At 61.6% G+C, this 57,671-nt stretch carries 52 protein-coding genes (2 of these 52 cut by a window edge); 33 read left to right on the forward strand and 19 right to left on the reverse strand.

The features are described 5' to 3' along the window. The 6 genes from H045_RS06590 to H045_RS06615 form a co-directional block, all read right to left on the reverse strand. On the reverse strand, window positions 1–3,820 hold the 5' portion of the coding sequence (locus H045_RS06590) for a CheR family methyltransferase (RefSeq protein WP_015371798.1). It extends 323 nt beyond the left edge of the window; 3,820 of the gene's 4,143 nt are visible here — the first part of the coding sequence; the start codon lies at window positions 3,818–3,820; the stop codon falls past the left edge of the window. A gap of 165 nt (window positions 3,821–3,985) precedes the next feature. Continuing rightward, complete coding sequence (locus tag H045_RS06595) at window positions 3,986–6,325, reverse strand: FdhF/YdeP family oxidoreductase (RefSeq protein WP_015371799.1); 2,340 nt, start codon at window positions 6,323–6,325, stop codon at window positions 3,986–3,988. A gap of 62 nt (window positions 6,326–6,387) precedes the next feature. Next, window positions 6,388–6,633, reverse strand: coding sequence for a hypothetical protein (locus tag H045_RS06600; RefSeq protein ID WP_003235668.1), 246 nt, complete (start codon window positions 6,631–6,633; stop codon window positions 6,388–6,390). Further along, on the reverse strand, window positions 6,630–6,887 hold the full coding sequence (locus tag H045_RS06605) for a DUF6555 family protein (RefSeq protein WP_003235666.1): 258 nt from the start codon (window positions 6,885–6,887) through the stop codon (window positions 6,630–6,632). The genes H045_RS06600 and H045_RS06605 overlap by 4 nt, the downstream gene beginning before the upstream one ends. A 66-nt stretch (window positions 6,888–6,953) precedes the next feature. After that, a complete protein-coding gene (locus tag H045_RS06610) occupies window positions 6,954–7,235 on the reverse strand; it encodes a hypothetical protein (RefSeq protein ID WP_015371800.1) in 282 nt (93 codons plus the stop codon). A gap of 93 nt (window positions 7,236–7,328) precedes the next feature. Beyond that, window positions 7,329–8,093 (reverse strand): OBAP family protein, encoded by a 765-nt coding sequence (locus tag H045_RS06615; protein ID WP_015371801.1) that lies wholly within the window; start codon window positions 8,091–8,093, stop codon window positions 7,329–7,331. 173 nt (window positions 8,094–8,266) lie between these two features. Between H045_RS06615 and H045_RS06620 the strand changes: the two genes are divergently transcribed. The 3 genes from H045_RS06620 to H045_RS06630 all read left to right on the forward strand — a co-directional run bounded on the left by H045_RS06620 (window position 8,267) and on the right by H045_RS06630 (window position 9,797). After that, window positions 8,267–8,767, forward strand: a complete 501-nt coding sequence (locus H045_RS06620) for a CinA family protein (RefSeq protein ID WP_015371802.1) — start codon at window positions 8,267–8,269, stop codon at window positions 8,765–8,767. Between the two features lie 74 nt (window positions 8,768–8,841). After that, on the forward strand, window positions 8,842–9,546 hold the full coding sequence (locus tag H045_RS06625; RefSeq protein WP_015371803.1) for a glycosyltransferase family 2 protein: 705 nt from the start codon (window positions 8,842–8,844) through the stop codon (window positions 9,544–9,546). 2 nt (window positions 9,547–9,548) lie between these two features. Continuing rightward, a complete protein-coding gene (locus H045_RS06630; RefSeq protein ID WP_003235658.1) occupies window positions 9,549–9,797 on the forward strand; it encodes a hypothetical protein in 249 nt (82 codons plus the stop codon). A 6-nt stretch (window positions 9,798–9,803) separates the two neighbouring features. Here the strand turns inward: H045_RS06630 and H045_RS06635 are convergent, their stop codons facing one another. Then, on the reverse strand, window positions 9,804–10,058 hold the full coding sequence (locus H045_RS06635; RefSeq protein ID WP_015371804.1) for a hypothetical protein: 255 nt from the start codon (window positions 10,056–10,058) through the stop codon (window positions 9,804–9,806). 172 nt (window positions 10,059–10,230) lie between these two features. Between H045_RS06635 and H045_RS25195 the strand changes: the two genes are divergently transcribed. The 10 genes from H045_RS25195 to H045_RS06680 all read left to right on the forward strand — a co-directional run bounded on the left by H045_RS25195 (window position 10,231) and on the right by H045_RS06680 (window position 18,247). Further along, window positions 10,231–10,380 (forward strand): hypothetical protein, encoded by a 150-nt coding sequence (locus tag H045_RS25195; protein ID WP_015371805.1) that lies wholly within the window; start codon window positions 10,231–10,233, stop codon window positions 10,378–10,380. Between the two features lie 178 nt (window positions 10,381–10,558). After that, window positions 10,559–10,837 (forward strand): hypothetical protein, encoded by a 279-nt coding sequence (locus H045_RS06640; RefSeq protein ID WP_015371806.1) that lies wholly within the window; start codon window positions 10,559–10,561, stop codon window positions 10,835–10,837. Further along, window positions 10,824–11,555, forward strand: coding sequence for an ATPase (locus tag H045_RS06645; RefSeq protein WP_015371807.1), 732 nt, complete (start codon window positions 10,824–10,826; stop codon window positions 11,553–11,555). The genes H045_RS06640 and H045_RS06645 overlap by 14 nt, the downstream gene beginning before the upstream one ends. Before the next feature lie 113 nt (window positions 11,556–11,668). Beyond that, window positions 11,669–12,556 carry an amidohydrolase family protein gene (locus H045_RS06650; protein ID WP_015371808.1) on the forward strand — a complete coding sequence of 296 codons (888 nt, stop codon included), beginning with the start codon at window positions 11,669–11,671 and terminating at the stop codon, window positions 12,554–12,556. Window positions 12,557–12,588: 32 nt separating this feature from the next. Then, a complete protein-coding gene (locus tag H045_RS06655) occupies window positions 12,589–13,557 on the forward strand; it encodes an alpha/beta hydrolase family protein (protein WP_003235650.1) in 969 nt (322 codons plus the stop codon). Between the two features lie 299 nt (window positions 13,558–13,856). Beyond that, window positions 13,857–14,786 carry a GlxA family transcriptional regulator gene (locus H045_RS06660; protein ID WP_015371809.1) on the forward strand — a complete coding sequence of 310 codons (930 nt, stop codon included), beginning with the start codon at window positions 13,857–13,859 and terminating at the stop codon, window positions 14,784–14,786. A 208-nt stretch (window positions 14,787–14,994) separates the two neighbouring features. Beyond that, the gene (locus tag H045_RS06665) at window positions 14,995–15,684 is read left to right on the forward strand and encodes an ABC transporter permease (RefSeq protein WP_003235646.1); all 690 of its coding nucleotides are present in this window, start codon (window positions 14,995–14,997) and stop codon (window positions 15,682–15,684) included. Further along, entirely contained in the window at window positions 15,681–16,649 is a 969-nt protein-coding gene (locus H045_RS06670; protein ID WP_015371810.1) for an ABC transporter ATP-binding protein, read from the forward strand. Before H045_RS06665 ends, H045_RS06670 begins: the two co-directional genes overlap by 4 nt. Before the next feature lie 2 nt (window positions 16,650–16,651). Continuing rightward, the gene (locus H045_RS06675) at window positions 16,652–17,320 is read left to right on the forward strand and encodes an ABC transporter permease (RefSeq protein WP_003235642.1); all 669 of its coding nucleotides are present in this window, start codon (window positions 16,652–16,654) and stop codon (window positions 17,318–17,320) included. A 36-nt stretch (window positions 17,321–17,356) separates the two neighbouring features. Continuing rightward, entirely contained in the window at window positions 17,357–18,247 is an 891-nt protein-coding gene (locus H045_RS06680) for a glycine betaine ABC transporter substrate-binding protein (protein WP_015371811.1), read from the forward strand. Between the two features lie 273 nt (window positions 18,248–18,520). On the opposite strand, the gene H045_RS06685 is transcribed toward H045_RS06680, so the two are convergent. Further along, window positions 18,521–19,405 carry a LysR substrate-binding domain-containing protein gene (locus tag H045_RS06685; RefSeq protein ID WP_015371812.1) on the reverse strand — a complete coding sequence of 295 codons (885 nt, stop codon included), beginning with the start codon at window positions 19,403–19,405 and terminating at the stop codon, window positions 18,521–18,523. A 148-nt stretch (window positions 19,406–19,553) separates the two neighbouring features. On the opposite strand from H045_RS06685, the gene ydiJ reads away from it, so the two are divergent. Beyond that, window positions 19,554–22,616, forward strand: a complete 3,063-nt coding sequence (gene ydiJ, locus H045_RS06690) for a D-2-hydroxyglutarate dehydrogenase YdiJ (protein ID WP_015371813.1) — start codon at window positions 19,554–19,556, stop codon at window positions 22,614–22,616. On the opposite strand, the gene H045_RS06695 is transcribed toward ydiJ, so the two are convergent. From H045_RS06695 to H045_RS06730, 7 genes are all read right to left on the reverse strand, one after another. Further along, entirely contained in the window at window positions 22,574–23,443 is an 870-nt protein-coding gene (locus H045_RS06695) for an isocitrate lyase/PEP mutase family protein (RefSeq protein WP_015371814.1), read from the reverse strand. The genes ydiJ and H045_RS06695 overlap by 43 nt on opposite strands. Window positions 23,444–23,571: 128 nt before the next feature. After that, complete coding sequence (locus H045_RS06700; protein WP_003239158.1) at window positions 23,572–23,883, reverse strand: hypothetical protein; 312 nt, start codon at window positions 23,881–23,883, stop codon at window positions 23,572–23,574. A gap of 241 nt (window positions 23,884–24,124) precedes the next feature. Beyond that, entirely contained in the window at window positions 24,125–25,186 is a 1,062-nt protein-coding gene (locus H045_RS06710) for an ATP-binding protein (protein WP_015371816.1), read from the reverse strand. After that, complete coding sequence (locus H045_RS06715) at window positions 25,183–25,911, reverse strand: response regulator (RefSeq protein WP_003239162.1); 729 nt, start codon at window positions 25,909–25,911, stop codon at window positions 25,183–25,185. Before H045_RS06715 ends, H045_RS06710 begins: the two co-directional genes overlap by 4 nt. 482 nt (window positions 25,912–26,393) lie before the next feature. Continuing rightward, entirely contained in the window at window positions 26,394–27,731 is a 1,338-nt protein-coding gene (locus H045_RS06720) for a c-type cytochrome (RefSeq protein WP_015371817.1), read from the reverse strand. A 15-nt stretch (window positions 27,732–27,746) separates the two neighbouring features. Next, window positions 27,747–29,984, reverse strand: a complete 2,238-nt coding sequence (locus H045_RS06725) for a xanthine dehydrogenase family protein molybdopterin-binding subunit (RefSeq protein ID WP_015371818.1) — start codon at window positions 29,982–29,984, stop codon at window positions 27,747–27,749. Continuing rightward, entirely contained in the window at window positions 29,984–30,439 is a 456-nt protein-coding gene (locus H045_RS06730) for a (2Fe-2S)-binding protein (RefSeq protein ID WP_003235450.1), read from the reverse strand. Before H045_RS06730 ends, H045_RS06725 begins: the two co-directional genes overlap by 1 nt. A gap of 278 nt (window positions 30,440–30,717) precedes the next feature. Between H045_RS06730 and H045_RS06735 the strand changes: the two genes are divergently transcribed. From H045_RS06735 to H045_RS06745, 3 genes are all read left to right on the forward strand, one after another. Continuing rightward, window positions 30,718–31,464, forward strand: coding sequence for a hypothetical protein (locus tag H045_RS06735; RefSeq protein ID WP_003235452.1), 747 nt, complete (start codon window positions 30,718–30,720; stop codon window positions 31,462–31,464). Between the two features lie 126 nt (window positions 31,465–31,590). Further along, window positions 31,591–31,866, forward strand: coding sequence for a hypothetical protein (locus H045_RS06740; protein ID WP_003235454.1), 276 nt, complete (start codon window positions 31,591–31,593; stop codon window positions 31,864–31,866). Between the two features lie 70 nt (window positions 31,867–31,936). After that, complete coding sequence (locus H045_RS06745) at window positions 31,937–34,048, forward strand: TonB-dependent receptor family protein (protein ID WP_015371820.1); 2,112 nt, start codon at window positions 31,937–31,939, stop codon at window positions 34,046–34,048. A gap of 19 nt (window positions 34,049–34,067) precedes the next feature. Here the strand turns inward: H045_RS06745 and H045_RS06750 are convergent, their stop codons facing one another. Together H045_RS06750 and H045_RS06755 are read right to left on the reverse strand one after the other, a co-directional pair. Further along, window positions 34,068–35,213, reverse strand: a complete 1,146-nt coding sequence (locus H045_RS06750; RefSeq protein ID WP_003235458.1) for a PAS domain-containing sensor histidine kinase — start codon at window positions 35,211–35,213, stop codon at window positions 34,068–34,070. Beyond that, window positions 35,203–36,018, reverse strand: a complete 816-nt coding sequence (locus H045_RS06755) for an alpha/beta fold hydrolase (protein WP_041931452.1) — start codon at window positions 36,016–36,018, stop codon at window positions 35,203–35,205. Before H045_RS06755 ends, H045_RS06750 begins: the two co-directional genes overlap by 11 nt. A gap of 129 nt (window positions 36,019–36,147) precedes the next feature. Between H045_RS06755 and H045_RS06760 the strand changes: the two genes are divergently transcribed. Next, on the forward strand, window positions 36,148–37,347 hold the full coding sequence (locus H045_RS06760; protein ID WP_015371822.1) for a TPM domain-containing protein: 1,200 nt from the start codon (window positions 36,148–36,150) through the stop codon (window positions 37,345–37,347). A gap of 9 nt (window positions 37,348–37,356) precedes the next feature. Here the strand turns inward: H045_RS06760 and H045_RS06765 are convergent, their stop codons facing one another. After that, on the reverse strand, window positions 37,357–37,851 hold the full coding sequence (locus H045_RS06765; RefSeq protein ID WP_003235464.1) for a DUF1543 domain-containing protein: 495 nt from the start codon (window positions 37,849–37,851) through the stop codon (window positions 37,357–37,359). Window positions 37,852–37,957: 106 nt separating this feature from the next. Between H045_RS06765 and H045_RS06770 the strand changes: the two genes are divergently transcribed. Then, the gene (locus H045_RS06770; RefSeq protein WP_015371823.1) at window positions 37,958–38,779 is read left to right on the forward strand and encodes an aldo/keto reductase; all 822 of its coding nucleotides are present in this window, start codon (window positions 37,958–37,960) and stop codon (window positions 38,777–38,779) included. Between the two features lie 67 nt (window positions 38,780–38,846). On the opposite strand, the gene H045_RS06775 is transcribed toward H045_RS06770, so the two are convergent. Next, window positions 38,847–39,362: an Hcp family type VI secretion system effector gene (locus H045_RS06775; RefSeq protein WP_003235468.1), complete on the reverse strand. Its 516-nt coding sequence runs from the start codon at window positions 39,360–39,362 to the stop codon at window positions 38,847–38,849. Window positions 39,363–39,834: 472 nt separating this feature from the next. On the opposite strand from H045_RS06775, the gene tssA reads away from it, so the two are divergent. The 14 genes from tssA to tssM form a co-directional block, all read left to right on the forward strand. After that, window positions 39,835–41,388: a type VI secretion system protein TssA gene (tssA, locus tag H045_RS06780; protein WP_167325115.1), complete on the forward strand. Its 1,554-nt coding sequence runs from the start codon at window positions 39,835–39,837 to the stop codon at window positions 41,386–41,388. A gap of 35 nt (window positions 41,389–41,423) precedes the next feature. Further along, complete coding sequence (tssB, locus tag H045_RS06785) at window positions 41,424–41,921, forward strand: type VI secretion system contractile sheath small subunit (protein WP_003235472.1); 498 nt, start codon at window positions 41,424–41,426, stop codon at window positions 41,919–41,921. Between the two features lie 25 nt (window positions 41,922–41,946). Beyond that, window positions 41,947–43,422 (forward strand): type VI secretion system contractile sheath large subunit, encoded by a 1,476-nt coding sequence (gene tssC / locus H045_RS06790; RefSeq protein WP_015371825.1) that lies wholly within the window; start codon window positions 41,947–41,949, stop codon window positions 43,420–43,422. Between the two features lie 14 nt (window positions 43,423–43,436). Further along, window positions 43,437–43,838, forward strand: coding sequence for a type VI secretion system baseplate subunit TssE (tssE, locus tag H045_RS06795; protein WP_015371826.1), 402 nt, complete (start codon window positions 43,437–43,439; stop codon window positions 43,836–43,838). Beyond that, entirely contained in the window at window positions 43,828–45,615 is a 1,788-nt protein-coding gene (gene tssF, locus H045_RS06800) for a type VI secretion system baseplate subunit TssF (RefSeq protein WP_015371827.1), read from the forward strand. Before tssE ends, tssF begins: the two co-directional genes overlap by 11 nt. After that, window positions 45,579–46,586, forward strand: coding sequence for a type VI secretion system baseplate subunit TssG (gene tssG / locus H045_RS06805; RefSeq protein ID WP_015371828.1), 1,008 nt, complete (start codon window positions 45,579–45,581; stop codon window positions 46,584–46,586). Before tssF ends, tssG begins: the two co-directional genes overlap by 37 nt. A 12-nt stretch (window positions 46,587–46,598) precedes the next feature. After that, the gene (locus H045_RS06810; RefSeq protein ID WP_015371829.1) at window positions 46,599–49,037 is read left to right on the forward strand and encodes an AAA family ATPase; all 2,439 of its coding nucleotides are present in this window, start codon (window positions 46,599–46,601) and stop codon (window positions 49,035–49,037) included. Next, window positions 49,034–50,554 (forward strand): sigma-54-dependent Fis family transcriptional regulator, encoded by a 1,521-nt coding sequence (locus tag H045_RS06815; protein ID WP_015371830.1) that lies wholly within the window; start codon window positions 49,034–49,036, stop codon window positions 50,552–50,554. The genes H045_RS06810 and H045_RS06815 overlap by 4 nt, the downstream gene beginning before the upstream one ends. Window positions 50,555–50,622: 68 nt before the next feature. Next, window positions 50,623–50,766, forward strand: coding sequence for a hypothetical protein (locus H045_RS06820; protein ID WP_003235485.1), 144 nt, complete (start codon window positions 50,623–50,625; stop codon window positions 50,764–50,766). Window positions 50,767–50,768: 2 nt separating this feature from the next. Next, entirely contained in the window at window positions 50,769–51,941 is a 1,173-nt protein-coding gene (tagH, locus tag H045_RS06825) for a type VI secretion system-associated FHA domain protein TagH (RefSeq protein ID WP_015371831.1), read from the forward strand. A gap of 5 nt (window positions 51,942–51,946) precedes the next feature. Beyond that, on the forward strand, window positions 51,947–52,432 hold the full coding sequence (gene tssJ, locus H045_RS06830; protein WP_041931453.1) for a type VI secretion system lipoprotein TssJ: 486 nt from the start codon (window positions 51,947–51,949) through the stop codon (window positions 52,430–52,432). A gap of 1 nt (window position 52,433) precedes the next feature. Then, on the forward strand, window positions 52,434–53,762 hold the full coding sequence (gene tssK, locus H045_RS06835) for a type VI secretion system baseplate subunit TssK (protein WP_015371833.1): 1,329 nt from the start codon (window positions 52,434–52,436) through the stop codon (window positions 53,760–53,762). Between the two features lie 5 nt (window positions 53,763–53,767). Next, window positions 53,768–54,634, forward strand: coding sequence for a type IVB secretion system protein IcmH/DotU (gene icmH / locus H045_RS06840; RefSeq protein WP_015371834.1), 867 nt, complete (start codon window positions 53,768–53,770; stop codon window positions 54,632–54,634). Window positions 54,635–54,648: 14 nt separating this feature from the next. Next, window positions 54,649–57,671: the 5' portion of a type VI secretion system membrane subunit TssM gene (gene tssM / locus H045_RS06845; RefSeq protein WP_041931454.1), read on the forward strand. It continues 340 nt past the right edge of the window; the window shows 3,023 of its 3,363 coding nt (coding positions 1–3,023); its start codon is at window positions 54,649–54,651; its stop codon lies off the right edge, out of view.

Genomic DNA, 57,671 nt, shown 5'->3' on the forward strand with positions numbered 1-57,671 from the left:
GCACTTCAAGCACTTCCTCGGAGTCATCCACCAGCAGCACCTTGATGCCGTTGAGGCGCTCGTTCTCGCTCTGGCCGGCGGCAGGGTTCGGCAGTGGCGCCTGCTCTTCGCACAGCGGCAGCATAATCGAGAAGGTGCAGCCAAGGCCCAAGCCTGGGGAGTGCACATTGACCGAACCGCCGTGGGCCTCCACCAACTGACGAACCAGAGACAAGCCAATGCCCAGACCTTCGCGCTGATGGGCCTGATGCTGGTTGTCGGCTTGCCCGAACAGATCGAAGATTTTCTCCAGGCTGTCTTCGGCGAGCCCCGCGCCGCTGTCGATCACATCCAACTGCACGCACCGGTCCGTGCGGCTGATCACCAGCTGCACCTGCCCGTCCTGCGAGGTGAACTTGAGCGCGTTGTTGACCAGGTTCCAGATCACCTGCTCGATGCGTGTAGGGTCAGCGTCGACGAACAGTGGCTCGGCCGGCGTCGGCAGTTGCAGGGTGACCTGGCAATGATGCCCGTCGGCCACGATCACCCGGTGAATATCCTCAAGCGTGCGGATCAGGTCGATCCGTTGTTTTTTCAGTTTGAGCTTGCCGGTGCGCACCCTGGCTACGTCCAGCAGGTCGTCGATGATGCGCGCCTGGCTCGATACCGCCTCGCAGATGGTGTTCACCGCCTTGATTGCCGGCGCTGCGGCCTTGGTCGCGGGGAGGCGCCGCAACAGCTCGGCGTGCAGCTGGATCAGGTTCAACGGGTGCTTGAGCTCGTGGGACATCACCGCGAAGAACTCATCCTTGAGGTGACTGCTGGTCTGGGTTTCCATCAGCCGCTGGCTCTGCTCATCCTGAGTACGCTTGTGGCCGGTCAGGTCGCGGGCAATCTTGACGTAGCCCTGCAGGCTGGCGCTCTTGAGCAGGGTGACTTCACCGCTGCAATAAAACCGGCTGCCATCCTTGCGCACATGCCAGCGCTCGTCCTCGCCGCGCCCGTGTTCGCGAGCGGCACGCAGCTCATCTTCCGGCACACCGGTGGTGCGGTCCTCCGGCGAAAAGATCAGGTCGTAATAAGCGCCGAGCACTTCATCCTTGGCGTAGCCGAAGATCAGCTCGGCACCGGTGTTCCAGTCGGTGATGGCGCCATGGTTATCCAGAATGATGATGGCAAAGTCATGAGTGCTTTCGGCCACCAGACGCATGCGCTCTTCGCCCATGCGCAGTTCATCCTCGGCCTGGCGTCGCTTGGTGATGTCGATAAACGTCAGCACCGTGCCGTCGATGTGATCCTCGCTGGAGCGGTAGGGCAGCAACCGCGCGATGTACCAGCGCTGGTCGTTACTGCTGACCTCCCGCTCGATCAGGCTGAGGGACTCAAATACCGTCGTGGCGTCCTCGGTGATCTGCGGGTAGTCGAGGCGGTGCGTGATATCCATCAGCGAGCGTCCGGTGTCCACCGGCAGCATGCTGAAAATATCGGTGGCGCGCGGGGTGAACCAGCGGATGCGCATGTTGCGGTCGACAAACACCGTGGCAATGTCGGTGGAGGCAATCAGGTTGGTCAGGTAGTCGTTGACCTTGTCGGTTTCCTCGACCTTGGTCTTGAGTTCGTAATTGACCGTCAACAATTCTTCATTGATCGATTGCAGCTCTTCCTTGCTGGTTTCCAGCTCCTCGGTGGCTGACCGCAGTTCCTCGTTGACCGCCTGCATCTCCTCGTTGGAGGCCTTGAGTTCCTCACTGGAGACTTCCGCCTGTTCGATGGTGTCCTGCAGGTGCAGCTTGGTGCGTTGCAGCTCTCGCTCCAGGTTGCTCAGGATGGCATGCTCGGCCTGGTTCACAGCGCTTGCGTCGGCGTACTGCGGGTCGGCGGCGGTTTCCTGGAAAATCACCAGCACGTAGTCGCTTTCGGTGGCGTCGTCGCGATAGGGCTGGGCGGTGATGTCCACCAGGAAGCGGCCGTTGTCGCGCTGGATCTGCACCTTGCGCGAGGTCACGGCGGTATTCGATTGCTGGACCTGGAACACGGTGGTGCGGATGTCCAGGCGCAGGTCGGGATGCACCAGTGCCAGCAGGTTATGGGTGACATTACCGGCCACGTAGCGCAGGAAACGTCCCGCGCCTTCGCTGATGTGCAGGATATCGCCCTGTATATCCACAATGACGCTGGGCGGGGCGGCTTTTTCGAGGGCACGCAGGTGAATATCCGCGAACGAAATCTTGTTCGGCGCCTTGCTTTCACTCACCGCTTGCGGGGTGCTCGGGCGCAGGAAGCCGCTGCGCGGCATGGTGGGCGCGCGGCGCGCTGCGGAGGAACCGGCGCGCACACGGAAGATGCGGTTGCGCTTGTCCACCGGTACAAACAGGTCCAGGCAGCCGTCAGCCGATTCGGATGAGCCCAAAAACAGATAACCGCCGGGGCGCAGGGCGAAGTGGAACATTTGCAGGATGTCGCGCTGCACCTCGCGGTCGAGGTAGATCAGCAGGTTGCGGCATACGATCAGGTCTATCTGGGAAAACGGCGGGTCGGTGAGCAGGCTGTGCTTGGCGAACAGCACCTTCTCGCGGATTTCCTTGCGCACCCGATAGTGCTGGTTTTTTTCCTTGGCGAAGTACTGGCGCAGGCGTGACGGCGGCACGTCAGTGATGATCGCTTCGGGGTATACACCGTTGCGGCCGTGGGTGATTGCGCGCTCATCGATATCGGTGGCGAACACCTGCATCTTGGCGCCGCTGGCATCCAGCGCCAGCTGTTCATTGACCAGCATCGCCAGGCTGTAGGCTTCCTCGCCGGTGGAGCAGCCGGCGGACCACACGCGCACTTCCTGGCGATGGGGCACACTGTCTTCCAGAGACTTGACCAGGTTGGGAATCACGTCACGCTCAAGCGCCTCGAACGCTTCGCGGTCACGAAAGAAGTTGGTGACGCCGATCAGCATGTCGCCGAGCAAGGCCTTGGTTTCTTCCGGGTGTGACTGGAGAAATGCGTAGTAGCTGGTCAGGTCCGGTTGGGCTGTGACCTGCAGGCGCCGCTCGATACGCCGCAACACGGTGGCGCGCTTGTAATGTTTGAAGTCGTGCCCGGTACTGGCACGCAGTTGCACCAGAATGTCCAGCAGCACCTGTTCCGCCACGGCGGCATCGCGCTCCGTCGCCGGCGGGACGGCAGGAATCTCAAGATCATGGATGGGCAGGGTGATCGACTGCGCGTTCTGCCACAGGTCCAACAGCTTTTGCGGCATCTCCACCACCGGCAGCACCAGGTCGACCATCTGCGTTTCGATCGCTGCCAGGGGCATGCCGTCGAACTCGGCATCTTCCGGGGTTTGCACCAGCGTGATGCCCCCTTGTTCCTTGATTCGCGAAAGCCCCACCGCGCCGTCCGAGCCGGTACCCGACAGGATCAGGCAAAACGCACGGGCTTTATGCGCGTCGGCCAGATCGCGGAAAAACAGGTCGATGGCCGTATGCGTTCCGCCTTCGCGCGCGGATGGCGAGACTCTCAGGTAGCCATCATTCATCAGCAAATGCTGGGCGGGCGAAATCACATAGACGTGATTTTTTTCGATGGGGGTGGCATCGGTGACCTGCTTGACCGGCATGCCGGTGGAGGTCTGGATGATGGTGTCCGCCACGCTTTGGTGATCGGGGGACAGGTGCAGGATCACCACGAATGCCATGCCGCTGTCCTTGGGCGTGTGCTCGAAAAACGCCTTTACCGCTTGCAGTCCGCCTGCCGACGCACCGATACCCACCACCGGGAAAGTCAGATGACTGGGGGACACATCCTTGCGTTGCGGAACGTCGGGCGACCGCGGGGAGGCAGACTTCATAAATACCAACCTTGGTTAACTGCGCACGAAAGGAACGTGTGCAGGGCACGCATTCGATCGAGGGGAAGCGTTGAACGGGAAACGAAATATAACTGAAAAGTTACCTGTAACAGAATGCCTCGAAACCCACCGGTCATTTCTGGACTGCATGTGCGGTTGAGGCACTCAGCCTGAAGAAGGTTTATCCAGACCGACGAATGGCCACGCGGAGCCTGCGCTGAGCCGTACCGGCACCGATTTGGCGGCAGGCACCTTGCTGCGTTCGGCGTGGTGCCATAGCGGCAGCAGCGGGTTGCACTCGGGGTAATACGCGGCTGCGCAGCCTTCGGGAATGTCGTAGGCGATGATCTCGAACGGGCCCACCTGGCGTGTCACCGCGGGCTCGATGGCCGTGGTCAGCATGACCTGCTGGCCCGGCGCAAAACCCAGGCGCACGATGTCGTTACCGTGCATGAAAATCACCTCGCGCGTGCCGCTCACGCCCCGAAAACGGTCATCGAATCCATAGATGGTGGTGTTGAACTGATCGTTGCTGCGCAGCGTCATCAGTTGCAGCACGTCGCGGGGAGGTTCGGCGAGGTTGACGTTATCGTCCTCGGCCAGGGTCACGGGCGTGACGAACTGCGCCTTGCCACTGGGCGTTTCCCACTGGCGCTGCGCGGCGGCAATCGGGCGATGGAAGCCGCCTGGCTCGGCCATGCGGGTTTCCATGTGGTGGAAAATCTTCGGGTAGATCGTGCCGATGGCCGTCCTGACCCTGGAGTAGTCATCGCTCCAGGCCTGCCAATCGATGGTGCAGCTGTCGGAGAGGGTGGCCATGGCCAGCCCGGCGACGATGCTGGCTTCGGCGCGCACGTGCGGGCCGACCGGTTCCGCGCTACCGCGCCAGCCGTGGATGCAGCCGGTGCTGTCCTCGGTGGTGTACATCTGCGGCACGCCATTCTGCCGATCGATTTCGATGCGGCCCAGGCAGGGCAACAGCCACATGGCGCGTGCGGGCAGCAGGTGAGTGCGGTTGAGCTTGGTTGCCACCTGCACGTTCAACTGCAGATTTTGCCAGGCCGGCTCCATGCGTGAGGTGTCAGGAACCGCGCGCAGGAAATTACCGCCCAGGCCGATGAAGCCGCGTACGCGGCCGTCGAGAATGCCCTCACAGGCATCCACGGTGCACAGGCCCATGTGCGGCGGCACCGTGAAGCCGAAGTGCTGTTGGATCAGGTCCGCCGGCACTTTCTTCGGATCTTCGGTAATGCCCACGGTACGCTGGCCCTGCACATTGGAATGGCCGCGTACCGGGCAGATCCCCGCGCCCGGCTTGCCAATATTGCCGCGCATCAGCAGCAGGTTGACCAGCATCTGCACGTTCGCCACGCCCTGGCGATGCTGGGTAATGCCCATGCCATACACCAGCATCACGCGCTGGCTGCGCGCATACACGGTGGCGGCGGCTTCCAGCGCACTGCGGCTCAGTCCGCTCTGGCGTTCCAGTTGCGTCCAGTCGCAGCCGCGTACGTAAGTGGTGAACGCTTCGAAGCCGTCGGTGTGGCTGGCGATAAAGTCGTAGTCCAGCACCGCGGGCGTGCCATGCTCGGTGGCCTGGTCATCCAGGTCCAGCAATGCCTTGGCGATGCCGGTGATGGCGGCGGTATCGCCACCAATGGCGACCTGGTGGTATTGAGTGCTGATCAGCGTCGACTCGGGCGTGAGCATCTCCTTGGGCGACTGCGGGTTGACGAAGCGCTCCAGCCCGCGTTCGCGCAAGGGGTTGAAGGTGATGATCGGCACGTCGCGTCGACGCACTTCCTGCAATTGGTGGAGCATGCGCGGGCTGTTGCTGCCCACATTCTGGCCGAAGAAAAACAGGCAATCGGTGTGTTCGAAGTCGTCCAGGGTCACGGTGCCGACCGGCACGCCAATGCTTTCCTGCAGGCCCACCGAGGTACTTTCGTGGCACATGTTGGAGCTGTCGGGCAGGTTGTTGCTGCCATAAGCGCGGGCGAACAGCTGGTACATGAACGAGGTTTCCAGCGACGCGCGCCCCGAGGCGTAAAAGACCACACTGTCCGGGTCCATGGCGTTGAGCTGTGCACCGATGTCGCGGTAGGCCTCTGCCCAGGAGGTTTCACGGTAGCGGTCCGTGACGGGGTCGTAGCGCATCGGGTGGGTCAGACGACCCTGTTGTTCCAGCGCATAGTCCGACCATTCGCGCAGCTCGCTGAGACTATGCTCGGCGAAAAAGGCCGGGTCGGTTTTGAGTGAGGTGAGTTCCCAGGCGGTCGCCTTGGCGCCGTTCTCGCAAAATTCCAGCGCATGGGGTCGGCCGGGTTTGGCCCAGGCGCAACTCACGCAGGCAAAGCCATCCGGCTTGTTCTGTTTGAGCAGGGCCGCTGGCGCTTTGCCTAGCGCCTGTTCGCGCCACAGGATGCGCATCACCGACTGTGCTGAACCCCATCCGCCACTGGCGTGGGTGTAGGGCTGGAAATGGCTTTTGGGGTAGATAAGCATCCGTCACTCCCAGGCATCGGTTGGAACCGATCAAGGTTCCCGTTCAGCGCAAGACTCGCGCTTTATTTACGCATCGCACGCTGAATGCGCATCCACTCGCGATACGCCGCAGTGCGCTGCGTATCGGCGAGCTTCTTCGCTTCGGTAAAGCGCGTCCAGGTCACGGGATCGCCGCTGTAGGACTCGATCAGTTGATACGCCAGGGCGTCCAGTCGATCAGCCTCGAAGAACATGGCGGTATTGCGGGCGATCTCGTCATCCCAGGTATGGCTGGGGTCGGTGCTGTAATCGAATGTGCGACTGTTCATGATGTAACGCTCTCCGCCCACTTTATCTCTGTCGCGCTGCTCCACTGCACATCGGTAATGCCGTATTTCTCGGCCATGGGTCTGGAGACACGCTTGAGGTTCTGTTGCCCGAATTTGGGGATCACTGCCACGCCGGCATCGCAGCTCGCCCAATGCCAGGCTTCGGCATTGTTCATCTGGGGTGCACGCACGATGAAGGACTTGGGTTCACCGTGCAGCTGGTAGTGAATAGTGAATAAATCGTTGCGTTTCATGAGACCTCCCTATGCTCATGAGTAACAGATAATTGACGTCAAAAAAGATTCAAAAAAGTTGAGGCTTCAATCGTCGACGGTAAACCTGACAAAGCCTGGCCCCTCACTTGGCCGTTCAACTTCAACCGTCACGCCGCTGACTGAAGTGCCATCGGGCAGATTCACGGTGACGTAGTTGGGGTGACCGGGCCATTGCAGCGGTGTCTGGAAATTCAGGCTCACGATGGTTGGTTTACCGCTGCTGGTCATCTTGATATCCACCGATTCATTCAAGACTTCCTCGGGCTCTGTACCGAGGTGGCGGCGAGCGGTGATCACACTGGCAGGACCTTGATAGTCGTAAGACATGCGGAGTTACCTCAGGTGATGGGGGACAAACTTGCAGTGCGGTAGAGCCCTGGGCGTAAACGATCGTTCAATGCAAATGAACGAGCGGCGCTGTCAGTGCCGATGGGGCGTTGCCGTGGGATCGCCGATCTGGATGATCTCGCCCTGCTGCCACGCATCCGCACCGGGGGCAACCGCTGGCGCGGGAATGTCGGCCCGTGCGGCTTTCTTTTTGTTGCTGTCGATTCCCAGCCGCTGATCGCGTTCGGCGACCATGCGCGGGTCGGCCTGGCCATCGGCGGTGAAGCCCATCATCAGTTGGGGCACGCCCAGGGGCAGCCGCTTGTCGAGGTCGGTGTGCCAGGTATGCCAGGTCTTGCCATAGGTGTGCACCAGCTTCTCCATCAGCGCGTGCTCGGCCACCTCGGGAATACCGGGCGCCACCAGCTGTCCCGACTTCACCTCGTGCACATGGCTGTGCCACAGCGCTTTTTCCGCGGGCGGCAGTGCGTTGAACAGCTGCTCGCTGATGATGTATTCCACGCCCATCAGCTTTGCCTCCTTGCGATTGCCGTCATAGATCACGCACTGGATCACCTCTTCGTTGAGGATGGCGCAGTAGTGGTGCGCTTCCATCTGTACATCGGGGTGGCCGTTGTAGAAGTGGAAGCCATCCAGGTAGGCGTTCAGCGCATCTATCGGCGGGCGTGACTGGAGCAACGCGGCGCCGGTGTCGAGTGCCCGTGTGCTCGCGGCCTTGGTCTTGCCGGGCGCCTCGACATTGGAGGGCGAGTCATTGCCGGCGCAGGCGCCTAGCAGGGCGAAGGCGGTTGCCAGGGACAATGCCTTGGCCGTGCGGTGGGGGGCGGTGTCAGTCATCAGAGAATCCTTCCTGTGGGGGGGGCAGGCTGGAGCGTCAACGCCGTCTTCAGCCCTTCGAAGTTTTGAAAACCTGAGGGCGTGCGCGTTCAAAATCTCTTTGGTATTGAAAAAGCTCGGGGCTCGTCATAAGAATCGAGTGGAAAACAACGCATGCGCAGGGAGTCCTCATCATGTCGGTTGCCGCTTCAACCCTTGATTACCTTAAGCACCATCAACTGAAAATCACCACGGCCGAGTCTTGCACGGCCGGCAAGATCATCACCTTGCTCTCGCAGGTCGACGGCGGCGGTGCATGCATCGAAAGCGGTTACGTGGTGTATTCGCCGCATGCCAAACAGCGTTTGCTGAACGTGCGCGCCTATACGATAGAGACCTTCAATCTCACCAGTTGCGAGGTTGCACGAGAGATGGTCCACGGCGCGCTGCACGATAGCCCGGCCAATGTGGCGGTCGCCACCACCGGGCTGCTGGGTCCGGACGCCCTCGACGGCATACCGCCGGGCACCGTCTGTTTTGCCTGGGCCTTTCGTATCGGGCAGGTTGTCAGCGTGTTCAGTCGCAAGGAGCATTTCAGCGGGTCGCGCGAGCAGGTTCAACTGGCGGCCTCTGTCCACGCCTTGCAATGGTTGCCGCATTTTCACCAGCGAGCAGTGGCAGGGGAGCGTGGCTAAAGGATGGCCCAGATACTTTAAACCTTCTGCGCGTGCGCAGTGTCGATTGCTCAGGACACGTCGGAGGGAATGTAATGATAGGGATCGTGATACCTGCCCATAACGAAGAGCGCTACATCGGCGAATGCCTCGACTCCGTGTTGCGCGCCACTGAACACCCGGCCCTCAAGGGTCAAACGCTGGAGGTGCTGGTGGTGCTGGACGACTGTTCGGATGGCACGCCGGCGTTGGTGTCGGCCACGCAGGTACAGCGGCTGGACGTGTGCTTTCGCAATGTCGGCCAGGCCAGGGCCACAGGTGCTGAACAGCTATTGAAGCGCGGCGCTCGCTGGCTGGCCTTCACGGATGCCGACACAGTGGTGCCACCAGACTGGCTGGCGCGGCAGATCGGATTTGGTGCCGACGCGGTGTGCGGCACCGTCGACGTGGATGGCTGGAGTGAACACGACGACGCCGTGCGTTCGCGGTATCTGTCGCTGTACCAGTTCATTGAAAACCATCGGCATATCCATGGCGCCAACATGGGCCTGAGCGCTGAGGCCTATCGCACCGCTGGCGGCTTTCAGCATTTGGCGGCTCACGAGGATGTGCGGTTGGTGGCAGACTTGGAAAGGACCGGTGCGCGCATCGTCTGGACCGCCACCAATCCGGTGATCACCAGTGCGCGCCGCGACTACAAGTGTCGCGGCGGGTTCGGCGAATACCTGGCCACGCTGGTGCCCGGCCGTCTTGGCGTAGACGCGTGCCTGGGGGCGGGCGCTGCGCTCGGCGTCGAGTAACCGTGGACCTGGTTGACTGGGTGCAATGGCCCGCCATGGCCGTGACCGTGCTCTCGGCATGGTTCATCGGTTCGCAGCGCCCGCGTCGGCGCATGCTCGCGTTTTGGGGGTTCATCCTCAGCAATACGTTATGGGTGGCCTGGGGCTGGCACACCAATGCCTACGGTTTGATCGTGCTCGAGTGCGTTCTACTGGGCATGAATGCGCGGGGCTTCACAAAGAATCTGCGCGCGCAGCGCAATGCCGGATGATCGCGCTCAGCGATTTCGCACGTTCTTTTTGAAACCGCGCAGGTTCATCAGACACAGGCATACCTGTAGCACGATCAGCGCATACGCATGGGCATGGACGCCCCAGATGACCCACAGAATATTGCTCAGTATGAAACAGAAAAACCCCGCCATCCGCCTCGCCGGGCGCTGAGACCCGATCAGCCAGGCCGCCAGTACCGTGACAGCCATGGCAGGCCATTGCACCCAATCCACATCACTCAAGCCGACATCCTCAATCATCACTTCGTTTAAAACACAGAGGGTCGCCTGGGTGAATGATTCAGATTTTTTCCTAGCCCTCGCCTTAACCGCTTGTCAGCCAGGCAGACGATTTGTTGAACAGGCGCGGGGGTGTTCGAGCCACATACAACAAGGGCTGCCGGCCCGACTTTTAATCCGCCTGGAGATAATCATGAAAAAGCTTTCGATGTGCCTGGGCCTTTGCAGTGTGTTCATGCTGCAGGGGTGCTTCGACAATGCCGACAACAACACCAAAGGCAATACCGATGGGAGCAAGTCGTCGGTGCAGATGCAGGAGGGGAAGGGGGAGGGGGGCAAGTGATTGAGAACTGGCTCAACCATGGCGCGCCGCCTGAAGAGCCTAATGGTCTGAGGACACAGGTCATGACATGTTTCGGGTGGCACGCGCTGAAATGCCGAGGCACGATGCGCGGGTCTTTTGTAAACGCAGCCTCAGGGCTATGATCCGATGAACATGAGCAAAAATCAGGAGCGCTTCAATGAAAAGTGCAGATAAGCAAGTTTCAGACCGCGAGATCGACGCCTTGGAACTATTAGTGCCTGCCCAGGCGCGCAAGGCCACGCTGTCTGCTTATTTTCGTGCATTATCGGTGAGCCAGCGCGGCGTGCTGTGCATGGATGAAGGTAGTCTGGTGCGTGTTTCGCAGGACGGCAGTAAAACACTGGTTGCTCAAGGGAAGCCTCGTCGCAAGGTCAAGACTGGAGAGGTCATTACCGTGCGTCGAGTTGAAGAGCAAACGGTAGGTGGGCGTGCCTAGGCTGCGTATTTTTGCGGGACCCAACGGGTCCGGTAAAAGCACAATCAAGGGTGAGTTGGATCCGGCGTTAACCAAGTTGTATGTCAATGCGGATGAATTGGAAAAAGAGGCCAGGGCAACTGGCTTTATTGATTTATCGGTTTTTGATATCGCGACCACATTGGATGAGTTGCTCAGGTTTCATGCCGAACACCATCTACTCATTAATAAGAGCCTGACTGATCATGTCAGTAAGCTTGGTTTGCAAGGCGCCCGGATTGATTATCGAGCTATTCTGGTCGACTCCTATTTTGCGTCCGTGATTTCTGACTTCATTCGTCAGCGCTTGTTGGAAAAAAGGGCGAGCTTTACGTTTGAAACGGTGATGTCACATCCCGGCAAAGTTGAGTTCATGCAATTGGCCCAAGCGCGGGGCTACCGCACCTATCTTTATTTCGTATCGACAGAAAACCCCGCAATCAATATAGATCGAGTGGAAATTCGCGTTAAAGAGGGTGGGCATCCCGTCGAGCCTGAAAAGGTTCGCGAGCGATACTACAAGTCGCTCGACCTATTGCCTGGAGCAATTGCTGCAAGTGATCGTGCCTTCATTTTTGACAACTCCGCAGATCGCTCGGTCTTGCTTGCAGAAATTACATCCGGTGTTCAGCTTCAATATCACACGGAAGATGTTGCTGATTGGTTCTTTGAGGCTTACGCCGACAAGGTGGGTGGGTGACGGGGAGCGGGCTCCCTTGCATGGCGAGAATCTGATACGCCCCGTCGAATTGCCGGGAGCGGCCAGGCCTCTGCGACGATTATTGTTCCCGCACCTTTGCAGGAACGATCACCATGCAGCCGCCCCCGAGCATCGTCAGTCGCTACGATAACCACGTTCACTTCTACACGTCAGCCGACCTTCGGCGAGTGTCGGGCCCGCTGCCCTACAGCTTGCCGACACCGCATCCGCTGACGGCGTACCTGGACAGGCTGATCGATGTCGGGATGCTCCCCGCCGTCATCAACCATGTTCACCTGAGCATCCTGCCGGACTCGCACAATGTGTTCGCCTCTTTCGACGAGTTGAAGGTGCTTCAGGCCGCCAACCCCCGGCGGTATGGCGGCGTCAGGCTGGTCGGCACGATCAAGGCGCACCCGGTCTACGCCACTCACGAACGCCTTGCCCATCCGCAGGTCATCGGCGCGCGTATCGTGCTGCACGATGCGCCGCCTGAAAGCGTGCACGGGACGCGTTTTTGCACCGCGCAGTGGTTGGCCTTCTACGCTCGGCTGCTGCCGCACCAGCACGTGCATATTTATGCAAAAGAAGCCGCGACCACGCTGCGCGTGCTGCGTCAGGTGCCGGAATCCGTGCGGGTCATCATCGATCACCTGGGTAGTTGCCACGGTGAACGCGGTGCGACGGAGCCTGCCTATCTTGCGCTGCTCGCTGAAGCGCAACGGCGCGGCACCGTGTGGTTCAAGGGGCCGGGCTATCGCACCGCGGTCGACCCGCACACGGTTGCCCAATTCGTCACGCAGATTGTGCGGACCCTCGGTGCCGACAGGCTGCTGCTGCAAGCCAGCGATGCGCCGCATGTGGGGGTCGACCACCAGGGTGTGCCGTATGCCCGCGAGTTTGATGTGACCCGTGCCTTTGAGTTTGTCGACGCTGTTGCGCGGCATGTGTGTGAGGCGACTCGCCTGCCGGTCAGCCAGTTGCTGCGAGGCGCTTGCTGATCCTTCCTTTGTACCGTCCGGGATATCCATTGATGACCAGTATCCGTAGCAAAGAAATCACCTTCGCCGTCCACTACGGCGATGCAACGCTAAACCTCAAGGGCTGGCTGTTCGAGCCCGATCTGCCTGCTTGCGACCGACTGCCACCAATCGTCTTCAACTCAGGCTTCACCGGCGGCGTCAGCATGTATGGCCAACTGTTCGGGCGTGCGCTGGCGGCGCGGGGTTATCGCGTGATGACCTATGACGTGGCGGGTTTCTTTTCCAATAAATACGTACGCAACACGCTCAAGGCCGGGGGGATCGAAATCACCCAGGTGATCCTCGAAGACCAGCGGGACGAAGTCCTCGGCGCCGTCGCCTGGGTACGCGAGACTCTGGGTGAAATGCCGGTGGTGGCGTCCTGGGCGCTGGGGGCTGTGGCAAGCCTTGGCGCCATGGCTCAATTGGCGGCAGCGGGGGGCGAGCAGATCCGCTTCTGGGTGCCGATGAGCTATACCGGCACCCGTCAATTGCAAGCCTTGCGTACCGACAGTCAGGCGGCCGATGCAGCGATCCACCAGTTGCCGGATGACGCACCGATTCCGCCGTTCGATATCGGCACCGAATCGACCCGTCTGGGCTTTTACCCACTGGATCCCCAGACCCAAGCCTATGTAGATCAGCAGTTGGGCGGCTATACCGAGGCGGGTGGCGCTGATCGCTGGCCGGGTTGCAGCCATGTAACGGCGAAGTCCTACAAAGCCTGCGTCGCCTATGACCCGGAGCACGGTATCGAAGGCGCAACAGGCTTTGCGCCTGCATTGATTATCCACGGCGCCGACAATACTCTGCACAGGCCGTCCGAATCCGAGCGCCTGTATCGGCACTACCCCGGTGACGCCGGCGAAGGCGCGCTGATTATCCCGCTGATGCAACACGGCCAGCAGAACCAGGCGAACAATCCGCTGTTCCGGGCCATGATCCACAGCATCGATGAAGCGATTCGTGCGCGCGGCTGAACAGGCCGTCAGCCGTTGAGGACTTGCTGAGCATCAACCCTGTGGCAAGCCCTAATGCCGTTCAGTTAAGCGCAGATTCCCTGTGGCGAGCAGGCTTGTCCTGCGTTGGGCTGCGCAGCAGCCCCAACACCAGGCGCTGAGCCGTATCAGGTACACCGCGTTTTGCTGGAAGGGGGGCGCTTCGCACCCCAACCCTGTGGCAAGCCCGCTCGCCACAGGGCTGTTTCAATCACGTTTCCCTGGGTGGCCGCCCATTCGAGAATCCTGCGATGACGACTCCCAGGCACATTGGTTTGCTCATGCTTCCCCAGTTCTCAATGATGGCGCTCGCTGGCGCCAGCGAGCCGCTGCGGGCGGCGAATCGGCTTAGCGGCACGCGCTTGTATGAGTGGACGCTGCTGAGCGAAACCGGAGGGCCGGTATGCTCCAGCAGCGGCTTCGAGCTGCAGACGGTGGCGATCGAGCACGCCCCCGCGCTGGACCGCGTGTTCGTGCTGGCCAGCCTGGACATCGAGACACAGAAACCGCCGAAGATGCTGCGCTATCTGCAACGCGCGGCGGCCCGAGGCACGACGGTAGGCGCTTTGAGCACGGGCACCTTCATTCTTGCTCGCGCCGGGTTGCTCGATGGAAAACGCTGCACCTTGCACTGGGAATGCATCGGCCAGTTTGCCGAAGAGTTCCCCTTGATCGAAGTGACGCGCGATCTCTACGTCAACCATGACAACCGCTGGACCTGCGCCGGTGGCACGGCGGCCATCGACCTGATGCTGGCGCAGATAGCGCTGGATTTCGGCAACCCACTGGCGGCTAGTGTCGCCGAGCAATTCCTGCATGCCCGTATCAGGGCGCCGGAAGAACATCAGCGCATGTCGATCCAATGGCGTTTCGGGGTTCATGACCGGCGCCTAACGGCGGCGATTGCCACCATGGAAAACAACCTCGAGCACCTGGTTGGCATCGACGTGATCGCCGAGCGCTGCAACCTGTCCCATCGTCAGTTGGAGCGCCTGTGGCAACAGCACTTCGGTAAAACCCCGAAAAAATTCTACCTGGAACTGCGGCTTAACGAAGCGCGCCGCCTGCTGCGTGAAAGCGCCCAGCCTATCGCCCATATCGCCCACCGTTGCGGCTTCGTTTCAGCCTCGCATCTGGGCGACGTCTACCGGCGCACCTGGGGCTGCACGCCCGGCGAAGAGCGGCGGAAATTTGATGAAACCCATTCCTGATGTCAGGACGTGACCCTGCAGCGCTAATCTTTTGCCACCGCTTCGTATCGACGCTGGCGCACTTGGAAACGTCGATTTTTTGATAGAACTCGTCGGGCATACGGCGCAGTTGCCGTGCGCCGGCGCGGTAAGGTTCATGCAGGTTCAGCGCGCTGTCTGGCGCTGCTCCCGACCACAACAACAATGACCTGAAGAAGGCCAAGCAACCATGGAAACCCTGCGCTTCATTCTGGACAACCACGGCCTGATCAGCCTGCTGCTGGGTCAGCACCTGTTCATCGTCGCGCTTGCCGTCGGGCTGGCGATCCTCACCGGCGTGCCCATTGGCATCGCGATCTCCCAGCACGCCGGATTGCGTCGCTGGGTGCTCGCCTTCGCCGCCGTGCTGATGACCATTCCTTCGGCCGCGTTGTTCGGGCTGATGATTCCCGTGCTGTCCGTGGTGGGCTACGGAATCGGCGTGGTGCCGGCGGTCATTGCGCTGTTCCTGTATTCGCAGTTGCCGATCATCCGCAACACCAGCACCGCGATTTCCAACATCGACCCCGCCTTGCGCGAAGCGGCCATCGGCATGGGCATGTCCACCTGGCAGCGACTGCGCAAGGTCGAGCTGCCGCTGGCGGTGCCGCTGATCATGGCGGGCGTCAGGATGGCCACGGTGATCAATATCGGCATTGCCGCCATTGCAGCCTACATCGGCGCCGGCGGCTTGGGCAGCCTGATCATTCGCGGCATCACGCAAACCGATACCCGGCAATTGCTGGCCGGTGCCCTGGTCATCAGCGTGATCGCCATCGCGGCCGACTATGCGCTGTACGCCCTGCAGCGGCTGCTGACACCCCGCGGCCTGAACACCAGCACGCTGATAGCCCGCCGACTTGAAGAGGCAACGACATGATCCAGATTGAGCACCTGAGCAAGACCTTTGGCGCCATCACTGCGGTAGAAGACGTCTCGTTGAGCGTCGCCGAGGGGCAGATCTGCATCCTGCTCGGCCCCTCGGGCTGCGGTAAAACCACCACCTTGAAAATGATCAACCGGCTGATTGCGCCGACCTCCGGCACCATCAGGATTGCCGGACGCGATACCGCCGAACTGGACAGCGTCACCCTCAAACGCTCCATCGGCTACGTGATTCAACAAGTCGGCCTGTTCCCCAACATGACCGTCGAGGACAACATCTGCGTGGTGCCCAATCTGCTGGGATGGGACAAGACCAAAAGCCGCAAGCGCGCCGCGGAGCTGCTGGAAGTGGTGGCGCTGGACCCGGCGATGTTTCTCCAACGCTACCCCTGTGAACTCTCGGGCGGCCAGCAGCAGCGGGTCGGCGTGGCCCGTGCGCTGGCGGCGGACCCACCGGTGATGTTGATGGACGAGCCGTTCGGCGCCATCGATCCAATCAATCGCGAGGTGATCCAGGACGAATTCATGCGTATCCAGCGTCAGGTCGGCAAGACCGTGCTGTTTGTCAGCCACGACATCGACGAGGCGATGAAGATGGCCGACTGTGTCGCGTTGTTCCACGATGGCCGCATCGAGCAGTTCGGCACACCCGACGACCTGCTGGCACAGCCTGCCAGCGAGTTCGTGGCCAGCTTCATGGGCGGTGACCGCGTCATGAAGCGCTTGCGCCTGATGCGCTCGGTGGACGTGGCAAGCCAGGTACCGCCTCGGCAGGGCGGTTCCCCCGCGCAACTGGTGGTCAAGCCTGGGGATGATCTGCGTCAGGTGCTTTCGCAACTGCTGGGGTGCGGTCAGGACTGGGCGCTGTGCAATGACAGCGAGGGACGTTTTGTCGGCTACGTGCACCAGGCCGATATCCTCGCGCGATTGGCAGACCACACGACGCCGAGGGTGCACTGACGATGCCTGAGTTCATCAGCCGACTGAGCGTCGGGCTCGAGCGCTATTGGGGCGATATCAGCTACCTGAGCGTTCAGCACCTGCAAATCGTCGCCATCAGCGCGGTCCTGGCCTTGCTGGTGGCGCTGCCCCTGGGCGTTTGGATGAGCCGCGCGGCGAGCCAGCGCCATGCCATGGCGTGCATGCAGTTTCTCAATGTGGGGCAAGCCATTCCCAAGCTTGCCTTGCTGGCGCTGGCCATGAGTTTTGTCGGCGTGGGCAGTGGCGCGGCCATCTTCGCCTTGTGGGTGGCAACCCTGCTGCCAGTGGCGGTAAACACCTGCGAAGGTTTGCGCGCGGTGCCCCGGCACTTGATCGAAGCGGCCGAGGCCATGGGCATGACGCCTGCGCAAGTGCTATGGAAGGTCGAAATACCGAATGCGATGAACGTGATCTTTGCCGGCATTCGCACGGCGCTGGCCATCAACGTGGGGACCGCGCCGCTGGCCTTCCTGGTTGGCGGGGGCGGGCTGGGTGAGCTGATTTTTACCGGTATCGACCTGAACGATTTCGACATGATGCTGGCCGGTGCCGTGTCCACCGCACTGCTGGCCATCGCGGTCGACCTGGCGTGCGGTCTGGTCCAGAACCTCAGCGTTTCTCGGGGGTTACGTTTGGCCGGGCGCGTTTGAAACCTGTCGGCACACAACACTTAAACGAGGTGCGGGATGATATATCGAGCGTTGGTCAGTCTGATGTTTGCGCTGTGCCTGGCAGGCGGTGTGTTTGCCAGCGACACTATCGTCGTCGGCGGCAAGAAATTCACCGAGCAACAATTGGTGGCCGAACTCACCACCCAGTTGTTGCGCGCCAACGGCTACCGGGTGGATAAACGCCCGGACCTCGGTTCTTCGATCCTGCGTGCGGCGCAGGAGAACGGCCAGGTCGATGTGTACTGGGAATACACCGGCACTGCCCTGATTGTTCACAACAAGATCAACGAAAAGCTGGATGCCGAAGCGGCTTACAACAAGGTCAGCGCCCTTGACGCGCAGAAGGGCATTACCTGGCTGAATCCGTCCGGCGCCAACAACACCTACGCACTAGCCATGCGCAAGGAGCAGGCGGACAAGGACGGCATTGCCTCGATCAGCGACCTGGCCAGGAACATCGGTGACGGCAAGGCCTACACATTTGCCTCCAATGCCGAATTTTTCTCGCGTTCTGACGGGCTGCGCCCGTTGCAGCAAGCCTACGGGTTCGAGTTCGGGCGTAAAAACGTGATTCGAATGGACGGCGGCCTGACGTACCAGGCCCTGCGCGACAACCAGGCGAACGTCGCGCTCGTGATGTCGACTGACGGACGCATGTCCGCGTTCGGGTTTATTGCCCTGAAGGACGACAAGGGATTCTTTCCCAGTTACGCACTCACCCCCGTCATCCGCACCGAGGTACTGAAGGCCAACCCGAAGGTTGGCCAGTTACTCAACGCGCTGTCGTCCACGCTGGATGACGCCACCATCGCTGCGCTCAATGCCCGTATTGAAGTGGGCCGTGAATCCATCGAAAACGTATCCCGGGAATTCCTGCAGCAACGCCAATTGCTCCAGATAAACTGACTTGGCGCTGTCCGGAAGCAACCCCAGCTTCTGTGTGGCAAGCGGACTTGTCGTGGTTGAGCGGGTTTCCGTGGCGAGCGGGCTTGCCCCGCGTTGGGGTGCTAAGCGCCCCCAATCCAGCAAAACGCGGTGTACCTGATACGGCTCAGCGCTTGGTTTTGGGGCTGCTACGCAGCCCAACGCAGGACAAGCCTGCTCGCCACAGGGAATCTGCGCTTAACTGAACGGCATTGGGGCAAGCCCGCTCGCCACAGAGGTCCTTCCCGGCCTCACTCACAGCTGCTCCAACAACCAGGTGCGAAAAGCAATCAACGAAGGCAGCCTTTCATTGCGCGGTGGATAAGCCAGGTAATAACTGCGCTGACTGGCGAACGGCTGCCCCAGGCTGATCAGTTCGCCATTTGCCAGTTCGTCGCTCACCAGAATGCGCGGCACCAGGCCGATGCCGATACCTGCGCGCACGGCCTGGATCAAGTGCGAGGTCAGCTCAAAGCTCGGCCCCAGGCGCATCAGGCGATGGGGCAAACCGTGGTGACTGAACCACTCGCCCCACACGGTGGCATTGTTCGCCACATTCAACAGCGTCTGCTGCGCCAGGTGCTGCGCTGGCCAGTCTTGATGGGCCAGGGCGGCTTCAGGCGACATGATCACCAGCAGTTCCTCCATGTGCAGGCGATGGCTGATCAGCCCCGGCAGATCGGCACTGCCCACGACGATGGCGGCGTCGATACCGCCGGTTTCGAAGTCTATGGCGTCGATCCGCGAATGGATGTGCACCAGCATGCCGGGATGGCTTTTGTAAAAATCATGCAGGCGCGGCAACAGCCACTTTGAGCCAAAGGTCGGCAAGGTGGCCAGGCGCAGAGTGCCGCTGCCCGACTGGTAGGCCAGGGCCTGCAACGTGGCGGCGCGGATCAGCCCGAGCGCGTGGCTCATTTCGCGCTGATACAGCCTGCCCACATCGGTCAGCTGCACTTGCCGGCCTTCGCGGCGAAACAGCGTCAGGCCCAATTGCTGTTCCAGCGCCTGAACCTGCCGACTCACCGCGCTTTGGGTCAGGGACAGCTCCACGGCCGCGCGGGTATAGCTTTCATGCCGCGCAGCGGCTTCAAACGCCAGCAGCAGCGACATCGAAGGGGTGAGGTGACGGTAATTCATTCGTAAAAGTCATCGATAGCGGCAGGATTATACGTTTGTAGCACGCCCTAACCTGCAGGATCATGGGCCAAACCAATGACCTGAGGCTGACCTATTAATGCCCAGGCGACAAGTATTTCGACTTTCCGTGAATTGAGACCTGCCCGCGATGATCGCCCCGTTGCCCACCTCTGCACCTGCGCCACAGTACCCGGAGTTTCTGCAGGCCTTGCAGATCAGCGGCTTTCGCGGCCAGCTCAGCGCCGACTACGCCACCCGCACCGTCTTGGCCACCGATAACTCGATCTATCAGCGCCTGCCCCAGGCGGCGGTATTCCCCCTGGATGCCGACGATATAGCACGCATCGCCACCCTGATGGCCGAACCGCGCTTTCGCCAGATCAAACTGACCCCGCGTGGCGGTGGCACTGGCACCAACGGCCAGTCGCTGACCGACGGCATCGTGGTCGATCTGTCGCGCCACATGAACGCGATCCTTGAGATCAATGTGGCCGAGCGCTGGGTACGGGTGCAGGCGGGCGTGGTCAAGGACCAGCTCAATGCCGCGTTGAAACCCCACGGGCTGTTCTTCGCCCCGGAGCTGTCCACCTCCAATCGCGCCACCGTGGGCGGCATGATCAACACCGACGCCAGCGGCCAGGGCAGTTGCACCTACGGCAAGACCCGTGACCATGTCCTTGAACTGCACAGCGTGTTGCTCGGCGGCGAGCACCTGCACAGCCGGCCGCTTTCCGACGGCGAGCTTGAGGCGGCGTGTGCGCAGAGCGGGCGCATTGGTGAGGTGTACCGTACTGCGCGGCAGATCCACGACACCCAGTCGGAGCTGATCGCCTCGGTGTTTCCCAAGCTCAATCGCTGCCTCACCGGTTACGATCTGGCGCACCTGCGTGACGAGCAGGGGCGTTTCAACCTGAACAGCGTGCTGTGCGGCGCGGAAGGCTCGCTTGGCTACGTGGTCGAAGCCCGGCTCAATGTGCTGCCGATTCCGCGCTATTCGGTGCTGGTCAATGTGCGCTACGCCAGCTTCATGGACGCACTGCGCGACGCCAACGCCTTGCTTGCGCATGCGCCGCTGTCCATCGAAACCGTGGACTCCAAAGTGTTGCTGCTGGCGATGAAAGACATTGTCTGGCACAGCGTCGCCGAATACTTCCCCACCGATGCGGCGCGCCCGACGCTGGGCATCAACCTGGTGGAATTCAGCGGCGACGATGTGGCGCAGGTCAACGCACGGGTGGCGGCCTTTGTGGCGCACTTGCAGAGTGACACCACCCTTGAGCGGCTGGGCCACACCCTGGCCCAGGGCGCCGAAGCGGTGACCCGCGTCTATGCCATGCGCAAACGTTCGGTGGGACTGCTGGGTAACGTCGACGGTGAGATTCGTCCGCAGCCCTTTGTCGAAGACACCGCCGTGCCGCCGGAGCGTCTGGCCGATTACATCACCGAGTTTCGGGCCCTGCTCGACAGCTTTGGTCTGGCCTACGGCATGTTCGGCCATGTCGATGCCGGGGTGCTGCACGTACGCCCGGCGCTGGACATGAAAGACCCGGCCCAGGCCGCCCTGGTCAAACCGATCTCCGACGCCGTGGCCGCTCTGACCCAGCGTTACGGCGGATTGTTGTGGGGCGAGCACGGCAAGGGCTTGCGCTCTGAATACGTGCCCGCTTTTTTCGGCGAGCTGTACCCGGCCTTGCAAGCGCTCAAGGGCGCCTTTGACCCGCACAACCAGCTCAACCCCGGCAAGATCTGCACGCCACCGAATGCCGCCCAGGGGTTGCTCAAGGTCGACGAGGTGACACTGCGCGGCGACCTTGACCGGCATATCGACGAACGCGTGTGGCAGAGCTTCGGCACTGCCATGCATTGCAACGGCAATGGCGCCTGCTACAACTACGATCCCGACGACGCCATGTGCCCCTCGTGGAAAGCCACCCGCGAGCGTCAGCATTCGCCCAAGGGCAGGGCGTCGTTGATCCGCGAGTGGTTGCGCCTGCAGGGCGCGGCCAATATCGACGTTCTGGCCGTCGCCCGCGGCCGGCTGGCCTGGTTGGGCGGGTTACCCGCGCGGCTGCGCAACAACCTGGCGCGCTCGCGCGGTGAGGCGGACTTTTCCCATGAGGTGTATGACGCCATGGCGGGCTGCCTGGCGTGTAAATCCTGCGCGGGCCAGTGCCCGATCAAGGTCAATGTGCCGGAGTTTCGCTCGCGGTTCCTTGAGTTGTATCACGGTCGCTATCAACGTCCGCTGCGCGACTACTTGATCGGTTCGCTGGAGTTCACCATTCCCTACCTGGCTTACGCGCCGGGCCTGTACAACGCGATCATGGGTGCGGGCTGGATGAGTCGACTGCTGGCGCGCCACGTCGGCATGCTCGACAGCCCGCTGATCCACCGCCACGATTTGCAGGCCGTGCTCAACGCGTGCAAGGTCAAGGTCGCCAGCGTGCCGACCCTGCGCGAGCTGACGCCCGCGCAGCGTGAGCGCAGTGTGGTACTGGTGCAGGATGCGTTCACCCGTTACTTCGAAACGCCAGTGCTGGCGAGCTTTATCCAACTGGCTCATCAGTTGGGCTATCGGGTGTTTCTTGCACCCTACAGCGCCAACGGCAAGCCCTTGCATGTGCAGGGCTTTCTCGGCGCCTTTGCGAAAGCGGCGATCCGCAATGCCGCGCAGCTCAAGGCGCTGGCCGACTGTGGCGTGCCGCTGGTGGGCCTGGATCCGGCGATGACGCTGGTGTATCGCCAGGAGTACCGCAAGGTGCCGGGAATAGGCGAATGCCCCACGGTGCTGCTGCCTCAGGAATGGCTGCTCGATGCGCTCCCGGACCGCGCGTCCCAACGCCCGCAGACCTTCCGGCTGCTGGCGCACTGCACCGAAAAGACCAACGTGCCGGCAAGTACCGCGCAGTGGCAAGCCGTGTTTGCCCGAGTGGGCCTCACACTGCTCAGCGAGGCGAGTGGCTGCTGCGGCATGTCCGGCACCTACGGCCATGAGGCGCGCAATCAGCACACGTCGAAGACTATTTTCGAGCAGTCATGGGCCGGCAAGCTGGACCAGCCTGGTGAAGCGCTGGCCACGGGGTATTCCTGCCGCAGCCAGGTCAAGCGTCAAGCCGGCAAGCACCTGCGCCACCCGTTGGAAGTGGTGCTGGAGCATGCCTGTCAGCCTTACTCTTTGACGTCCATGAACTCTTCGGCCCACGCCATGTAACTGGCAGGCAACGTGTAGGTGTGGGTGAGTTCGGTGGCGCTGAGGTTGGAGGTGCGGTGGGTCAGTTGGCGCTGCGCGCGCAGGCTGTCGTAAGTGGCCTTGATGGCCGCAAAGTAGGCGCCATGTCCGGCCACCACCACGCGCACGCCGAGGCTGGCCAGGCGCTCTGCGTCGTTGAGCGCGGGATTGGCGTAGGTCACCAGCATCAGCGGAACGCTGAGGTTCTCGGCGATCTGCTCCAGGTGCTCGAAGTCCTTGACGCCGACCATGCAGATGCCGTCGGCACCGGCCTTTTCGTAGGCCTTGGTGCGCTTGATCACATCCTCTGTGGGCAGCACGCCGGCGTTGGTGCGCGCGATGATCGACAGCGCCGGATCGACCCGGGCTTCGAGGGCGGCCCGGACCTTGCCGATGCCTTCGTCGATGGAAATCAGGTCGGTGGATTTGCGTCCGAATTGCGCAGGCAGCAGGGTGTCTTCGATGGTCAGCGCGGCGACGCCGGCGCGTTCGAGTTCTTCGACGGTGCGCATCACGTTCAGGGCATTGCCATAACCATGGTCGGCATCAGCGATAAAGGGGAGCTGGGCGACGCGGCCGATGCGCGTGGCCTGTTCGACGAATTCGCTGAGGGTGATCAGCGCAAAATCGGGCGCCGCCAGCACCTGCAATGAGGCGACCGAGCCGCCCAGGATGCCGACCTCAAACCCCAGGTCGGCCGCAATGCGAGCGGACATCGGGTCAAACACAGAAGCTGTTTCGACGCACTGGGGTGCGGCAAGCAACTCACGAAAATTGCAGCGAAGCGCTGAGTGGGAAATTTTTGGCATGATCTTTCCTGGTTCTGGCCATCGTCTAATGCACGATCAATGCCTGTTTATAAACCAGCGAGCCTACCACGCAGATGAAATCAGCGTTATGACGTTTAAGAATGGGTCATGCGCCAGGCACATAACCCTCAGGGGCAGGCATAGCGATGCCTGGCGGTCCTGAGCAGGTCGCGCAGCTTGTCGGCTTGCAAGGACAGTGTCATTTGCCGCTCATCGATCACGATTTCGGCGACGATCAACGCAAGAATCAATGGCGCGGTCACCATCCAGTGCGCATAAAACTCAGTGATCAACGAGAAGAACACCCCAAGAATCCACAGTCCCAGGACCCATTTTGGTGCGCGCTGCTGCAAGGGCACCCACAGCCGCTGCAACTTTTTCAGGCGGGTGGTGTGCAGTCTCAGTGAATCTTCAAGCTTGGACAGATACGTGTTCGACATAAGAGTAGGCCACTGCGTACAGGACGAAGGTTGTTAAACGGTTCGGGCTTTGCCAGGCAGCGGTCTGCCCAGCCAGCTCAGATTGACCTCTTTGACGGCGACCCAGTCCCCGTTGGCGGGCTGGGCGGTACAGCGTTTGAAGGCAATACACACACCGTGGCTATCCAGTAAAGCAAAGTCCCGATAGTCGGGTGTGGAGCTGAACAGCCAGGCAAAGACGCGCATCGCGGTATCCGGTTGATCAAACGGGCCAGCTGAATTCGAACAGGGTGCCGCCGTTTTCCATGCGCCGGCAGCTCACCGCGCCGCCGTGGGCGAGGGCAATCGCACGCACCACCGCCAGGCCCAGGCCGCTGCCGCCTTGGGCCCGGGAGCGCGAGTTTTCGCCGCGCTGAAAAGCCTCGAACAGGTGCACGGCAAATTCTGCGTCGATGCCGGGGCCGTCATCGCGTACCCGCAAATAATGGATTGCGTCGCGGGTGCTCAGGTGGATGTTGACGTTCCCCGGCGTGGCGTGGCGGCGGATATTGTCCAACAGGGCGAGCAAAGCCTGGCGGATCCGCCCGGGATCGCAGCGCATCAAACGCCGTTGCAGGTCCAGGTGCAGCACAAAACCGGCGGCCGTGAGGCTCGGTTCGAACAGCCGCACATCGTCTTCAATCCCGGTGGCCAGGTCGGCGTTCTGCAGATGCAGTTCCAGGTAGCCGCTGTCGGCCAGCCCGACCACCCGCAAGTCTTCGATCAGCCGCGTCAGCCCTTCGACCTGGCCCAGCAGGCTGTAGAATTGTGCGTTGTCCGGCTCGAACACCCCTTCGGCCAAGCCTTGCAGGCGACCGCGCAGGATGGTCAGGGGCGTGCGCAGCTCATGGGCAATCGCCGCATTCCAGAACGCCTGCTCCTGGGCCATGCGTTTAAGGCGCTGGGCCATGCTGTTGAAGTCATCCACCAGTATCGCTGCCTCTGCGATGGGCTGCTCGCCGGCCAGGGCTTGCGCTTCCAGGTCCCCGTCGGCCAGTTTGCGCAGGTTCTCGGCGACCGAGTTCAAGGGCATCAGGATCCGCCGCGACAACTTCAACGCCACCACCGCGCCCACGGCCAGGCTCACCAGCGTGATCAGCCCCATCCAGGCCCACTCGATATTGGACGGCATCCAGGTGTTGGCGTCTTCTTCGGACGGTGGCCAATAGGCCCACAACAGCGAATAGAACACGTAGGAGCCGACCACGGCGAGGGCGATGACGTACAGCACCACAGCCGACATCGACACAATGATCTGGCGGCTCAAGCCGTTGAGGATTTTCACGTCACACTCCCAAACCGGTAGCCCACGCCGCGGATACTTTCGGGCACACCTTGCAGGCCGAGGTCTTCGATCTTGCGGCGCAGCTTGCTGATATGGCTGTCCACCGTGCGCTCCAGGCTGTCGCTTTCCGGCGAGCACAGCGCCAGCAGTTCGGCGCGGCTGAACACGCGCTTGGGCGCCTTGGCCAGTTGCGCGAGCAATTTGAATTCGGTCGCGGTCAGCGGCAGCGTCAATGCCTCGCCTGCCGTGCGCACGGTGACTTCGTGGCTTTCAATATCGATCTCGAACGCATCCACACGCAGCACGCTGCTGGCCGACACGTATTTATAGTCGCTGGTGCGGCGCAGCACGGCCTGAGTACGCGCCACCACTTCGGCCGGGTTGAACGGTTTGACGATGTAGTCGTCGGCGCCGATGCGCAGGCCCATCAGTTTGTCCAGGTCCTGATCCTGTGCGGTCAGCATGATCACGGGCGTGTTGCCGCGATGGCGGACTTCGGCCAGCACCTTCCAGCCGTCCACGTGAGGCATCAGCACATCGAGCAGCAGCAGGTCCGGCTTGAGCGTCTGGTGCAGCTCCAGCGCACGTCGGCCGTCGAGCGCGTGGGCGGTGCGAAACCCGGCGCGTTTGAGGTAGGCGATGAGGATGTCGGCGATTTCCGGTTCGTCCTCGGCGATCAGTACCAGCGCCTGGGTTTCCCGGTGGGTGTTGGGCAGGTCGTTCATGTTGAGCTCGGTGTGGTTGCCGTGAGGGCGGGGAGATTGTGCGCAATTACCATGCGCTTTTGTGGGAGGGTTTGTGGAGAAATGATGGAGAGGGGGGATATTGCCAAAAAATGTTGGGGATGGGGGGCATATCCATTGCTGCGGTGGCGGCTGAGAGGGGGGCCGCCCCTTGCGGCGACCCACGGAAATGCCGTTCAGTTAAGGAAATGTGTGGGCTTATTGTGGCGAGCGGGCTTGCCCCGCGTTGGGGTGCGAAGCGCCCCCCAATCCAGCAAAACGCGGTGTACCTGATACGGCTCAGCGCCTGGTATTGGGGCTGCTGCGCAGCCCAACGCAGGACAAGCCTGCTCGCCACAGGGAATCTGCGCTTAACTGAACGGCATTAGGGCTTGCCCCCGATGGCAGTGTGTCAGCTATACCTAAGCTGACTGACCCTCCTTCATCGGCAGACAATCCCGGTCGGCTCTCAGGCTGCCGCGCTCTTACCTCATATGCAAAATGATCGGGCTGCTGCTGGCCGGGTCGGTGTGGCCGCGCAGTTTGCTGACGTCCTTGGCGTCCACTGCGCCGCCGGCGTTGCCCCAGGTGCTGCGCATGTAGGTCAGCACCTGGGCAATTTCCGTGTCGGAGAGTTGCTCGCGGAACGCCGGCATGCGGTAGGCGTCGGGTACGCCGGCGGCGACGATGCGTTGGGAGCCGTTGAGGGTGATGTTGATGGCCGAGGCGGCTTCCTTGGCCAACGCCGAGGTGGCGCCGGCCAGGGGTGGCATCCAGTCAGGCTGGCCCTTGCCGTCCAGGCCGTGGCAGGAGGCGCAGCGTGTCGCGTACAGGTGGGCGCCGGGGCGTGCGTCGGTGGCGGCTGTCTGGTACTGCCAGGGCGCGCCGTCGCGCTGCGGATCGCCGGGCAGTGACTTGAGGTAGCGGGCGATGGCGGCCAGGTCGTCGTCGGCCATGAACTGCGTGGAGTTGTTGAACGCTTCGGTCATCGAGCCGTAAACCACTGCATGCTGGTTGCGCCCGGTCTTGAGGAATTGCACGATCTGCGGCTCGCTCCAGCGGCCCAGGCCGGTGTTGTGGTCCTGGCGCAGACTCGGCGCGTACCAGCCGTCGAGCAGCGCGCCGGCGAGGAACGGCGCGCCGGTCTCATCCAGGGCTTTCTCGTTGAAGGCCAAGCCGCGCGGCGTGTGGCAACTGCCGCAATGGCCCGGGCCCTGAACGATATAGGCACCCCGGTTCCACAGCGCATCCTGCCCCGGTTTGGCGGCGTAGGTAGCCGTGGGGGCGAACACGCCGTTCCACAGAGCGATGGGCCAGCGCATATTCAGCGGCCAGGGGATGGCGCTGGGAATATTGGGCTCGCTGGCCGGTTGCACGCCTTTCATGAAGAACGCGTACAGCGCGCGCACGTCATCGTCGCTGAGCTTCACATAAGACGGGTAGGGCATGGCCGGGTAGAGTCGGCGGCCGCCCGGCGCCACGCCCTGGCGTACCGCGCGGTCGAAGTCTGCCAGACTGTAGGCACCAATGCCGACGTCTGGATCCGGGGTGATATTGGTGGCGTGGATCGCCCCCAGCGGGGTAGCCATCTCCAGGCCGCCGGCAAAGGGCGCCTTGCCAGCAAGGCTGTGGCAGGCCACGCAGTCGCCGAGGCGCGCGACATACTCGCCACGGCTGACCAGGGCAGGGTCGAAGGTTGTGGCCTGTTCCTGCTCGAACGGCGAGGCAGGCTCACGGGTGACATACCAGGCCAGCAGGCCGGCGGCGATCAGGCAGGGCAGGGCAAGCCAGCCTGCGGTTCGGGCGAATCGTCGGGTGTTCATGGGCGTTCCCTGTCCTTAGCTGAAGGTGTATCGGCTCAATGGCAAGCTGCGGATGCGCTGGCCGGTCAACTGCGCCACCGCGTTAGCCACGGCCGGCGCCACTGCGGGCAGCGGTGGTTCGCCGATACCGCCCATTTTTTCGCCGCTCTCGATGATCTTGACGTGCACCTGCGCCATGCGTGAAGGCGGCAGGATCGGGTACAGGTCGTAGTTGCGCGCCCGTGGTTTGCCGTCCACGTACACCGCTTCTTCCAGCAGCGTTTGCGACAGGCCCAACGCCACGGCGCCGGCCACCTGCGCCTGCACAATCGCCGGGTTGACGATGCTGCCGGGATCGATCGCTTCCCAGATGTGATGCACCTTGACCTGACCGTGCTCGATCGACACTTCAGCGACCACCGCCGCATGGGAACCGAACGGCGACGCCATTGCCACGCCACGGGCTCGGCGACTGCCGTCTTCAGCGGTGTAGGGGCCGCGCTTCCAGCCGCCGGACAACTGCGCCGCAGCCTTGAGCAAGGTGGTCAGTCGCGGGTTGTCGCGCAGCAGGTGCAGACGCAACTCATACGGGTCGTGACCGCCCTTGTCCGCCAGTTCATCAAGGAACGCCTCGTAGAAAAAGTCGTTGAGCGAATTGCCCACCGAACGCCAGTAACCGAGCATCGCCGGGCCTTTGACGTAGATCTGCGCGATGCGCTTATTGGGGATGGCGTAGCTTTTGCCCGATAGCCCTTCGATGGCCGTGGGGTCGATCTTGTCGCCCTGTTTGCCGGCCAGGGCTTCAGTCGGGCCTTCGGTAGCGCTGACCGCTTCGATGGCGACCGGCAGGCCTTTGTCATCCAGCGCAGCGCGGAACTTGACCACTGCCAGCGGGCGCAATACGTCACGCAGGAACTCTTCCTCGCGGCTCCAGATCAGTTTGACCGGGCGGCCCACGGCCTTGGCCAGTGCGATGGCCTGCGGGTAGGGATTGGCCGACTCATAGAGGAAATGCCGACCGAAAAAACCACCCAGCAGCGGCGAGTGCAGGGTGATGTTCGCCGGGTCAAGGCCGGTGCGCTTGGCGATGTCGGCGCGGAACATGTCCGGTGCCTGGTTGGGCAGCCACACCTCCAGCGAGCCATCGGGGTTGAAGCGCGCCAGGGCCGACGGCGGCTCCAGCTGGGCATGGTTGAGGTATTGGTTGTGGTAAGTGGCTTCGACCCGGGTTTTGGCGTTTTTCAGCGCGCCGGCCACGTCGCCTTCGTTCTCGTCGTCGCGGGCCGTGCCTTGCTGGGCGGCGAGGAAGTCGCGGTGCTTGTCGGTGGAAAAGTCTGCGGGCATTGCGCGCAACGTCGAATCGGCGGCCGCTTCCAGCCAATCCACCTGGATCGCTTCGACGGCGCGTTTGGCGTGCCACCAGCGTTCGGCCACCACCGCCACGGCGCCGGGCAGGGTGTGCACCGAATGCACGCCTTTCATGGCTTGGACCTGCGCCTGATTGCGCAGGCTGCCCACGGTCATGCCCAGGCGGGGCGCGTGCTGGACGGCGGCGTGGAGCATGTCGTCGACTTTCAGGTCGATGGTATACAGCGCCTTGCCGGTGGATTTGTCATAGGCGTCCAGGCGTTTCACCGGTTTGCCGATCCAGCGGAATTGGCTCGGGTCGCGCAGGGTGATACTGGCCGGGTCGGGCACCGGCATGTCCAGGGCGCGCCCGGCCAATTCGCCGTAGCCCAGTGAACGGCCGGACGCTGCGTGCACCACGCGGCCAGGCTGGGTGGTGAGTTCGGTGAGCGGTACGCCGAGCTGTTGGGCTGCGGCTTGCAGCAGCATGGCGCGCGCGAGGGCGCCAAGGCGGCGCATGGTCGGGTAGCTCATGCGCACCGACATGCTGCCACCGGTGATGCGCATGCCGTTTTCCATCACCACATAGGCCTCACCCGGTGGGGCAGCCTCGACCACGAAGGTGGCGGGGTCGGCGTCCAGCTCTTCGCCGACGATCTGCGCCATGGCGGTGTGGGTGCCCTGGCCGCCTTCCATGAAGGGGCTGAGCAGTCTTACGCTGCCGTCCGGGCGAATTTCCAGAAACGCCGGCACCTGGGTGCCGCGCTCTGCGGCGTTGGTCGTGGCCGCCTGCACACGGGCCGAGCCCATCGGCAGGCCGAAGCCGATCACCAGCGCGCCCACGGCGGTGCTGGCCAGAAAGCGTCGGCGCGACAGGTTGACCGGCTCACCCAGAGGCACGTCAGACAAGGGCAGAGGCGTATTCATCAGGCGCGCTCCTGCTTGGCCAGGTCATCCATGGCGGTGTGGATAGCGTTGTAAGTGCCGCAGCGGCACAGGTTGACCATGGCCGCGTCGATCTGCGCCGGGGTGGGTGCGGGGGTGTGCTTGAGCAGCGCAGTGGCCGCCATCACCTGCCCGGACTGGCAATATCCGCATTGCGCCACTTGATGCTCGACCCAGGCGGCGACCACGCGCTTGCCCACGTCATCGGCTTCGATGGCCTCGATGGTTGTGATCTCGCGGCCCGCCACGGCGGCTACCGGCGTGACGCAGGCGCGCACCACGTTGCCGTCCACCAGCACCGAGCAGGCGCCGCACTGGGCCAGGCCGCAGCCGTACTTGGTGCCGGTCATGCCCAGGTCGTCGCGGATCACCCACAACAGGGGCGTGTCGGCGTCAGCCTCCACTTGATAGGCTTTTTGGTTGATGCGTAATTCCATGGCGGGTTCACCTGCTGATCATCGGTCGGTGTAGCTGAGTTCTTATAAGAGGTGCGACGCAAGTCGCCCATCGTTGCACTCTAGACCACGGGGCCTGGGCTATCTATCCAATCGCCGGCAAGTCCGTAGGATCAGGCAAGTATTCAACAGGAATGCGTTAGTGCAGGGGTGTAGTCCTCTGCTGATCTGCCGGGCATGGCTGCACTTTTTTTCATTCTTCTGCTCTATTCCTGTCACGAACGCGCGCATTCAGCGCGCAGGCAGCAGGACCCGACCGGATGCGGATGAACCCTCTTTCACCTTGTTTAACCCGACGCTGGCCGCTGTTGCTCGCGGCGCTGCTGGCGCTCGGTGCCACGGCGTGCAGCCAGCAGCAGGGCCGCGACATGGCCCGGCAGTTCAGCGAAGGCAAGCCTGACGAGTTCTTCCAGACCAGCGTGGACCGCATGGCCACGCTGGGCATGCGCGATAACCTGCAGAGCCTCTATCTGCTGATGAACAAGCTCTATCTGCGCAACCCGAGCCAGTGGCGTCAGTCGGGTTACCCGGATGCCGTGACCGCCGCGCGGACAATCCGCCAGGCCATCGAAAACCGTCAGCCGTTGCCAGCGCTGGGCGAGCGCCGCGACCTGGCAGCCTTGAGTTACTCGCTGAGCCCGGAGTTTCGCGGCGACCGCGTCGGCGCATTCATCTACGCCATCGGCAGCATGCTGGTCACCGCCCACGGCGGGCGCACCCAGTTTTACGTGACCGATTCGATCAACCCGCAATTCGTCAGCAATGCCGCGCGCAACATCGAAAAGGCCACCTGGCTGCTTGGCCAGCGCCAGGACGCCAATGGCGTGTTGCTGCTGTTTTCCAACGAGATCTCGGAGGAGGGCAGCAACCTCAGTTTTGCCGTGGAATTCGGCAAGATCGTCGCGCGCCTGGACCTGCTTACCCAGATCCTCGACGAGCGCTACCGCCGCATCGGTCTCAACTATGCGCAAAGCCTGTTGTTGATGAATTTTCTGCCGGTGCAGTGACCCTTCGACGGGGAAGTGCGGTGTTTCGCTTTCTCATGTAGGACACGGCCGATCTTGCGAAGGGCCGCTTGAAACGCCCCTCTACCGGCAATAGCCTCGGACTTTTCCTAAAAATCGAGGCCTACCTTGGGTAAGCGAAAAACGGTTTGGCTCACGGATCGCGACATTCGTTTGCGCTTCATCCTGTTTGCAGTGATCGACACCGCGAGCGCTCAGGGCGTCGCGGCAGAGCTTTTATTACCGGCGCAGAAACTGCTCCAGGACTCGCCGACCGAAGCACAGTTGCGCAACACCCTGGACGCGATTCTGGCCACAGATGAAATGTACGGTTTCAGGTTTGCGCCGGGGTCGGAGGCCGATGACTTCATGCAAGCGCTGGAGCCTGTCATGCAAAGGAAATGATTCGTTTGCAAGGCGTGACCCGGCGAAGCCGCCGGGCTTCTTACGCTTCCCACCGCCAAGGACCTGCCTCATGTTGTTGCGTCAATCTCCGCTTGTGTTTGCCGCCCTGACCCTCGGTTCGCCGTTGCACGCCGAAACGCTGCAGTTGGCACCGGTCGACGTCACCACGGCGCCCGCCAGTGCCGGTGAAGTGGCCCAGGCGCAGCTTAAAAGCGTGCCCGGCGCTACCAATTACGTCGACATGGACAGCGTGCAGCAGGGGCGGGTCAGCACCAATGAAGATGTGTTCAAGTATCAAGCCGGGGTGTATGCCAAGGCTGCGAATAATGAAGGGGTGAAGCTGTCCATCCGTGGCTCGGGCCTGAACCGCGGCCCCGGCGCCCATGCGTCCGGCCTGTTCGAGATGCTTGACGGTCTGCCGCTCACCGGGCCCGGCGGCACGCCCTATGAACTCAAGGACCCGCTGTGGCACAGCCGGGTTGAAGTGTTGCGCGGCGCCAACGGTTTTGATCGGGGCGCGCTGGCGCTGGGTGGCGCGGTCAACTACGTCACCCGTACCGGTCATGACGCGCCCGCCTTGCAACTGCGCTATGAAGCGGGCAGTCGCGGTTATGCCCAGCGTGAAATCAGTTCCGGCCAGGTGCTGGGCGACGCCGACTACTACATCAGCCTGACGGACTCCGCGTCTGACGGTTATCAGCAACAGAGCGCGGGCAGCGGCAAGGGCGTTGCCGCCAACTTCGGCTATCGTTTCAACCCCGACCTGGAAACCCGCTTCTATTTTCGTTACCGCCAAACCGCCAACGACACCCCCGGCAAGCTCACGCGCTACCAGATCAGCCATGACCCGCGTGCCGCCAACAGCCTGAACGCCGCCCGCGATTCCAAACGCCTGCAGCCGGGCTCCACCTGGATTGCCAACAAGACCACCCTGCAGTTGGATGACCGCTCAAAGGTCGAGGTCAGCCTCGCCTATCACGACTATCCCATGGACCTGCGCGAAGGCACCAACCGCCTGAAAGTCGCCTACACCGACATCAGCGGCACACTGAACTACATCCGTCAGGACAGCCTGTTCGGCCATGACAGCAAAACCACCCTCGGTCTGCGCACCACCCAGGCGATGCCCAACAATGGCGCGTCGGAATATGTACGTGTGCCTGCCGGCAATACCGCCATCTATGCGCCGGGCACCAAGACCCGTGATTACTCCTATCTGGGTTCCGACACCGTGCTGCATATCGGCAATGACCTGGAACTGCTGCCGGACCTGTGGCTGACCACCGGCCTGGCCGCCATTTACACCCGCCGCGAGACCCAGGTTACCTACCCGCAAGGCCAGGCACCGCTCAGTCAGCATGACTGGGATTACGCACCGCGCATCGGCCTGCGTTATGACTTCAATCCGCAATTGCAGGTGTACGGCAACCTCAGTCGCTCGGTCGAGCCGCCGCATGCGTGGTCGATGATCTGGGGTTCCAACAAATTCTTCACCAGCGGCCCGGCCAATGGGCTGGCGCGCGAAGGCGTGAGCCTGAAAAACCAGACCGCCACCACCCTTGAAGTCGGCGGGCGTGGTGAGGCCTGGCTTGGCGCCTGGGACCTGGCACTGTACCGCTCCGAAGTGCGTCACGAACTGCTGGCCGTGGAAACCCAGGCGCAGACTTCCACCAGCAACGCCGTGATTGCCGAGTCCAACGCCAGCCCCACCGTGCATCAAGGCATGGAACTGAGCCTGCTCAGCCCGCTGTGGGACGGCGGCCGCGACGGCAGGCTCGAGCTGCGTCAGGCCTACACCTTCAGCGACTTCCACTACCGTGACGATGACCGCTTTGGTAGCAACACGCTGCCGGGCATCCCCAGGCACTACTACCAGGCGCAGGTGCGCTACAGCCACCCGAGCGGCTTTTATACCAGCCTCAACACCGAGCACGCTTCGCGGGTAGCGGTGGACTATGCCAATTCCTATTACGCCGCGGCATACACACTACTGGGCGCAACGTTTGGCTACGATGCACCGAAGCAGGACTGGCAGGCGTGGGTCGACCTGCGCAATCTCACCAACCGGCGCTATGCCAATACGGTCACGCCGGGGTATGACGACAAGGGGTTGGACGTCGCGCGCTCGACCCCGGCCGATGGGCGGGGAATCTATACCGGGGTGTCCTGGCGCTGGCGTTGAGTGCGAAATCCGAAACGGATTAATGGGTGGCAGGCAATGTCACGGTGAAGGTTGTGCCAGCCGCTGCCGATGAACTCACCGCCACATCACCGCCATGCACCTTGGCCAGTTCGCGCACGATATACAGGCCAAGGCCCACGCTGCGCACCTGGCTGGCTTGATCGGTGCCGCGGGTCATGGGTTCGAACAGATTGGCGAGCAGGGCCTCGGGAATCGCTTTGCCATGGTTGTGCACGGCGACTTCGCACGCGTTGTTGGCAAGCCGCGAGGTGATGCAGATGTCGCGTTGCGGGTCGCCATACGCCGCGCTGTTGGCCACCAGGTTACCGATGATCTGTTGCACGCGGTCGGCGTCCAGGCTCGCATGGCCATCGCCCTCGGTATGGTGCACCAGCGTTGCCTTGGGGAAGGCGACTCGCAGTTCCTCGACGGCGTGGTGAACGACTGCATGAAAATCCAGTGGCGCGGCGCGGATAACGATACCGTGCCCGACCCGGGCCTGGGTGAAGTCGAGCAGGTCGGCGATCATGCGCTGGGCGCGCTCGGATGACTGGTCAATGTGCCCGAGCAGTTGGCGCTCCTTGGGCGTGCGTTCACCACGGCCGAGAAAATCCGAAGCCATGCGGATGGCCGTGAGCGGGTTTTTCAGGTCATGGCTGACAATTGCCACCATCTGCTCGGCGAACATCGCGCGCCGCTGGGAGATGGCATAGGCTTGCTTGAGTTCTGCCTGTGCCTGATGCAGGGCGACTTCGGTGGCGGTTTTCTCCTGCAGCAGGGCTTCGGCCAGCTTGCGCGCGTTCAACAGCTCGCGTTCGTACTTGTCGCGGTCTGTGGTGCCGAACAACGCCAGGTCGTACACCACGGCGTCGTCGAGTTGGCGTCGATTGCCATTGAGTAGCACCGTCACTTTCTGGCCGTCGCGGTGCACGGTGTCGAGCTTCACCTCGGTGACGCTGCCATGCATGCGCAGCATCGGCGCCAGGTGCGTCTGATGGAAAATTCGCCCGCCCATCGTCAGCAGGTCCTGGAAGCGCCGGCCACACAGCTCCTGGACGCTGAACCCCAGCCAGTCGGTGAAGCGTGCATTGACCTGCAGGATCGTGCCGTCTTCGGCGGTCACGGCCAGCGCACAGGCGGCGCTGTCGAACAGGTCAGTCGGCATGGGCGACTGACCACGGTGCCAGGAAGCTGTGCATCGCCGTCGCGCACGCGACTGGCGCGCTCATGTGCGGGCAATGGCCGACGTTGTCGATCAGGCAATACGTGCTGTTGGGTACGACGCGATGCAGGTATTCACCCACCACGACCGGGGCAATCAGGTCGTCGCTCGATTGCAGGATCAGCACCGGGGCGGTGAGGCCGATCACATCCTCACGGTTGTCCGACAGGAAGGTCACGCGTGCGAATTGCCTGGCAATGTCCGGCTCGGTGCGGCAGAAACTCTCGGTCAGCGCGTCGCTGAGTTCCGGTTGCCCGGGCGCGCCCATGATCACCGGGGCCATGGTACTGGACCAGCCGAGGTAATTGCTGTCGAGGGTGTCGAGCAGGTCATCGATGTCGTTGCGCTTGAAGCCGCCGATATAGCCAGCATCGTCGATATAGCGCGGCGACGGGCCGATCATCACATGGGCGGCAATACGCCCGGGCCGCAGGCGGTCGGCGAGGGCACCGATCATCGCGCTGACCGAGTGGCCCACCAGAATCACCGGGCCCTGAGCATAGGCGTCGATGATCTCGTTCAAGTCATGGGCGTAACCGTCAAGGGTGCCGTACTTGGTTTTGTCGAAGGCAACGAGGTCCGACAGGCCGGCCCCCACCAAGTCATACATCACCACCCGAAAGCGCTCGGTAAAGTGCGGCGCCAGATAATTCCACATGGCCTGATTGCAGCCGAAGCCATGGGAGAACACCAGGGTCGCCATGCCGTCGCCCATCACATTTACATTGTTACGGTGGCGTAGATCCATGGAGGTCTCAAAATTATGGCGTATTGCTATGTGAGGCGCAGTTTAGATAGTCAAGGCCCTTGGGTCACGCGTTATAGCGCCGATAGGTTACAGTCAGCGCCTTTCAGGAAGAAACTTCAGGTAACAAATATGATGCGGTGGATACGGCTGTCCGTCTTGAGTCTGCTGACGCTGTTGTGCATGAGCCCGTTTACTGCCGCCCAGGCTGATGTTTCGCCGCTTGGCGTGGCCCTCGACCAGCGGGTTATCGACCTCACCAACACCCTCGATGCCGACACCACCGCCCGTCTGAAAAGCCGGCTGGCTGACCTCGAACAGCGCAAAGGTTCCCAGGTTGCCGTGTTGCTTTTACCCAGTACCGGCGGGGTCAGTATCGAGGAGTACACCACTCAGCTGTTCCGCGCCTGGCAACTGGGGCGCAAGGACGTCAACGACGGCATCTTGCTGGTGGTGGCCAAGGACGACCGCAAGGTGCGTATCGAAGTCGGATACGGTCTGGAAGGCATCGTCACCGATCTACTGGCCCACCGGATTATCGAAGAGCACATCACCCCGGCGTTTCGCCAAGGCGATTTTGCCGGTGGCGTCAGCCTGGGTGTGAACGACCTCGTTGTGCTGGTTGAGGGTGGCGATTTGCCGCCAATGGCCGTCCCAGGCGCCAGTCCCCCGGCTATAGCGGTACTGCTGGCACTGATCGCTGGCAGCGTCGGTGGTGTGTTGATGGCCGCCGGCCGCTTGCATTGGCGCCGTGCCTTGATTGCCACCGCCGGGGTGACCCTGCTGCTGGCGCTGTACGTCGGTGGTCGTGAATGGTCGGTGTACCTGCTGATATTACCGCTGACGATACTGATCGGCGGCGCCACGTTTGGCGCGCTGTGGCTGGCGCGCGCAGTGTTCTACTGCGTGATGGCCGTGCTGGCGTATATCGTCGGGGTGCTGGCAGCGGATCGGTTTGTCGAACTCAGCCTTATCCACTGGCTGCTGTGGCCCTTGGGCGCGGCAGTGGTACTGGGCCTGTACGTGGGGTTGTTCTTCCTGATCAAGGCATCGTGGAAAAGCAGCCCGCGTTTCTTCCTTGCACGCGTACTGGCGGTCGTCGCAATTTATACTGCGGCGGGCCTGCTGCTGGGGCACGGTGCTCAAGGCTGGGTGATGGCAATACCGGTAGCCACGATTGCGGCGTTTATCCTGTTCGTGCAGAGCATCTCCCGTTCGGACTCGGGGTCGAGCAGCCGTTCGAGTTCAAGCTCCGGCAGCTCGCGCTCCAGCAGCAGTTCGTCCGGTGGCGGCGGGTCCAGTGGCGGCGGCGGTGCGTCCGGCAGTTGGTGACGCACACTCTCAGGACAATACGATGTAGTCATTGCGTTGCACGATGGGGGTGTGCGGGCCCTGAACGAGATGCACATAACGACCGTCCACCAGGTCGATGGGCAGGCAGTCATCCACATCCATCACGGCATCGGTATGCGCCTGGGACCAACCGCGCAGCATCTGGCGTTTGCCCAGCGCTCTGGCCTCCTGCTTGTTGTGCGCGACGACCAGCAGGTAATGATGGGCCTCGCCGAAGCTGTGGGTGTCATACCCGCCAAGGTTGATGAAATACAGGCGCGGCGCTCCGGCTTGCGGGGCCAACGGGCTGAACTCGACTTTCCAGCCATCGACGCCATCCACCGCCATCCAGGCGTCGATGTGCACGCCCTTGGCGCTGCCAAACCAGTTTTCGCGCAATTGCGGGTAAGTGGCTTGCAGGGTATCCGCCACCGCGAATACCACATCATGAACTTCGATCCTCGCCCGGGGGTGCTTGCCCCCGAGCATCACGACAAACAGCATTGCAGGTTCTTCCTGGCGACTTGGCAGGGGGCAACCATACTTCGATTGAACCCTTTTGTCCGGTCAATGCCCCACTGTTTACTCACGAATTCATCAGGAGGTTGTCATGCGCACCATCGATCTGGCCGGCGTACCGGTCCCTGTCATTGGCCAGGGCACCTGGCGCATGGGTGAAGACCCCGACCAGCACCGCGCTGAAGTGGCGGCATTGCAACTGGGGATCGACGAGGGCATGACCCTGATCGATACCGCCGAAATGTACGGCGAAGGAGGCGCCGAGTCCGTGGTCGGCGAAGCCATACGCGGCAAGCGCGACCAGGTGTTCCTGGTGAGCAAGGTCTACCCGCACAATGCCAGTCGAACGGGCATTCCTCGCGCCTGTGAAGCCAGTTTGCAACGCCTCGGCACCGACTATATCGATCTGTACCTGTTGCACTGGCGCGGCCAGTATCCCCTTGAAGAAACGGTCGACGCATTCGAGCGTTTGCGCGAAGCCGGCAAGATCGGCCGTTGGGGTGTTTCCAATTTTGACGTAGCCGACCTGCAGGAGCTTGCTTCACCAGCCTGTGCCACCAATCAGGTGCTTTACAACATTGAGGAGCGGGGCATCGAGTTCGACCTGTTGCCCTGGTGGCAACAACATCATTTGCCGCTGATGGCCTACTGTCCCATCGCCCAGGGTGGCAAGTTGTTATCCAGCCCAACGCTCAAACAGATCGCCCAGCGCCACGAGGCAACGCCCGCTCAGGTCTCCCTGGCGTGGGTATTGCGTCAGGACGGCGTGATCGCCATCCCCAAGGCCGTTACGCCGGAACATGTGCGGCTCAATGCCCGTGCTGCGAACCTGGTGCTGGATGAACATGACCTGGACGCGATCGATCGGGTATTTGGCGCGCCCAAGCGCAAGCATCCGCTGGCGATGGTCTAGCCCCGATATCAACGGATCCTGATAAAACGGCGCCCGTCCCTGGGCGTCGTTTGCGCATCACGCTACATCAGCTGGACACCGGGCTGCGCCAATCGTCCGAGCCCGAAGTGCCAGACACTTCGTGGGTCCAGACAATCTTGCGATACGTGAAATACACGTCTTCCAGATGGGTGAAGTGCGCGTTGTCCGGGTCCTGGCAATTGGGCATGCGCGACTGGATATCGACGATGGTCGCCCCCTCGAGTTCGATGGTGAAGTAATGCTCCTGGGTGCCGGCCGATGAAGTGCGCAGCCACTCCAGCCGGCACTTCACCTCCTCACCGCTGGTGAGTGCGCTGAAGAGCAGGGGCGATGACTTGTCGAACACCTTGCTGATCATCAACGGCTTGTGCACCCGCTGTCCGGTTGGCTGACCGGATTGCGGATCGCGCGGGATGATGACCTGGTGCGCAAACGCCTGGACGAGAATCTGGTCCTCGTGCCCTTCCTGGTAAATATTGCCTACCGAGTCCTGAGTAAAAGTGCCTGCCGTAATCAAACCTTGCTTGACGCCAGTGATGGAGAGATACGCGGGTGTTGGCATGACGGGTTTCCTTGCCTGATTGATAGGGACGCCATCCGATATTTAAATCCGATGGTGCTGTTCCCTTAACAAAAAGCGTGCCGGAAAGTGTGAGCCCTAATGAAATATGGAGGGTGGATTAGTGTGTGAGCGTCTTTCGATAACTTGTTATGCATTACTGCGTAAATTTATTGAGTTTGCTTGCGCATAAGTGCGCAATTATTTGCCGTTTCTGTGCGTGGGTGGCGGTGGGTCGAATACATGATATTTGGACTGTTTTGCGATAACTGTTGCGCAAATATCTGCGCAGGCCTTGTTTTTCGGGGGTTGTAGGATAAGTCTCAAGTTGAATTTTTCGCTTGATGAATCGTCGTGTCATGGCTAGTGTTTGCAAATCTTATGGGGGGCTCATCGCTGGAACAGTAGAGTTTTAATGTTCTTTTTGTTTGTTGTTAGTGCGTCTTTTGAGGTGAATAGTTGTGCCTGGATCAAAATGGATTATTTGAACTCGCTTTGTGAGAGTTATCTGGAATTGGCACGGCGGCCTTGCTCGGATGCAAGTTTCGCTGGTAATGAAGTGCGCTTTTCCAGTGAATACGATGCCCTGGAGGCCGAGCTGGCGAAAATGCAATCGATACACAGTGAAAGCCAGCCGGATTGGCAAAAAGTCATTGAAACCAGCGAGTGTGTGTTGGGCGAGCATTCCAAGGATCTGCGTGTCGCGGTATGGCTGGTCTGGGCGCTTTACCAGCGTGAGTCGTTTGCTGGTCTGTTGGCCGGAATAGGTCTCCTGCTGCATCTCTGCGAGCAGCATTGGGCAGTTGTCTACCCGCTCAAGCTGCGCACCCGCCGTGCGGCTTTTGGCTGGCTGGTATTGCGCCTTGACCCCGTATTCGCCAAGAGCGTGTCAGTTGCAGGCCAGCAGGCGGTATTTCATCTGCTCCACGAACATCTTGCGCGCCTTGATGAATGCTGGAGCCAGCATCTGGGTCACGATGCTCCATTGTTGTTGTCGATTCGCAGACAACTGTCGGAGCGCCTTGAACCGACCGCACACGGCAATCCATCTCCAGCGGCGTTGCCGCACATCATGCCCAATGTCAAACAGGTGGCGGCTCAATTGCTCAAGCCCGAGCCCGCAATCGAAAACGAAAGGGATGCGAACAAATGGCTGCGCACCCTGCAGGACCAGGCACGCCCCTTGTGCAACTGGTGGTTGCGCCAGGGCGCTGCAGACCTGCGCGCCTTGCGCCTGAGTCGAACACTGGCCTGGCTCTCACTGACCCGTTACCCGGACGCAGATAACCAGAGAACCACGACCTTGCGTGGCCCCGCAGGCGACAAGCTCAAGCGGTGCCAGGAGCGTCTTGCCCAGGGTCATTACGCCGATCTGATACTTGAGCTCGACGCAAGCCTGAGCAGCGCAATGTTCTGGTTTGACGGACTGCGCATGCAGTGGGAGTGCCTTGACGCACTGCAGGCCAACCTGGCGAAGACCGAGCTGGAGGTGAGTTTTGCGCTGTTGCTGCAGCGCCTGCCGGACCTGCCTGAGTATCGCTTTTACGACGGCATGCCGTTTGCCGATGCCAGCACCCGGGACTGGATTGCGCTTCACGTGGCGCGCCATCTGCAAACAAACCAACCCCTGGCGCTGGGCAAAAACATCGGTGCCGAACTGTGGGAGACGGCATTGCAGGAAGGGCTGCCCAAGCTGCGCAAGGACGGGCTCAAGGCTGTTGTCGGCGAGTTTACGCAGGGCCTGCAAGCCGCGCGAAGCGAGCGCGACCGTTTCCATTGGCGCCTGGCTCAGGCCCGCCTGTGTGTGCTGGCAGGCAAACACGAGTTGGCGAAGATCCTGCTCGAACAGCTGGATGACCACCTGCAGCACGCAGGGCTGGAGCGCTGGGAACCAGACCTGGCGCTGCAAGTCGCGCAGCTCTTGTTTCGCTGCTGTGAACTGCTGCCGCAAGACCAGGCAGCGCGTGAGCGCAAAGAGCAAACCCATCGCAGGTTGTGCCACTTCGATCTTGAAGCGGTACTTGAATAGGCTGCAGAGCCGCACGCAAAAAAGGAGAAAAAACCATGCCCAAAGAGGGGTCTGTAGCACCGAAGGAACGCATCAATATCACGTTCAAACCTGCAGTGGGTGGTGCGCAGGAAGAAGTAGAACTGCCGTTGAAACTGCTGGTGCTGGGAGACTTCATCCAGCGCGAGGACCTGCGCAAGCTCGAAGACCGCAAACCTGTGGCGATCGACAAGAACACCCTGGATGAGGTGCTGGCCAAGCAGGCACTGAGCTTGACGCTCAGCGTACCCAATCGTCTCCAGGACGACGCCGAGCCAGAGGAGCTGGGTATTCAGGTGAACATCAATTCAATGCAGGACTTCAATCCCGCAAGCCTGGTCGAGCAGATTCCCGAACTGAAAAAGCTGATGACCCTGCGTGACGCATTGATGGCATTGAAGGGCCCGCTGGGTAACACGCCGAGCTTTCGCAAGGCTATCGAGCAGGCCCTGGCCGACGACGAGTCGCGCACGCGTGTACTCGCCGAATTGGGGCTGGCCCGGCCCTCCCTATGATTTTCAGTAAAAGGACACTGATCCCATGAACACTCAAGCCACCTCACTGGCTGCTCCCAGGGCAGACGAGTCGAGCATCCTCGACAACATCATTGCGCAGACCCTGCTGACGGCGGATGACGAGGCCTACGGTATCGCCAAGCGCGGTGTCTCGGCGTTTATCGAAGAGTTGGTCAAGCCGCACAACAGCGCAGAACCGGTCAAAAAACGCCTGGTGGACCGGATGATCGCCGAGATCGACAGCAAGCTCAGCAGGCAGATGGACGAAATTCTCCATCACCCGCAGTTCCAGGCACTGGAAGCTGCCTGGCGAGGTTTGCAGTTGCTGATCGAGCGAACCAATTTCCGTGAAAACATCAAGATCGAACTGCTGAATGTATCCCGAGCGGACTTGCTCGATGACTTCGAGGACTCGCCGGAAGTCAACCAGTCCGGGCTCTACAAGCATATCTACAGTGCCGAGTACGGCCAGTTCGGTGGTCAGCCCGTGGGCGCCATCATCGCCAACTATTTCCTTTCACCCAGTGCGCCCGACGTAAAGCTCATGCAGTACGTTTCGACTGTCGCTTGCGTGGCTCACGCGCCTTTTATCGCAGCGGCCGGGCCAGCCTTTTTTGGCCTGGAAAGCTTTACCGGTCTGCCTGACCTGAAGGACCTCAAGGATCATTTCGAAGGCCCGCAATTTGCCAAATGGCAGAGCTTTCGTCAGAGCGAAGACGCGCGCTACATCGGCCTCACCGTACCGCGCTTTTTGCTGCGCACGCCTTACGATCCCCTTGAATCTCCGGTCAAGACCTTTGCCTATCAGGAAAACGTGGTCAACAGTCACGAGCACTATCTGTGGGGGAATACGGCTTATGCATTTGCCACACGCTTGACCGACAGCTTCGCCAGGTTTCGTTGGTGTCCCAACATCATTGGTCCGCAAAGCGGCGGGGCGGTGGAAGACCTGCCCTTGCACCACTTTCACAGCATGGGTGAAATCGAAACGAAGATCCCCACTGAGGTGCTGGTCTCCGATCGACGCGAATATGAACTGGCCCAGGAGGGGTTCATCGCGTTGACCATGCGCAAAGGCAGTGACAATGCGGCATTTTTCTCCGCAAGTTCGGTGCAGAAGCCCAAGTATTTCGGCACCAGTGTCGAGGGGCGGGAAGCGGAGTTGAATTACCGGCTGGGCACTCAGTTGCCGTACATGATGGTGGTCAACCGACTGGCTCATTACCTGAAAGTGTTGCAGCGCGAGCAGTTGGGGTCGTGGAAGGAACGCACCGACCTGGAACTTGAACTCAATAAATGGATTCGTCAGTACGTCGCAGACCAGGAAAACCCCAGTGCCGAGGTGCGTGGTCGTCGACCCCTGCGTGCGGCACGCATCGTTGTCAGCGATGTTGACGGTGAGCCCGGCTGGTATCGCGTCAATCTGAGTGTGCGGCCTCACTTCAAATATATGGGGGCGGACTTCACGCTTTCCCTTGTCGGCAAGCTCGACAAAGAATGAACAGGCACCCGGGGATGACCTGTCACCACAGCCTTTTCGAGCGCCTCGAAGGCCACACATCCGCTCGGTCGGGCGGCATGGCCTCGGTGGCTGCCCACTTGGGGAAAATGCTCAGCACGCGCGCCGGCAGTGTCCAGACTGCAGGCGATTATGGCCTGCCGGATCTCAATGACATGCGCCAGAGCCTGCATGAGTCCTTGAGCCAGTCGCGCCTCTCGATCGAGCGCTTTATCCAGGCCTACGAACCACGCCTGACGAATGTTCGTGTCAGGGCGCTGCCGCGTGACCGCGATCCCCTGGTCCTGGCATTTTCCATAGCAGCGATGCTTGTGATTGACGGTGAGGCCCGGGCCGTGGCTTTCAGCGCGCACCTGGGCGGCGGCGGGCAGGTGGAGGTCGCGCCGGATGACCTTTAATCGCTATTACCAGAGTGAACTCAGCGCCCTGCGTCAGCTTGGGCGACGTTTCTCGGAGCGTAATCCGGCGTTGGCACCGTTCCTGGCCACAGGCGGGCAGGACCCGGATGTGGAGCGGTTACTGGAAGGTTTCGCGTTTCTCACTGGGCGCTTGCGTCAGAAGCTCGATGACGAGTTGCCGGAGCTGACCCATTCGCTGATGCAATTGCTGTGGCCCAACTACATGCGGCCGTTGCCCTCGTTCAGCATCCTGCAGTTCGACCCGCTCAAACGTGCGGGGCCGGCTATCCGGGTGGAGCGCGATACCGCAGTGGAAAGCGTGGCGATCAATGGCGAGCGTTGCCGTTTTCGCACCTGCTATCTCACCCAGGTGATGCCGTTGCAACTCAATCGTGTGGACTACGTATTCCAGGGTGAGCGCGCTTTGCTGGATCTGCACCTGGACATGAGTGCGCCTGGCAATTTCACCGAATTGGTGTTCGAGCCTCTGCGCTTGCACCTGGCAGGCGATCGTTATGTCAGCCAGGGTCTTTATTTGAGCCTGCTACGTCATCTTGAAGGCATTGAGCTGTTGCTGCTGGACGAAAATGGACGCTCCGTTGACGGTCCTGATGGACAGCCGACGTCGCTGCGGCTGGCTGCCAGCCAGGTACAGCCGGTCGGGTTCGGCGAAGACCAGGCATTGATCCCTTATCCGCCCAATACCTTCAGTGGCTATCGCCATCTGCAGGAGTACTTTGCCTTTCCCGACAAGTACTTGTTCGTCGATGTCGCTGGCCTCGACGCCCTGCACGGGGTTCCCCACGCGCAGCTCAAACAGGTGCGCGGCATGGTGATGCGCTTCGAACTGCGTATCCAGGCGCATGAACCCCAGTGGCCTGGGCTGGATAACGTAAAGCTGTATTGCACGCCCATCGTCAACCTGTTCAACCATGACGCGGTGCCGATCCGCCTGGACGGCAAGCAGGATGAATACCTGCTCGTGCCTGGTGAATACACCCGGGGCCACGCAGGCGTCTTTTGCGTGGATCGCGTGACGGGTTGGCGCCCAGGCGGGCTTGGCCACCGGGCGTTTGTGCCGTTCGAGTCCTTCGAGCATGACGCCGATGCCGGGGCATCAACTGCGCCGCCCAGCTTCAGCATTCGTCAGCGCCCATCTGGGCAGCATGCCGGGCTCGACACCTGGATGGCATTCGGTAGCAGCCACAGAGGTGAGCAGGAAACACTCTCGATCGAGCTGACGTGCACCAACCAGAACCTTGCGCAGCAACTGGCCATTGGTGAGATCAACCAACCTGGCGAGCACACTCCGGAATTCCTGACGTTTGGCAATATCACGGTGCCTACCGCGAGTTTCGCGCCGCCTCTGGACCAGGATTTCCTGTGGCGACTGATCAGTAACCTGTCGCTCAACTATCTGTCGCTGACCGATATCAACGCTTTGAAAGTGATTCTCGAAACCTATGACCTGCCGCGTTACCACGGCCGGCAAGCGCAGCAGGTCAGCCTGAAGAGGCTCGGCGCACTGCAGGCCGTCAGCCACAAAGCGGTCGACCGCTTGCACCACGGCCTACCGCTTCGCGGGGTGCGGGTGGACCTTACGATCGATCCCCAAGGCTTCCTCGGGCAAGGCGACGTCTTTGTCTTTGCCTCCGTGCTCAACGAGTTTTTTGCCCTGTACGTCAATCTCAATTCGTACCACGAACTGCGCGTTATCAGCACACAAGGAGATGTGTACCTATGGCCACCCCGTTTGGGCCTGCAGCCCTTGCTTTAACTGAACTGTCGCGGTGCGTTCGCGAATATTCGCTGTTCCAGGCGGTGCTTCTGGTGATCGAACGCCTGCGTGAGGCTCATCCGTTGCTGGACGAGGATGCGTTGTATGACCAACTGGAATTCCAGGCCAATCCCAGTCTTGGCTTTCCGGGGCATGACATAGACCAAGTGGAGTTTTTTGTGGAACAGGGTCAATTACGCGCGCGGTTGCGCCTCAATGTCCTGGGGCTGTTTGGCGCGGGTTCGCCGCTGCCGGCGTTCTATGGCGAGCAGGCGTGTGCAGAACCCATGGGGGTCAACGTCACACGAGACTTCCTGAACGTCTTTCACCATCGCCTGCAACGGCTGATGTTGCCGATCTGGCGCAAGTACCGCTATCGAGCGCGCTTTCGAAACGGGGCCAGCGATGGTTTTTCGGCACAGATGTTCGCCCTGATCGGCCTGGGAAGCCGGGAAGTTCGCTCAGCGGCACGTCTGGATTGCCGACGCCTGCTGCCTTACCTGGGCTTGTTGGGTCTGCGGGCACATTCGGCGTCGATGATCGAGACAGTGTTGCGCCACTACTTCAAGCACAGCCGGGTGTTCATCGAGCAGTGGGTGGAGCGCCGTGTCTGCATCGACCGGCAGCAGCGCAACCGGCTGGGCGTTATCCACCATGCGCTCGGCCACGACCTGGTGCTGGGGCAGCAAGTAGCGGATCGCTGCGGCAAGTTCAAGGTGCACCTGATGGAGCTCAGCTGGCAGCGCTTTCACGCGTTTCTGCCCACCGGAAAGGCGTTCCTGCCCTTGTGTTCCCTGGTGCAGCTAACGGCACGCGCGCCGCTTGCGTTCGACCTGCGCCTGGTACTGGCAGAGGGCGAAATACGCGCGCTGCACATCGGCGAGCGCAATGTCTGTCGCCTTGGCTGGACCAGCTGGCTGGCCCATGAACGTGCTGATGGAGCGCTCACGCTCGCCGGCCACTCTGATTAGGGATCGATGATTATGATCAATGTAGATCTGCAACAACTTATCCGCACCCTGGCCGCGCAGACCCGATACGACCTCGAGCGATCAGCCGAGCGCTGTGTTGCACGCGGTGGTCGCGAGGTGCTGGTGGAGGACCTGCTGCTGGCGTTGCTGGAACACGCCGACGGCTTACTGGTGCAGGCTCTGGCGGATGCGGGCGTGCAATTGTCGGAACTCGAGTCGACGCTTTATCCAAAGAGCGAACACAGTGCAACCCGCAACCCGGTTTTCGCGACGACGCTGGTCCACTGGTTGCAACAGGGACTGATGGTTGCGCACGTCGAATTGGGGCAGCCGGAGGTCGATCAGGGCGCCTTGTTGCTGGCGCTGCTGCGTCATCCTCTGGAACATGCGGGCAGCGCGTACCAGAAGGTGCTGAGTCGTCTGGATATCGAGCGCGTGCGCAGCTTTCTGCAAAGCAATCCGCCGCAGGCGCATACCCCGGCAGCGGACTCGTTGTTGCAGCGCTTCACCCATGACCTCACACACCAGGCACGTGAAGGTCTGATTGACCCGGTGCTGTGTCGTGATGCCGAAATTCGACAGTTGGTCGACATCCTTACCCGCCGGCGCAAGAACAACCCGATTCTGATCGGAGAGGCCGGTGTTGGGAAAACCGCAATTGTCGAAGGCTTTGCCCTGCAAGTCGTCGCATCTCGGGTGCCGCCGTCGCTTCAGCAGGTGCGCGTACTCACTCTGGATCTGGGCCTGTTGCAAGCAGGGGCGGGGATCAAGGGTGAGTTCGAGCGCCGCCTCAAGGGGGTGATCGACGAGGTCAACGCGTCGCCCCAGCGAGTGATCCTGTTTATCGATGAGGCCCATACTCTGGTGGGCACGGGCGGGCAGGGCGGTGCGTCCGACTCGGCGAACCTGCTCAAGCCAGCTCTGGCCCGTGGCGAGCTGCGTACCATCGCCGCCACCACGTGGTCGGAATACAAAAAATATATCGAGAAAGACCCGGCGCTGGCGCGACGCTTTCAACCGATACGGGTGGGCGAGCCCGGTGTCGAGCAAGCCGTCTCTATCCTGCGCGGGCTGGTCCCAGTCTACGAGGCCAGCCACGGTGTATACGTACGCGACGATGCCGTCGTCGCGGCGGCACACATGAGCGCGCGTTACCTGGCGGGGCGGCAGCTACCGGACAAAGCGGTGGATGTATTGGACACCGCCTGTGCACGGGCGCGTACACATCTGGCCGTGCCCCCTGAAACGTTGCAGCGTGCAAGCGCCGAACTGGCCGAAGGCCGTCAGCACCAGCATGCGTTGCGCCGCGACGCTGATGCCGGTTTGCCCGTCGACGGATCCGTGCTGCAAGCACTGCAATCGCGGCTCAAGGCTGTTGAGTGCGAGCACCAGGCGCTGGAACAGACCTGGCTTGCACAACGTGAGCAATCACCCGAACAGCCCGAGGTTTGCCCACGCCTGGTGGCTCAGGTCATCAGCGCATGGACCGGCATTCCCGCCGAGCAACTGGTGCTTGAACACAGCGACAAGGTCCTGGGTTTTGCCGATGCGCTGCGCGCACGCATTCTTGGCCAGGATCACGCGGTGCAGGCGCTCGACCGTTGCCTGCGCGCCATGGCGGCAGGGCTGAACGAGCCTGATGCGCCGGTGGGTGTGTTTCTGCTGGTCGGACCGAGCGGCGTGGGCAAGACCGAAACGGCACTGGCGCTGGCGGACCTGCTGTACGGCGGCCGACGGTTTGTCACCACTCTCAATATGTCGGAATACCAGGAGCAACATTCACTGTCCCGATTGATCGGTGCACCGCCCGGTTATGTCGGCTATGGCGAAGGCGGCGTCCTCACCGAAGCGGTACGTCAGCGCCCGTATTCGGTGGTATTGCTCGACGAGGTGGAGAAGGCTGACCCCCAGGTGCTGAACCTGTTCTACCAGGTGTTCGACAAGGGCCTGGCCAATGATGGTGAAGGTCGTGAGATCGACTTTCGCAACACCCTGATCCTGATGACCTCCAACCTCGGCAGCGACAGCATCAGCGCCTTGTGTGCCGATGGCCAGCGCCCCAAGCTCGAGGTTTTGCACGAGGCGATTCTTCCGTCGTTGCGCGCCTGGTTCAAGCCCGCATTGCTGGCGCGGATGCGCGTGGTGCCCTATTACCCGATTTCCGCTGAGGTGCTGGGTGAGGTGGTCAGGCTCAAGCTCGACCGTCTCGGGCAGCGGCTGGCCCGGCGCAAGCTGGCGTTCACCTATACGCCGCAATTGCTTGCGCACATGGCCCAACGCTGTGCCCATGGTGACAGCGGCGCACGCTACATCGATCAATGGATCGAGACCGACCTGCTGCCACAGATCGTGGACCGCCTGCTCGCGGCAACGGCCGCGGGCGAGTCTCTCTCGTTGGCCCATGCGTCGCTGGACAGTACCGGCCGGCCGGCGTGTGAGTTCAGCCAATGACCGATGAGATGTTTACTCGATTGCCACAGCCCCTGGTCTACGCCGAAACCTTGATGGGCTGGTTCTGCCGGCTCGGCCGTGGGGCTGATGAAAAGACCTTGGCAAACCTTTGCGTGGCTGGCGTTGCACAACTGAGCCAGTGCGAACTCTGCCAGTTGTACCGGCTTGATCAGGCTACCGGCAGGCTCGCGCTGATTGCCCAGCATTTGCACGGAGGCTGGATGACGAGCGACCCGGCTTTGGGCCACGGAGCGCAGGATGAGCAACTGTTGCAATACGTCCTGGCCCAGGGGCAAACCATCACTTTGGATGACCTGAGCCGGTGTGTGTACGACTGCGGTTTTTTACCCGAGGCGACCACATCCTGGCGCTCCCTTTGCGGTATCCCATTGCGTGGCCCCGGCGACACCGTCAGCGGCGTCCTGCTGTGTGCCAGTCAGCGTCCGGTCGCGTTGCAGGGCTATGTAGCGTCATTGGCGCAATTGGGCAGTTTTGCCTTGGGGCAACTGGCCAAGGCATCGCGCATCGCGCCTGAGGTGAGCGTGCTGAAGTCTGGCGCTTCGCTGGCGGGAGCGTTCGGCCTGATTGGCATCAGCACGGCGATGGAGGCGACTTGTCGCCTGATCAGCAAGGTTTTGCGCACGCCCTATACGGTGCTGTTGCGTGGCGAAACCGGCACCGGCAAGGAAGTCGCGGCGCGCGCCATCCACGCCGCAGGCCAAAGAAGTCACAAAGCCTTTGTGGTGCAGAACTGTGCGGCGTTTCCAGAGGGGCTGCTGGAGAGCGAACTGTTCGGTTATCGCAAAGGTGCGTTCACCGGTGCGCTGCGTGACTACGCGGGGTTATTCGACGCCGCCGATGGCGGCACGTTGCTGTTGGATGAAATCGGCGATATGCCGCTGTCGTTGCAGGCCAAGTTGCTGCGTGTGTTGCAGGAGGGCGAGATTCGACCGCTGGGGGCCGTTGCCTCGCACAAGGTCGACGTGCGAATCATTGCCGCTACGCACCGCGATCTGGCGGCAATGGTCGCCGAAGGCAGTTTCCGTGAGGATCTGTATTACCGGTTGGCACAATTTCCGATCGAGCTGCCGGCGCTGCGTGACCGAGACGGCGACATGCTGTTGCTCGCCCGACATTTCGCGGAAAAGGCCTGCGTGGCACTTGGAAGGGAGGCCGTCGGCTGGTCCAGTGACGCCCTGGACCAACTGACGAATCATGACTTCCCCGGCAATGTGCGCGAACTCAAATGCTTGGTGGAGCGTGCCGTGCTGATGTGTGACGAAGACGTGATCCTGCCGGTTCACCTCGCGTTGGCCCCCAGCCCGGTCACTGTCGTGGACACCACGTTGCGCAAGCGTCTGGAGCGTGTTGAGCGCACGGTGCTGATCGATTGCCTGCACAGGAATCGCGGCAACCGCACCCGCACCGCGCGTGAGTTGGGGGTGGCGCGGCGCACGCTGCTCTACCGCCTCGCTCGTTTGAATATTCCTTGCGGCGAGGCCAAGGGTGAATGCTGACTATTTTTTCGTATTTCCGGCGCCCTTTCTACTCGGGCCGCGCCGCGTCACTTTCTGGGAGATACCTGATGCTTGATCGTCCGTGGCAGGTCCTGGTGCTTGCGCTGTGCTTGCTCAGCGGCTGCAACGCCAACTACGTGTTTGACGATGCCGATTACCGTCCGCTGGGCGATCCGCAGGCCGGCACGCGTGGCCAGCAAAGGGAGGTGTGACCATGCAACTGATGTTTGAAGTGTATGAAAGCGCAGGCGCAGATCCCGCGTCTATGGCCCCTAAACTGTTCACCGAGGCCGGTGGCGTGATTGGGCGTGGCGCCGGTTGCGATTGGGTCATTGCCGACTCCAGTCGGCTGCTGTCCAGTCACCATGGGTTGGTGAGTTTTCGCGAAGGTCAGTATTTTCTGACCGACATCAGCAGCAATGGAATCTGTGTGGCGGGCAGCGGTGAGCGGCTGTGCAAAGGGCAGGCACGCCTGGTCGAAGATGGCGATGTATTCCAGCTGGGCGCACTGTTCATTCGGGCGCGGCTGGTCGCATCACCGGCCCCGCAGGGCGAACTGCAGCGCGCGGCGGGTGGGCAGATTCCCGACGATGCTTTCCTGGGGCTGGATCCGAGCCGGGCAATGGATCAGGCCTCGCTGCCACCGGACGACATCCTCGCTACCAGCGACGAACCCGCGCAACGGGTTTATCAGCAAGCGCCAGACAGGGACTATATGAGCCTGCCACGCCGGGTCGAGCCTGTTCCTGATGGACCACCGCTTGAAGATCTCGAAAGGACACCGGCTTTGCACGCGTCGTTCTGGGCGCAGTTTTCGGCGGCACTCGGACTTGACCTCAACGGTGTCGACACCCCACGGCGCGAGGCGTTGGCAATCAAAGTCGCCAGTTTGCTCAAGCAGGGTATCGAGGGCTTGCAGCAAAGCCTGCGCACCTGCGACGAGCTGAAAAACGAATCGAACCTTGCGCCTTCCGAAGCCCGCCTGCGCAGTGCCAACCCCCTGCGCCATTGCTCCGACGGTAAAGCGGCATTGGCGGCGTTGCTGGGTATGAACGAGTGGGGGCAATTGCCGGCCGAGGCCGCCCTGGTCCAGGCCCACCGGGATCTGCAATCCCATCAGGTAGCCCTGCTGACAGCGTGTCGCACCGCACTGCGCAATGGGTACCGGGTATTCGCGCCCAGCCACTTGATGTTGTGCTTCGAGCGCCAGGAAAAAGCTCCCTGGTTCAATGCCGACGGGGCGCACTGGCGCGCCTACCAACGCCATTATCAACGCCTGATCGAGGAAGAACCGTTGAGCGAGCGCCTGTTGGGCAATGACTTTGCCAATGCCTACGAAGAGCAGGTTCGCCTGATTTCCACCCTTCATGCGGCTTGCCCGGGATGATATGCATGTACAGAGCCAACCTTGTATCAATGCTGGTGTTACTCGGCGTGTTGGCCGGGTGCAGCGCACTGTCGCCTTTTTCGACCCTGACCAAAGTTGACCTGACAGTGACGGCCAATGAGCGGGTCAATCCCGATCTGCACGGTCGTCCCTCTCCGGTGGTCATGCAACTGATCGAGCTGCGCCACCCCGCAGCGTTCGAAAACGCGGACTTCTTCAGCCTGTATGGGCGTGCCGAGCAGACGCTGCCCAAGGACTGGGTAAGCGGCGAGGAACTGGAAATGCGCCCCGGCGAACGCCTGGCGCTCAAGCTCAGCGTCGGGCCGCACAGTCGCTATGTGGGAGTGCTCGCAGCCTATCGCGACTTGCCTCACGTGCAGTGGCGGTTGTTAGTGCCCGTGACGCCTGGCCGACTGACCCGCGCCGACCTGATGCTGGACGAGGACGGCATACGTCTGGCCAACCTGTCCGCCGATGCGCTGGAGAATTGACATGCAGGCTCATAATGTCATCTGGCAGGAAGGCATGCTGTTGCGGCCCCAGCACCTGCAGCATCAGGACCGCTATTACAACCAGCAACTCAATCGCACCCGTTTGTTGGGCAGTGATGCCTGGGGGTTTCTCAGCCTTGAAGTGGATGTGCAGTACCTCAAGCTGGGCAAGTTTGTCGTGACCCAGGCCAGTGGCGTGCTGCCCGACGGCAGCCTGTTCGAGCTGAGCAGCGCCATGGAACCGCTGGTGCTGCAGGTGCCGGCCAACGCCGGCAGACAGGGTATCTACCTGGCATTACCGTTGGCGATCGGCAATCAGATCGAAGCCCGTAAACCCGAGCAGGTCGATGTGGTGGCTCGCTATGTCAGCTCCACCACGGAGGTCGGCGATTCGAATGCGGGGAGCGACTCGCGCTGCCAGATCAGCTGTGGACGCCCGGATCTGCGTCTGTTGCTGGGCGAGCAGCACAGCGACCAGACCTTCGTGACGCTTCAGGTCGCTCAGGTACTGGACGCCACGAAGGACGACGGCGTGAGCCTGGATGCGGATTTCGTACCCACCTTCATCTACCTCCAGGGCTCGGGTTATGTGGGCGCGTGTCTCAAGGAAGTGATCAGTCTGCTGGCTTGTCGCGGGGACGCCATTGCCGAGCGCGTTCAGGGCAATGGTGCGGCTTCGGGGACGCACATTGCGGACTTTCTGATGCTGCAGTTGATCAATCGGGGCGAACTGGTACTGCGTCATTACCTGAGTCAGGCCCAGGTTCGTCCGCAAGCGCTGTACCGAGAGTTGCTGGGCATCCTCGGTGAATTGTCGACCTTTGCCCATGACACCCGACGGGCGCAGTGGGACGTGCTTTATCGACACCACGACCAGGGCGCCAGTTTTCGTGGCTTGATGGACGGGCTGCGAACCGCGCTATCCATGGTGCTGGAGCAGCATGCCATGGAACTGGTGTTGCATCCGCGCCAGTACGGCGTGCTGGTCTGCCCGGTGCGCGACCTCAAGTTGCTGGGCAGCGCGACCTTCGTGCTAGCGGCCAGCGCGCACTGTGACTCGGAGCAACTGCGCCAGCGATTGCCGGCCCACCTCAAGGTTGGACCAGTGGAGCGTATACGCGAGCTGGTCAACCTGCACCTGGCTGGCATCAAGGTCAAGCCGTTGCCGGTGGCGCCGCGCCAACTGCCGTTTCATGCCGGAAAAACCTATTTCATGCTCGAGCTCACTGCTCGGGATATCACGCAACTGGAGCAGTCAGGTGGGTTTGCCTTCCATGTCGGCGGCGAGTTTACCGCGCTCGAACTCAACTTCTGGGCTATCAGGAACTGAACATCATGAACAGGGACAGTGATTATCCTCAGGACGAGAAAACCGTCCTGCTCGACCGCGACGGTCTGGGACCAGTCCAGGGGCCGATGACGGATTTCCCCACGCCGCCGCGTTTCGAACAACTGGAAGACCGGATGATCTACGCCGCTCAGGCGCAGGGTCTGCAGATGTTCAATGCAGGGCTCAATCCCTTGTTGTCCGCAGCGTGGGAACTGCTGTCGCAGCCGCATCGGCTCAGTGCCAGCGTCGGCCGCGAGAGTTTGCATACCCTCAATGAACGGCTGTCGGCTGGGATTACGCAGTTCGAGACACGCGCCCTGCATGAAGGCGTGGATCACGCCGCGGTCATGTCGGCGCGCTATGTGATCTGCAGTGTGCTGGACGAAGCCGTGGTCACCACCTCATGGGGCACCGCCGGAGACTGGTCAAAGATGAGCCTGCTCAGTCGCTTTCATAACGAAACCTTCGGGGGCGAAAAGGTCTTCCAGTTGCTGGAGCGACTGTCCCGCGATCCGCTCAAGCACCTCGCATTGCTTGAACTGCTGTACCTGTGCCTGTCGTTGGGCTTCGAGGGCAAATACCGGGTGATGGAGCGCGGCGTGGTGCAGCTTGAAGCGGTACGCGACGGTGTGTATCGACAGATCCGACAGGTCAGGGGAGACCCGCCTCCGGTGCTGGTTTTGCCGTCGACAACGGAGCCGGTACGCCGCAAAAGGCGGGTGCTGATCTCCGCACCCTGGGCGGGGGCAGTGTGCCTGCTCAGCCTGCTGGCAATGTACTCGGGTTTTGCCTGGATGTTGGCCACCGAGCGCACGAAGGTGCTGCAACCCTTTCAATATTCGGCGCCGGACCTGACTCGGACGCCCCTGTAACGCTGGAGCAATGAATGAACGCATTCGTAAGGAACGCGAGCGCGGTGCTGGCTCAAATATGGGTGTGGAGCCTGCTGCTGGCGCTTTCAGGCGCACTGTTGATCTGGTTCGTGGGGCCTTTGCTGGCGGTGGATGATTACCGGTTCTGGGCGTCGTCGACCGCTCGCCTGTTGACCATCAGCGTGTTGTTTCTGCTTTGGGGGCTGGCCATGGTGGTGGCCGGCGCGCGGCGTGCAGCGCGCCTTCGAACGCCTGAGCACCAGGCCGACCAGACGCAATACGAGCGCATTGAAAACGAGCAGAAACAGGTGCGAGGTCGCTTCAAGGAAGCATTGCACACCCTGAAGACCTCCAGCCGATATGGCGAGCGCAGCCAGCGCTGGCGTGACGATTTGCCCTGGTACCTGCTGATCGGCGCGCCGCAAAGTGGCAAGACGCGTCTGCTGGCCGCCAGTGGCCTGCAATTTCCGCTCGACCGGCTCGAGCCGACGTCGACCGGGCAGACGCCTTATTGCGATTGGTATTTTGCCGACAACGCGGTACTGGTCGACACCGCCGGCCGCTACCTGACCCAGGCCGACCGGACGGTGGACGCGGCGGGCTGGACGACGCTGTTGCGACTGCTGAGGACACGCCGGCATGCACGCCCGCTCAATGGCGTCGTGGTGACCCTGTCGGTGGAAGCGCTGCTCGGCCTGAATGATCACGATCTGGACCATCACGCGCGGCATGTGCATACGCGGCTGCAGGACATCCAGCGAACCCTGCGTGTGGACTTGCCTGTGTATCTGGTCCTGACCCAGGCCGACCGACTGACGGGTTTTGCCGAATATTTCGATTCAACTCAAGGTGATGCTGCCGCAGCGGTACTGGGGGAGCGCCTGGTTGAAAACGCGGCGGGGGTCGAGATAGCTCAGGTGCGCAAAGCGTTCGAAGCCTTGTTGCAGCGCTTGAGTGGTGAGCTGATCCCGCGTCTGCATCAGCAGCGTAACCTGCAGCATCGCGGGCCGATGCTGGATTTTGCCCAGCACGCTGCGCAACTGGGCGAGCGCCTGTGTGCGTTTATCGAATTGGGGTTTTCCGCGCATCGCTACCAGCGCATCAATGGGTTGCGCGGCTTCTACCTGACCAGCGCTGCCGAGCCGCGTGCCGGTTTTATTCAGGGCCTGTTCAACCGGGTGATTTTTGCCGAGGCCGGTCTGGCCGTTCTCCAGGGCCAGGAGCAACGGCGCATTCGCCGGCGCCAGTGGGCAGGGGCGCTGGCCGCGTCGCTGGTTATCGGTGCGGCGGGAGGGTTGTGGGCAAACAGTTACACGCTCAATCAGCAGCGTCTGACGCAGTTGCAGGCACTGACCGTAGAACCACCGGTGACGGACGGTACGCTGGAGGCGTTGCCGCTATTGGACGCGCGCCTTGCGGCAACCGGGGTTTTTCCTCCAGCGCAGGAGGTCGGTTGGGTGGAGCGTGCTGGGCTGTATCAGGGCGCGGCGAGCCGGCCGACGCTGATCGATGCCTACGCGCAATCCCTGCAACGGCAATTATTGCCCCGCGTGGCTGCGTTGCTTGAAGAGCAGGTGCGTAACACTCTCGGTGACCGTGAGCGCTTGCTGGACAACCTGCGCGCCTACCTGATGCTGGCGCTGCCGCAACGTCGTGACAACCCGTGGCTGGCGCAGCATATGGCCGCGCTATGGTCTGCACGCCACGCCGCCGATGGTTCGGCGCAGAAGCGCTTGAACCTGCACCTGGCAAGCTTGCTGGGGCAAGACTTCGTGGCGCCGCTTGACGATGATCTGGTGGCACAGGCGCGCCAGGCCTTGCGCGGTGAGTCCCTGACCGATGTGGTTTATCGGACGCTGCGAGAGCAGGCGCGCAATCTGGAGCCTTTGCGGCTTGCCGAGGGCAGTGTGTTCGCTGCGATCGATCAGCCAATACCGGGGTTCTACAGCAAAAAATACTGGCAGTATTTCGAGGCGCAGGGTGCGCGCCTGGTGAACGCCATCGCTCAGGATAACTGGGTACTCGGTGAGGCGAGCGACCTCAGCGCCATGGACCTGCGCCGGCTGATGCTCGAACTGGAACAACGCTACTTCAGCGAGTACGCCGACGTCTGGAGCGAGGCGCTGGGGCGTATTCGGCTACAGGAGATCGATAGCCTCAAAAGCGCTGCCGAGCAATTTGCCAGCCTCACATCGGCGCAGTCGCCACTGGTGCAGATGTTGCAACAGGTCAGGGAAAATACCCGGTTGTCGCCCGCGAGCGAGCGCCTTGGTGAGGTCGCCGCTCAGGTCGGGGCGCTCGGCGCGAAGGTCGAGGCGGCAGGCGCGATGTTGACCAGCCCATTGCAGGGGCTTACCCAGGCGGATACCGCTCGACGCGCATTGCAACGACGTTTTGAGCCCTTGCACCAGTTGCTCGATGAGCAGCACAACCCTGGCACTGCGGTGAGCCATGTGTTGCAACTGTCCGATCAGTTGCAGTTGCAACTGGGGACGCTGACTCGGGAAAGTTCGTCGGAGCAGGCGGTGTTCAACAGGGTCAAGCGCCGCATGGATGGCCAACAGGACCTGCTTGGTGATTTGCGCGAAAGCGCCGCCCGGCTGCCACTGCCGCTGTCCACGTGGTTCGGCGCGATTGCGGATGACACCTGGCAACGCCTGCTGGAGGAGGCCTACGTACACGTGAACCAGCGTTATCAGAGTGAGGTGTACAGCGTTTACGCCAAGGCCATTCGCCAGCGGTACCCGTTCAATGCCAGCGCGGGTAGCGATGTCGCTCTCAGTGACTTTCAGGAATTCTTCGGGCCCCAGGGCGTGCTGGCAAGGTTCCAGGAGACTTACCTGCGGCCTTTTATCAGCGCTGATGGCAGCCGACACCGTTTGCGGGGCATCGACGGTCGCAGTTTGCCTGTGTCGCGCTCGCTGCTGGATCAACTGAGCAAGGTGCAACTCATCCGGCGCAGTTTTTTCAGTGAGCAGGGCGAGTTGTCGGTGCGCTTCAGTCTGGCGCCCTACAGCCTGGATCAGGCGGTCAATCG

The organism is Pseudomonas poae RE*1-1-14 (assembly GCF_000336465.1).
Taxonomy (GTDB): domain Bacteria; phylum Pseudomonadota; class Gammaproteobacteria; order Pseudomonadales; family Pseudomonadaceae; genus Aquipseudomonas; species Aquipseudomonas poae.

Excerpts from the sequence above, each read along its gene's own strand:
- H045_RS06595 (WP_015371799.1), bottom strand. The coding sequence starts at position 6,325 with ATGCTTATCTACCCCAAAAGCCATTTCCAGCCCTACACCCACGCCAGT.
- H045_RS06600 (WP_003235668.1), bottom strand. The coding sequence starts at position 6,633 with ATGAACAGTCGCACATTCGATTACAGCACCGACCCCAGCCATACCTGG.
- H045_RS06605 (WP_003235666.1), bottom strand. The coding sequence starts at position 6,887 with ATGAAACGCAACGATTTATTCACTATTCACTACCAGCTGCACGGTGAA.
- H045_RS06610 (WP_015371800.1), bottom strand. The coding sequence starts at position 7,235 with ATGTCTTACGACTATCAAGGTCCTGCCAGTGTGATCACCGCTCGCCGC.
- H045_RS06615 (WP_015371801.1), bottom strand. The coding sequence starts at position 8,093 with ATGACTGACACCGCCCCCCACCGCACGGCCAAGGCATTGTCCCTGGCA.
- H045_RS06620 (WP_015371802.1), top strand. The coding sequence starts at position 8,267 with ATGTCGGTTGCCGCTTCAACCCTTGATTACCTTAAGCACCATCAACTG.
- H045_RS06625 (WP_015371803.1), top strand. The coding sequence starts at position 8,842 with ATGATAGGGATCGTGATACCTGCCCATAACGAAGAGCGCTACATCGGC.
- H045_RS06635 (WP_015371804.1), bottom strand. The coding sequence starts at position 10,058 with ATGATTGAGGATGTCGGCTTGAGTGATGTGGATTGGGTGCAATGGCCT.
- H045_RS25195 (WP_015371805.1), top strand. The coding sequence starts at position 10,231 with ATGAAAAAGCTTTCGATGTGCCTGGGCCTTTGCAGTGTGTTCATGCTG.
- H045_RS06640 (WP_015371806.1), top strand. The coding sequence starts at position 10,559 with ATGAAAAGTGCAGATAAGCAAGTTTCAGACCGCGAGATCGACGCCTTG.
- H045_RS06650 (WP_015371808.1), top strand. The coding sequence starts at position 11,669 with ATGCAGCCGCCCCCGAGCATCGTCAGTCGCTACGATAACCACGTTCAC.
- H045_RS06655 (WP_003235650.1), top strand. The coding sequence starts at position 12,589 with ATGACCAGTATCCGTAGCAAAGAAATCACCTTCGCCGTCCACTACGGC.
- H045_RS06660 (WP_015371809.1), top strand. The coding sequence starts at position 13,857 with ATGCTTCCCCAGTTCTCAATGATGGCGCTCGCTGGCGCCAGCGAGCCG.
- H045_RS06665 (WP_003235646.1), top strand. The coding sequence starts at position 14,995 with ATGGAAACCCTGCGCTTCATTCTGGACAACCACGGCCTGATCAGCCTG.
- H045_RS06670 (WP_015371810.1), top strand. The coding sequence starts at position 15,681 with ATGATCCAGATTGAGCACCTGAGCAAGACCTTTGGCGCCATCACTGCG.
- H045_RS06675 (WP_003235642.1), top strand. The coding sequence starts at position 16,652 with ATGCCTGAGTTCATCAGCCGACTGAGCGTCGGGCTCGAGCGCTATTGG.
- H045_RS06680 (WP_015371811.1), top strand. The coding sequence starts at position 17,357 with ATGATATATCGAGCGTTGGTCAGTCTGATGTTTGCGCTGTGCCTGGCA.
- H045_RS06685 (WP_015371812.1), bottom strand. The coding sequence starts at position 19,405 with ATGAATTACCGTCACCTCACCCCTTCGATGTCGCTGCTGCTGGCGTTT.
- ydiJ (WP_015371813.1), top strand. The coding sequence starts at position 19,554 with ATGATCGCCCCGTTGCCCACCTCTGCACCTGCGCCACAGTACCCGGAG.
- H045_RS06695 (WP_015371814.1), bottom strand. The coding sequence starts at position 23,443 with ATGCCAAAAATTTCCCACTCAGCGCTTCGCTGCAATTTTCGTGAGTTG.
- H045_RS06700 (WP_003239158.1), bottom strand. The coding sequence starts at position 23,883 with ATGTCGAACACGTATCTGTCCAAGCTTGAAGATTCACTGAGACTGCAC.
- H045_RS06715 (WP_003239162.1), bottom strand. The coding sequence starts at position 25,911 with ATGAACGACCTGCCCAACACCCACCGGGAAACCCAGGCGCTGGTACTG.
- H045_RS06720 (WP_015371817.1), bottom strand. The coding sequence starts at position 27,731 with ATGAACACCCGACGATTCGCCCGAACCGCAGGCTGGCTTGCCCTGCCC.
- H045_RS06725 (WP_015371818.1), bottom strand. The coding sequence starts at position 29,984 with ATGAATACGCCTCTGCCCTTGTCTGACGTGCCTCTGGGTGAGCCGGTC.
- H045_RS06730 (WP_003235450.1), bottom strand. The coding sequence starts at position 30,439 with ATGGAATTACGCATCAACCAAAAAGCCTATCAAGTGGAGGCTGACGCC.
- H045_RS06735 (WP_003235452.1), top strand. The coding sequence starts at position 30,718 with ATGCGGATGAACCCTCTTTCACCTTGTTTAACCCGACGCTGGCCGCTG.
- H045_RS06745 (WP_015371820.1), top strand. The coding sequence starts at position 31,937 with ATGTTGTTGCGTCAATCTCCGCTTGTGTTTGCCGCCCTGACCCTCGGT.
- H045_RS06750 (WP_003235458.1), bottom strand. The coding sequence starts at position 35,213 with ATGCCGACTGACCTGTTCGACAGCGCCGCCTGTGCGCTGGCCGTGACC.
- H045_RS06755 (WP_041931452.1), bottom strand. The coding sequence starts at position 36,018 with ATGGATCTACGCCACCGTAACAATGTAAATGTGATGGGCGACGGCATG.
- H045_RS06760 (WP_015371822.1), top strand. The coding sequence starts at position 36,148 with ATGATGCGGTGGATACGGCTGTCCGTCTTGAGTCTGCTGACGCTGTTG.
- H045_RS06765 (WP_003235464.1), bottom strand. The coding sequence starts at position 37,851 with ATGCTGTTTGTCGTGATGCTCGGGGGCAAGCACCCCCGGGCGAGGATC.
- H045_RS06770 (WP_015371823.1), top strand. The coding sequence starts at position 37,958 with ATGCGCACCATCGATCTGGCCGGCGTACCGGTCCCTGTCATTGGCCAG.
- H045_RS06775 (WP_003235468.1), bottom strand. The coding sequence starts at position 39,362 with ATGCCAACACCCGCGTATCTCTCCATCACTGGCGTCAAGCAAGGTTTG.
- tssA (WP_167325115.1), top strand. The coding sequence starts at position 39,835 with ATGGATTATTTGAACTCGCTTTGTGAGAGTTATCTGGAATTGGCACGG.
- tssB (WP_003235472.1), top strand. The coding sequence starts at position 41,424 with ATGCCCAAAGAGGGGTCTGTAGCACCGAAGGAACGCATCAATATCACG.
- tssC (WP_015371825.1), top strand. The coding sequence starts at position 41,947 with ATGAACACTCAAGCCACCTCACTGGCTGCTCCCAGGGCAGACGAGTCG.
- tssE (WP_015371826.1), top strand. The coding sequence starts at position 43,437 with ATGACCTGTCACCACAGCCTTTTCGAGCGCCTCGAAGGCCACACATCC.
- tssF (WP_015371827.1), top strand. The coding sequence starts at position 43,828 with ATGACCTTTAATCGCTATTACCAGAGTGAACTCAGCGCCCTGCGTCAG.
- tssG (WP_015371828.1), top strand. The coding sequence starts at position 45,579 with ATGGCCACCCCGTTTGGGCCTGCAGCCCTTGCTTTAACTGAACTGTCG.
- H045_RS06810 (WP_015371829.1), top strand. The coding sequence starts at position 46,599 with ATGATCAATGTAGATCTGCAACAACTTATCCGCACCCTGGCCGCGCAG.
- H045_RS06815 (WP_015371830.1), top strand. The coding sequence starts at position 49,034 with ATGACCGATGAGATGTTTACTCGATTGCCACAGCCCCTGGTCTACGCC.
- H045_RS06820 (WP_003235485.1), top strand. The coding sequence starts at position 50,623 with ATGCTTGATCGTCCGTGGCAGGTCCTGGTGCTTGCGCTGTGCTTGCTC.
- tagH (WP_015371831.1), top strand. The coding sequence starts at position 50,769 with ATGCAACTGATGTTTGAAGTGTATGAAAGCGCAGGCGCAGATCCCGCG.
- tssJ (WP_041931453.1), top strand. The coding sequence starts at position 51,947 with ATGTACAGAGCCAACCTTGTATCAATGCTGGTGTTACTCGGCGTGTTG.
- tssK (WP_015371833.1), top strand. The coding sequence starts at position 52,434 with ATGCAGGCTCATAATGTCATCTGGCAGGAAGGCATGCTGTTGCGGCCC.
- icmH (WP_015371834.1), top strand. The coding sequence starts at position 53,768 with ATGAACAGGGACAGTGATTATCCTCAGGACGAGAAAACCGTCCTGCTC.